This window comes from Tardiphaga sp. 172_B4_N1_3, from assembly GCF_052076035.1.
GTDB lineage: Bacteria > Pseudomonadota > Alphaproteobacteria > Rhizobiales > Xanthobacteraceae > Tardiphaga > Tardiphaga robiniae.
The window spans coordinates 5,396,999-5,454,669 of the sequence record NZ_CP197238.1 but is presented as its reverse complement, the minus strand read 5'-3'; the positions used below and the strand labels follow the sequence as shown (position 1 = coordinate 5,454,669).

At 61.7% G+C, this 57,671-nt stretch carries 53 protein-coding genes (2 of these 53 running past the window's edge); 27 read left to right on the top strand and 26 right to left on the bottom strand.

The window, feature by feature from the left end:
• The 4 genes from hutI to AB7783_RS25780 all read left to right on the top strand — a co-directional run.
• Positions 1-163 carry the final stretch of an imidazolonepropionase gene (hutI, locus tag AB7783_RS25795; protein WP_441279152.1) on the top strand. Its footprint begins 1,064 nt before the window's first position, so 163 of the gene's 1,227 nt are visible here — the last part of the coding sequence; its start codon lies beyond the left edge, outside the window; it ends in the stop codon at positions 161-163.
• A 10-nt stretch (positions 164-173) separates the two neighbouring features.
• Positions 174-1,847: a urocanate hydratase gene (hutU, locus tag AB7783_RS25790; protein ID WP_441279151.1), complete on the top strand. Its 1,674-nt coding sequence runs from the start codon at positions 174-176 to the stop codon at positions 1,845-1,847.
• 9 nt (positions 1,848-1,856) lie between these two features.
• Positions 1,857-2,426 carry a HutD/Ves family protein gene (locus tag AB7783_RS25785; RefSeq protein ID WP_441279150.1) on the top strand — a complete coding sequence of 190 codons (570 nt, stop codon included), beginning with the start codon at positions 1,857-1,859 and terminating at the stop codon, positions 2,424-2,426.
• A 152-nt stretch (positions 2,427-2,578) separates the two neighbouring features.
• The gene (locus AB7783_RS25780) at positions 2,579-3,460 is read left to right on the top strand and encodes a LysR family transcriptional regulator (RefSeq protein WP_175365957.1); all 882 of its coding nucleotides are present in this window, start codon (positions 2,579-2,581) and stop codon (positions 3,458-3,460) included.
• Positions 3,461-3,646: 186 nt separating this feature from the next.
• On the opposite strand, the gene AB7783_RS25775 is transcribed toward AB7783_RS25780, so the two are convergent.
• Both AB7783_RS25775 and AB7783_RS25770 read right to left on the bottom strand, forming a co-directional pair.
• A complete protein-coding gene (locus tag AB7783_RS25775; RefSeq protein ID WP_093761610.1) occupies positions 3,647-4,606 on the bottom strand; it encodes a phospholipase D-like domain-containing protein in 960 nt (319 codons plus the stop codon).
• Between the two features lie 74 nt (positions 4,607-4,680).
• A complete protein-coding gene (locus AB7783_RS25770; RefSeq protein ID WP_441279149.1) occupies positions 4,681-6,024 on the bottom strand; it encodes a TAXI family TRAP transporter solute-binding subunit in 1,344 nt (447 codons plus the stop codon).
• 190 nt (positions 6,025-6,214) lie between these two features.
• On the opposite strand from AB7783_RS25770, the gene AB7783_RS25765 reads away from it, so the two are divergent.
• The 3 genes from AB7783_RS25765 to feoB all read left to right on the top strand — a co-directional run bounded on the left by AB7783_RS25765 (position 6,215) and on the right by feoB (position 10,268).
• The gene (locus AB7783_RS25765; RefSeq protein ID WP_441279148.1) at positions 6,215-8,008 is read left to right on the top strand and encodes an ABC transporter ATP-binding protein; all 1,794 of its coding nucleotides are present in this window, start codon (positions 6,215-6,217) and stop codon (positions 8,006-8,008) included.
• Between the two features lie 89 nt (positions 8,009-8,097).
• On the top strand, positions 8,098-8,385 hold the full coding sequence (locus tag AB7783_RS25760; RefSeq protein ID WP_175365953.1) for a FeoA family protein: 288 nt from the start codon (positions 8,098-8,100) through the stop codon (positions 8,383-8,385).
• On the top strand, positions 8,382-10,268 hold the full coding sequence (feoB, locus tag AB7783_RS25755; protein ID WP_441279147.1) for a ferrous iron transporter B: 1,887 nt from the start codon (positions 8,382-8,384) through the stop codon (positions 10,266-10,268). The genes AB7783_RS25760 and feoB overlap by 4 nt, the downstream gene beginning before the upstream one ends.
• A gap of 63 nt (positions 10,269-10,331) precedes the next feature.
• On the opposite strand, the gene AB7783_RS25750 is transcribed toward feoB, so the two are convergent.
• Entirely contained in the window at positions 10,332-12,338 is a 2,007-nt protein-coding gene (locus AB7783_RS25750) for a TonB-dependent siderophore receptor (protein WP_441279146.1), read from the bottom strand.
• A 593-nt stretch (positions 12,339-12,931) separates the two neighbouring features.
• Positions 12,932-14,524: a gamma-glutamyltransferase family protein gene (locus AB7783_RS25745; RefSeq protein ID WP_441279145.1), complete on the bottom strand. Its 1,593-nt coding sequence runs from the start codon at positions 14,522-14,524 to the stop codon at positions 12,932-12,934.
• A 183-nt stretch (positions 14,525-14,707) separates the two neighbouring features.
• Here AB7783_RS25745 and AB7783_RS25740 point away from each other — a divergent pair, with 183 nt between their 5' ends.
• A complete protein-coding gene (locus AB7783_RS25740; RefSeq protein ID WP_441279144.1) occupies positions 14,708-16,156 on the top strand; it encodes an amidohydrolase family protein in 1,449 nt (482 codons plus the stop codon).
• A gap of 253 nt (positions 16,157-16,409) precedes the next feature.
• On the opposite strand, the gene AB7783_RS25735 is transcribed toward AB7783_RS25740, so the two are convergent.
• A complete protein-coding gene (locus AB7783_RS25735; protein WP_092141800.1) occupies positions 16,410-17,663 on the bottom strand; it encodes an acetyl-CoA C-acetyltransferase in 1,254 nt (417 codons plus the stop codon).
• A 251-nt stretch (positions 17,664-17,914) separates the two neighbouring features.
• Between AB7783_RS25735 and AB7783_RS25730 the strand changes: the two genes are divergently transcribed.
• A complete protein-coding gene (locus AB7783_RS25730; protein WP_441279143.1) occupies positions 17,915-19,477 on the top strand; it encodes an adenylate/guanylate cyclase domain-containing protein in 1,563 nt (520 codons plus the stop codon).
• A gap of 127 nt (positions 19,478-19,604) precedes the next feature.
• Complete coding sequence (locus AB7783_RS25725; protein ID WP_441279142.1) at positions 19,605-20,519, top strand: 3'-5' exonuclease; 915 nt, start codon at positions 19,605-19,607, stop codon at positions 20,517-20,519.
• A 153-nt stretch (positions 20,520-20,672) separates the two neighbouring features.
• Here AB7783_RS25725 and AB7783_RS25720 read toward each other — a convergent pair whose 3' ends face one another.
• Entirely contained in the window at positions 20,673-21,662 is a 990-nt protein-coding gene (locus AB7783_RS25720) for a Bug family tripartite tricarboxylate transporter substrate binding protein (RefSeq protein WP_093761630.1), read from the bottom strand.
• 223 nt (positions 21,663-21,885) lie between these two features.
• Between AB7783_RS25720 and AB7783_RS25715 the strand changes: the two genes are divergently transcribed.
• The gene (locus AB7783_RS25715) at positions 21,886-22,944 is read left to right on the top strand and encodes a ketopantoate reductase family protein (protein WP_441279141.1); all 1,059 of its coding nucleotides are present in this window, start codon (positions 21,886-21,888) and stop codon (positions 22,942-22,944) included.
• 82 nt (positions 22,945-23,026) lie between these two features.
• Here AB7783_RS25715 and greA read toward each other — a convergent pair whose 3' ends face one another.
• Positions 23,027-23,509, bottom strand: coding sequence for a transcription elongation factor GreA (gene greA, locus AB7783_RS25710; RefSeq protein ID WP_441279140.1), 483 nt, complete (start codon positions 23,507-23,509; stop codon positions 23,027-23,029).
• A 340-nt stretch (positions 23,510-23,849) separates the two neighbouring features.
• Between greA and AB7783_RS25705 the strand changes: the two genes are divergently transcribed.
• Positions 23,850-25,718, top strand: coding sequence for a dihydroxy-acid dehydratase domain-containing protein (locus AB7783_RS25705; RefSeq protein ID WP_231078347.1), 1,869 nt, complete (start codon positions 23,850-23,852; stop codon positions 25,716-25,718).
• A gap of 180 nt (positions 25,719-25,898) precedes the next feature.
• On the opposite strand, the gene AB7783_RS25700 is transcribed toward AB7783_RS25705, so the two are convergent.
• Complete coding sequence (locus AB7783_RS25700; RefSeq protein WP_141137156.1) at positions 25,899-26,255, bottom strand: hypothetical protein; 357 nt, start codon at positions 26,253-26,255, stop codon at positions 25,899-25,901.
• Positions 26,256-26,712: 457 nt separating this feature from the next.
• Here AB7783_RS25700 and AB7783_RS25695 point away from each other — a divergent pair, with 457 nt between their 5' ends.
• From AB7783_RS25695 to AB7783_RS25665, 7 genes are all read left to right on the top strand, one after another.
• Positions 26,713-27,438, top strand: coding sequence for an outer membrane protein (locus AB7783_RS25695; protein WP_320446438.1), 726 nt, complete (start codon positions 26,713-26,715; stop codon positions 27,436-27,438).
• 190 nt (positions 27,439-27,628) lie between these two features.
• Positions 27,629-29,773, top strand: a complete 2,145-nt coding sequence (locus AB7783_RS25690) for a methyl-accepting chemotaxis protein (protein WP_441279139.1) — start codon at positions 27,629-27,631, stop codon at positions 29,771-29,773.
• A gap of 120 nt (positions 29,774-29,893) precedes the next feature.
• A complete protein-coding gene (bioB, locus tag AB7783_RS25685) occupies positions 29,894-30,946 on the top strand; it encodes a biotin synthase BioB (protein ID WP_441231308.1) in 1,053 nt (350 codons plus the stop codon).
• Between the two features lie 87 nt (positions 30,947-31,033).
• Positions 31,034-32,098, top strand: a complete 1,065-nt coding sequence (locus AB7783_RS25680) for an MBL fold metallo-hydrolase (RefSeq protein WP_441279138.1) — start codon at positions 31,034-31,036, stop codon at positions 32,096-32,098.
• Positions 32,099-32,260: 162 nt separating this feature from the next.
• Positions 32,261-33,490, top strand: coding sequence for a 5-aminolevulinate synthase (hemA, locus tag AB7783_RS25675; RefSeq protein ID WP_089266846.1), 1,230 nt, complete (start codon positions 32,261-32,263; stop codon positions 33,488-33,490).
• Between the two features lie 161 nt (positions 33,491-33,651).
• Complete coding sequence (locus AB7783_RS25670; protein WP_441279137.1) at positions 33,652-33,981, top strand: GlpM family protein; 330 nt, start codon at positions 33,652-33,654, stop codon at positions 33,979-33,981.
• A 113-nt stretch (positions 33,982-34,094) separates the two neighbouring features.
• Positions 34,095-37,613: a NahK/ErcS family hybrid sensor histidine kinase/response regulator gene (locus AB7783_RS25665; protein WP_441279136.1), complete on the top strand. Its 3,519-nt coding sequence runs from the start codon at positions 34,095-34,097 to the stop codon at positions 37,611-37,613.
• A 5-nt stretch (positions 37,614-37,618) separates the two neighbouring features.
• Here AB7783_RS25665 and AB7783_RS25660 read toward each other — a convergent pair whose 3' ends face one another.
• A complete protein-coding gene (locus AB7783_RS25660) occupies positions 37,619-38,296 on the bottom strand; it encodes a response regulator (RefSeq protein WP_068732722.1) in 678 nt (225 codons plus the stop codon).
• 411 nt (positions 38,297-38,707) lie between these two features.
• Here AB7783_RS25660 and AB7783_RS25655 point away from each other — a divergent pair, with 411 nt between their 5' ends.
• Positions 38,708-40,360: an MFS transporter gene (locus AB7783_RS25655; protein WP_374725619.1), complete on the top strand. Its 1,653-nt coding sequence runs from the start codon at positions 38,708-38,710 to the stop codon at positions 40,358-40,360.
• Positions 40,361-40,462: 102 nt separating this feature from the next.
• Here AB7783_RS25655 and AB7783_RS25650 read toward each other — a convergent pair whose 3' ends face one another.
• Positions 40,463-40,933 (bottom strand): secondary thiamine-phosphate synthase enzyme YjbQ, encoded by a 471-nt coding sequence (locus AB7783_RS25650; RefSeq protein ID WP_441279135.1) that lies wholly within the window; start codon positions 40,931-40,933, stop codon positions 40,463-40,465.
• Between the two features lie 93 nt (positions 40,934-41,026).
• On the opposite strand from AB7783_RS25650, the gene AB7783_RS25645 reads away from it, so the two are divergent.
• A complete protein-coding gene (locus AB7783_RS25645; protein WP_441279134.1) occupies positions 41,027-41,188 on the top strand; it encodes a hypothetical protein in 162 nt (53 codons plus the stop codon).
• Positions 41,189-41,203: 15 nt separating this feature from the next.
• Here AB7783_RS25645 and AB7783_RS25640 read toward each other — a convergent pair whose 3' ends face one another.
• From AB7783_RS25640 to AB7783_RS25630, 3 genes are all read right to left on the bottom strand, one after another.
• Entirely contained in the window at positions 41,204-41,425 is a 222-nt protein-coding gene (locus AB7783_RS25640) for a DUF6894 family protein (protein WP_089266842.1), read from the bottom strand.
• 144 nt (positions 41,426-41,569) lie between these two features.
• Entirely contained in the window at positions 41,570-42,064 is a 495-nt protein-coding gene (locus AB7783_RS25635) for a hypothetical protein (RefSeq protein ID WP_089266934.1), read from the bottom strand.
• A gap of 98 nt (positions 42,065-42,162) precedes the next feature.
• Positions 42,163-42,786 (bottom strand): 2-hydroxychromene-2-carboxylate isomerase, encoded by a 624-nt coding sequence (locus AB7783_RS25630; protein ID WP_089266841.1) that lies wholly within the window; start codon positions 42,784-42,786, stop codon positions 42,163-42,165.
• A gap of 275 nt (positions 42,787-43,061) precedes the next feature.
• On the opposite strand from AB7783_RS25630, the gene AB7783_RS25625 reads away from it, so the two are divergent.
• The 5 genes from AB7783_RS25625 to AB7783_RS25605 all read left to right on the top strand — a co-directional run bounded on the left by AB7783_RS25625 (position 43,062) and on the right by AB7783_RS25605 (position 45,719).
• Positions 43,062-43,439: an AtpZ/AtpI family protein gene (locus AB7783_RS25625; RefSeq protein ID WP_089266840.1), complete on the top strand. Its 378-nt coding sequence runs from the start codon at positions 43,062-43,064 to the stop codon at positions 43,437-43,439.
• A 104-nt stretch (positions 43,440-43,543) separates the two neighbouring features.
• On the top strand, positions 43,544-44,293 hold the full coding sequence (locus AB7783_RS25620; RefSeq protein WP_089266839.1) for a F0F1 ATP synthase subunit A: 750 nt from the start codon (positions 43,544-43,546) through the stop codon (positions 44,291-44,293).
• A 73-nt stretch (positions 44,294-44,366) separates the two neighbouring features.
• Positions 44,367-44,594, top strand: coding sequence for a F0F1 ATP synthase subunit C (locus AB7783_RS25615; protein WP_068732626.1), 228 nt, complete (start codon positions 44,367-44,369; stop codon positions 44,592-44,594).
• Positions 44,595-44,656: 62 nt separating this feature from the next.
• On the top strand, positions 44,657-45,226 hold the full coding sequence (locus AB7783_RS25610) for a F0F1 ATP synthase subunit B family protein (RefSeq protein ID WP_089266933.1): 570 nt from the start codon (positions 44,657-44,659) through the stop codon (positions 45,224-45,226).
• 4 nt (positions 45,227-45,230) lie between these two features.
• Positions 45,231-45,719: a F0F1 ATP synthase subunit B family protein gene (locus AB7783_RS25605; protein WP_309940548.1), complete on the top strand. Its 489-nt coding sequence runs from the start codon at positions 45,231-45,233 to the stop codon at positions 45,717-45,719.
• Positions 45,720-45,791: 72 nt separating this feature from the next.
• On the opposite strand, the gene AB7783_RS25600 is transcribed toward AB7783_RS25605, so the two are convergent.
• From AB7783_RS25600 to coxB, 13 genes are all read right to left on the bottom strand, one after another.
• Positions 45,792-46,478 carry a hypothetical protein gene (locus AB7783_RS25600; RefSeq protein WP_244528475.1) on the bottom strand — a complete coding sequence of 229 codons (687 nt, stop codon included), beginning with the start codon at positions 46,476-46,478 and terminating at the stop codon, positions 45,792-45,794.
• Positions 46,479-46,632: 154 nt separating this feature from the next.
• Positions 46,633-47,220 carry a GNAT family N-acetyltransferase gene (locus tag AB7783_RS25595; protein WP_175365935.1) on the bottom strand — a complete coding sequence of 196 codons (588 nt, stop codon included), beginning with the start codon at positions 47,218-47,220 and terminating at the stop codon, positions 46,633-46,635.
• A gap of 34 nt (positions 47,221-47,254) precedes the next feature.
• The gene (locus AB7783_RS25590) at positions 47,255-48,544 is read right to left on the bottom strand and encodes a M16 family metallopeptidase (protein ID WP_093761650.1); all 1,290 of its coding nucleotides are present in this window, start codon (positions 48,542-48,544) and stop codon (positions 47,255-47,257) included.
• A complete protein-coding gene (gene thrC / locus AB7783_RS25585; protein ID WP_175365934.1) occupies positions 48,544-49,959 on the bottom strand; it encodes a threonine synthase in 1,416 nt (471 codons plus the stop codon). The genes AB7783_RS25590 and thrC overlap by 1 nt, the downstream gene beginning before the upstream one ends.
• Before the next feature lie 149 nt (positions 49,960-50,108).
• Positions 50,109-50,504, bottom strand: a complete 396-nt coding sequence (locus AB7783_RS25580; RefSeq protein ID WP_231078355.1) for a hypothetical protein — start codon at positions 50,502-50,504, stop codon at positions 50,109-50,111.
• A gap of 19 nt (positions 50,505-50,523) precedes the next feature.
• Entirely contained in the window at positions 50,524-51,279 is a 756-nt protein-coding gene (locus AB7783_RS25575; protein ID WP_441279133.1) for an SURF1 family protein, read from the bottom strand.
• Positions 51,276-51,671, bottom strand: coding sequence for a DUF983 domain-containing protein (locus AB7783_RS25570; protein WP_441279132.1), 396 nt, complete (start codon positions 51,669-51,671; stop codon positions 51,276-51,278). The genes AB7783_RS25575 and AB7783_RS25570 overlap by 4 nt, the downstream gene beginning before the upstream one ends.
• Before the next feature lie 80 nt (positions 51,672-51,751).
• On the bottom strand, positions 51,752-52,609 hold the full coding sequence (locus AB7783_RS25565; RefSeq protein ID WP_089266832.1) for a cytochrome c oxidase subunit 3: 858 nt from the start codon (positions 52,607-52,609) through the stop codon (positions 51,752-51,754).
• A 96-nt stretch (positions 52,610-52,705) separates the two neighbouring features.
• On the bottom strand, positions 52,706-53,326 hold the full coding sequence (locus tag AB7783_RS25560) for a cytochrome c oxidase assembly protein (protein WP_231078357.1): 621 nt from the start codon (positions 53,324-53,326) through the stop codon (positions 52,706-52,708).
• A gap of 18 nt (positions 53,327-53,344) precedes the next feature.
• Positions 53,345-53,518: a CoxF protein gene (locus tag AB7783_RS25555; RefSeq protein WP_120288167.1), complete on the bottom strand. Its 174-nt coding sequence runs from the start codon at positions 53,516-53,518 to the stop codon at positions 53,345-53,347.
• Between the two features lie 16 nt (positions 53,519-53,534).
• Entirely contained in the window at positions 53,535-54,476 is a 942-nt protein-coding gene (locus AB7783_RS25550) for a heme o synthase (RefSeq protein WP_309943809.1), read from the bottom strand.
• A 101-nt stretch (positions 54,477-54,577) separates the two neighbouring features.
• Positions 54,578-56,203, bottom strand: coding sequence for a cytochrome c oxidase subunit I (ctaD, locus tag AB7783_RS25545; RefSeq protein WP_068732612.1), 1,626 nt, complete (start codon positions 56,201-56,203; stop codon positions 54,578-54,580).
• A gap of 104 nt (positions 56,204-56,307) precedes the next feature.
• Positions 56,308-57,153, bottom strand: a complete 846-nt coding sequence (gene coxB, locus AB7783_RS25540) for a cytochrome c oxidase subunit II (protein ID WP_089266828.1) — start codon at positions 57,151-57,153, stop codon at positions 56,308-56,310.
• 483 nt (positions 57,154-57,636) lie between these two features.
• Here coxB and AB7783_RS25535 point away from each other — a divergent pair, with 483 nt between their 5' ends.
• Positions 57,637-57,671 carry the 5' end (the start) of an invasion associated locus B family protein gene (locus AB7783_RS25535; RefSeq protein WP_441279131.1) on the top strand. The gene runs 526 nt beyond the window's last position, so only the first 35 of its 561 coding nucleotides appear in the window; the start codon lies at positions 57,637-57,639; the stop codon falls past the right edge of the window.

Sequence of the window (57,671 nt, the reverse complement as noted above, 5' to 3'; positions counted from 1 at the left end):
GGCACTGGGCAAGCTGAGCGAAGTCGGCACGCTGGAGACCGGCAAGGTCTGCGATCTCGCTATCTGGGACATCGAACATCCCGCCGAGCTGGTCTACCGCGTCGGCTTCAATCCGCTTCACGCCCGCGTCTGGCACGGCCGGACTTCCGCGACATCCAAATAAGGACATCATCATGGATCGCAGCAAGAACAGCCGCATCGTCCGCAGCCCGCGCGGCACAGAGCTTTCCGCCAAGGACTGGCTCACCGAAGCGCCGCTGCGCATGCTGATGAACAATCTCGATCCGGAAGTGGCCGAGAACCCGAACGAGCTGGTGGTCTATGGCGGCATCGGCCGCGCCGCGCGCAATTGGGAAGCCTTCGACCAGATCGCCAAATCGCTGCGCGAGCTCAATACTGACGAGACGCTGCTCGTGCAGTCCGGCAAGCCGGTCGGCGTATTCAAGACGCATGCGGATGCGCCGCGCGTGCTGATCGCCAATTCCAATCTCGTGCCGCGCTGGGCCACCTGGGAGCACTTCAACGAGCTCGATCGCAAGGGCCTGATGATGTATGGCCAGATGACGGCCGGCTCCTGGATCTATATCGGCTCGCAGGGCATCGTGCAGGGCACCTACGAGACCTTCGTCGAGGCCGGACGTCAGCATTATAACGGCGACCTCTCCGGCAAATGGATTCTCACCGCCGGCCTCGGCGGCATGGGCGGCGCGCAGACGCTGGCTGCCACCATGGCCGGCGCGTCGTGCCTGGCGGTCGAGTGCCAGCCGAGCCGCATCGAGATGCGCTTGAAGAGTCGTTATCTCGACGTACAGGCGAAAGACCTCGACGATGCTCTGGCAATCATCGAGAAGGCCAACAAGGAGAAGAAGCCAATTTCCGTTGGCGTGCTCGGCAATGCTGCCGATATCTTCCCTGAACTTGTGCGCCGCGGCGTCCGGCCGGACATCGTCACCGACCAGACCTCAGCGCATGATCCGGTCAACGGCTATCTGCCGAAAGGCTGGACGCTGCCCGAATGGGAAGCCAAGCGCGCCAGCGATCCGCAGGCCGTCGAGAAGGCCTCGCGCAAATCGATGAGCGAGCACGTCCGCGCGATGCTCGACTTCCACAAGATGGGCGTGCCGACGGTCGACTACGGCAACAACATCCGCCAGATGGCGAAGGAAGAAGGCGTCGACAACGCGTTCGACTTCCCCGGCTTCGTGCCAGCCTATATTCGCCCGCTGTTCTGCCGCGGCATCGGCCCGTTCCGCTGGGCGGCTTTGTCCGGCGATCCCGAGGACATCTACAAGACCGACGCCAAGGTGAAGGAGATCCTCGGACACAACAAGGCGCTGGTGAACTGGCTCGACATGGCGCGCGAGCGCATCCAGTTTCAGGGCCTGCCGGCGCGGATCTGCTGGGTCGGCCTCGGCGATCGCCATCGCCTCGGCCTCGCCTTCAACGAAATGGTCGCATCGGGCGAGCTAAAGGCACCGATCGTGATCGGCAGGGATCATCTCGACTCGGGTTCAGTGGCAAGCCCGAACCGCGAGACCGAAGCGATGAAGGACGGCTCCGACGCCGTCTCCGACTGGCCTCTGCTCAATGCGCTGCTCAACTGCGCATCTGGCGCAACATGGGTGTCGCTGCATCACGGCGGCGGCGTCGGCATGGGCTTCTCGCAGCATTCCGGCATGGTCATCGTCGCCGACGGCACGCCGGAAGCCGCAAAGCGCCTCGAACGCGTGTTGTGGAACGATCCGGCCACCGGCGTGATGCGTCACGCCGATGCAGGCTATGAGGAAGCCATCGATTGCGCAGAGGAACATCACCTCAATCTGCCATCGCTGCACGCCAAGGGCTGAGTGCGGCGCATGCAGATCCTGCGCGCCGCGAACTACAAGGTGATGCCCTGGAAGAACGGGCTTGGATCGACCACGGAGATCGCGATCTTCCCGGCGAATGCAAAGCTGGACGATTTCGACTGGCGCGTCAGTATGGCGCAGGTGACGAGCGACGGACCGTTCTCGTCATTTCCCGGGATTGATCGTACACTTCTGGTCATCGATGGCGCCGGCATCGACCTCAATGTCCACGGCAGCGCATCTGTGCGCATTGATCGCAGTACGATCCATTCCTTCCCGGGCGATCAGCAAACGTCAGCGTTACTGATCGACGGCCCCATTACAGATTTGAATGTGATGAGCAGGCGCGGGATCGTCTCACAGCATGTGAGACGCATCAACGTCATGAAACGTCAGGATTTTATAGTTTCTGCACAAGCGTTTCTGTTCGTTGAGCATGGCATTGCGACCGTACGGTCGGCATCGACCGTCGACAGCCTGTCGGCGCATGATGGGCTGCTTGTGGAACAAGGATCAGCACCTGTCGCGATTGAGTCCGATGCGACGGCGCGTGTAGTCATCATCGAATTCGGTAGATAGCCGCCACACACTGATTTTGATGACGCCATAAGTTCCCGAAATGCCATCCAAATCAAATATATAACCAAGAGTGATTACGCCTATATGATTGGTAGAGAATCGCGACACCACTTGGTCCGACTCATGGCGCAATTGCGAGGCTGGATATTCAAATGCACAAGCGGCATCTCAATATTCCGATTGAAATTGTTCGTACCGTCGTTGCCATTTCAGAAACAGGTAGCTTGACCAAGGCTGCGGAGCAATTGGGGTTGAGTCAGCCCGCGGTGAGTTCGCAGATCAAGCGCCTCGAACAACTTGTTGGCGGTTCGCTGTTCAGCAAGACGCCGAACGGAAGTTGTCCGACCGATCTTGGCAAGCTGGTGCTTGCGCAGGCGCGCAAGATCATCGAGGCCAACGATCAGGTGCTTGCGCTCGGCGGAGCCGATAATCATGTCGACCGGCTTCGTTTGGGCCTGAGCGTTGTCCTCGCGCAGCGCTTCGTCGCCGAGCAGAGCCTGAGCAACCTCAATGACATCCATATCCATGCCGGAATGTCCACCGAGATTGCGACAGCATTGATCGACGGCCATATCGACGTCGGGTGTTTTTTCCAGCGGGGAGAAATCAGTGCCGATCTGGCTCCGCTCATTGTCGATGAATCCGAGGACCGGCTGGCATGGGTTCGCTCGAAATCATTCGTGCTCAGCCCCGGCGCACCGATCCCAATCGTCACCTGGACCAATGACGACTGGATGATTCATACGCTCACGCGGCATGGCCTTTCCTATCGGATTGCCTTCAGCAGTCAGGACTACAGCGCGAAGAAAGCCGCCGTCGAAGCCGGCATCGGACTGACGGCTGTTCCCAGCCGGATCATTCCGCCGGGACTGGTCTGGGCCAGGGACTATTACTTGCCGGAGCTTCCGACCATCAAAGCGCTGCTCTGCATTCGCCCGGGTATGACATCGCCGCGTGTCCTGGAAATCAAGGATCAGCTCTCGGCGATGTTCCTGCGCCCCGCACTGCCCATGGAAAACGACAAAGTTGCCTAGCGAAGCCGCATATTTCAGAGAGCAGGCCGAGCGCTGCGAAAAGCTGGCGCGGGAGATTGATGACCCCGTGGTTCGCGAACGACTGCTGAACCTAGCCACGGAATATGCTCGCCGCGCGGAAAGGAAACCTGTGCAGCCCCGAGCCCGGCAATCGCCGCGGCCGGATCGGCGCTGAGCGACAACGAGCTACTGCCGGATGCCGTGTTTTTCCAGATCCGCCTGCACCGCCTCGTCGGAGAGGTCGAGCTTGCGCGAATGTTTCCAGTCGTGATGCGAGGTCTCGACGAGACGCTTCACAACATGGTGCGCATCGGTCTCAATGGCCAGTTCGCGGCGATCGTCAAAACTGCCCGGCGTGAGATTGATGGAACCGACGATAGCGCGTTCCTCGTCGGCCAACAGCATCTTGCCGTGCAGCTTCATGTCATTGAGCCGGTGCACCTTGGCGCCGACGTCATGCATGATGCGCAGCCCCCCGATACCCTCGATCAGCTTGTTCTTCTTCAGCTTGTGCGGCTGCCGCGCCATGATGTGGACCTGAACGCCGCGCAGCACCGCGCGAACCAGCCGCTCGATGATGTCCGTGTCCTGATAACGCTCGTTCTGGATCCAGAGCGTGTCCCGCGCGGAATCGATGAAAGCGCCGATCCGCTCGCGGCCGTTGTTCGGGCACCAGATCAGTTGCGAGTCCGGGTTCGGTACGAAATCCTGCTTCGCCCAGTCGGCCTCGAAGCAATCCACCATCTCGGAAATCTCGAGCTTCTTGGTCGTGGTCACCGCGTAGTCGCGCGTCTCGGTGAGATCGCGGGTCTCCCAGTTCAGCGACTCGACGAAGCCCCACTCATGATCGATCACCATCGACTTCTGATGGGTCAGCGCGAAGGCCGGATTGCTGTCACGGACCTCGACCCCGGCAGCAGCCAGCGCCGCGGCGGTTTCGTTATTCTCGCTCTCGCCGTTGCGCCGTGCCGGATTGAGCATGACGCGCACTTTGACGCCGCGCCGCTTCGCCGCGATCACCTCATGCAGCAGCGTCGGATCGGTGAACAGGAACATCCGGATGTTCAGGCTGCGCTTTGCCGCCCTGATCGGATCGATGATGCACTGCGCGGTGTCATCCGGAAACACGAGCAGGTTATGCGTCATGATTGACCTCTCGCGAGAAATAAAGGTGCCCGCAAACGGCTGGTGGTTCTGCAAAACAGCGTCATGGCCTGGAACTACGTCTCCGACTCTATACTTGAATGCGGCGTGGCAGAAAATGGGGCCCGCGCCAGCGCCGAACGGCGGTGATGAATGAGGTTATCGAGGCGCTGTGCCGAAGAGACCAGCGTCGCCATTTCAAGTGCATCGTCATCATTGCGCATGGTCTTCGCCAATTGCGCGCTGAGAAGATCGTCGACCTCCTGCTCGATCGCGCACAGTTCCGCATCGTCCGCCGCCGCCCGGATCCGGCGCGGCAATGCATAAAGTGCATTGAGTGTCGCCTCACGGTGGTCGGGCGGGCGGATGCCGAGGAATTTCCAGGCGGCAGCCAGCACAGAGGCAAGGGCGCCAAGGATCATGGGGGCGAGATAGATGTCGTCGCCGTATTTGTCCATGAAGCTCTGCTCGGTACCGTTGTAGTAGGCAGCAGCGCCGGGATGGATGGGGATAAAGGCATCGGGGTCGGTGTCGGCAGCGGCGATACCGGCCAGTTGCGGTTGCCCGGCGATCAGATCGCGGCGCGCCGCGATCACCATTTCGGTCAGACGCGCGATCAGGCTGGAATGGAGCTTCTTGTTCGCGACCAGATAGTAACTGACCCGAAGCGTTGTCACGTCATCATCCGGGACGGGCGGCGCGCCGCGCAGCGACCCTTTCGGAATGTCGAAGCTTTCATAGGCGCCATTGGCATCGGCAATGGCGCCGGCGGCATCGATCGGGATCAGCACGGGCGCGCCGGTTTTGAACAGACCGCGCACCAGGGACAAATACTTCTCGGTCAGCGGGATCACCACCAGCAGCGCGCCGACTTCCTTGGCTTCCACCGCGCGCCGGGTATCGCTGACCTCAAGATTCTTGAATGTGACCCTCGCGCTCGTCAGGTCGTATTGCTTGGTGAGCGCATCGACCAGCCTGCGATTGACCTCGCCGCCCACCACACCGACGGTGCGGCCGCGCAGGCCTTCGACGCTGGTGATTTTCGAACCGGGAGGCGCGATCAGCATGACCACCGCCTTGGCCATGACGGCAACGGCGCGCGCCTCGGAGAGATCGCCGACATCGGCCCGGACCACAGCGAGATCGACCTTGCCCGAGGAGAACGCCTTACCCGCATCGACGGCGTTGCCGAAGGTCTCGAAATCCAGCCGGATGGGCGACTTCCTGGTGGCGAAATGGCTGGCGATGATCGATGCCGTCTTGCCGGCTTCGCCATCGATCGACCCGACTGCCAGCTTGAGCACGGTCGGACGCTCGATATAGCGCCAGGTCAGAAGGCCGCCGCCCACCACCAGACCGAGGATGCCGGCCAGCAGAAGCACCCTGCCCCAGAACGGGAAAGCAACGGATCGCACGTTCATGTTCGGTCCTGCGCAGCCCTGCCAAATTAACTGTCGCTCCTGCCCGCATGCCACAATGCGCGGGCTGTCAGCAAAAATCCATCTGTACCCGACTACAGTGAAGACCCGCTAACCGACGGCGGCTATATACTGCGACCGCCCGGAGTGCTCATGATTCCCGGTCTGGCCGTGTTGCTGGAGACAATGTTCGATGACTCGTCTGGTACTCGAGATGCTCCGGCCCTATCGCGGCTGGCTGATCATCGTCTTCCTCGCCATGCTGGTCGAGATCGCCATGAGCCTAGCCGCGCCCTGGCCGCTGAAACTGGTGCTCGATGACGCGCTGGGCAGCCATCACCTGCCCGCCTGGCTGGACTGGGCCCATGACTACGGCATCGGCCGCCACACGCTCGGCGTCGCATTGTTCGCCGGCATCGCCACCCTGGTCATCGCCGTGATCGGCGCGATCGCCACCTACATCGACAACTACTATTCGACATCGGTTGGCCAGTGGGTGGCCAACGACCTGCGCATCCGCATCTATGCGCATCTGCATCGGCTATCGCTGCGCTATTATGACAAGGCCAAGACCGGCGCGTTGATGTCCACGATCACCACAGACGTCACAACGCTGCAAAACTTCGCTTCATCGTCGACGCTGGATATCCTGCTCGATCTCATCACCATCGTCTTCATGATCGGGCTGATGTTCTGGCTCGACTGGGATTTTACGCTGATCGCGCTGGGCATCACGCCGTTCCTGATCGTCTTCGTGTTCCATTTCAAGCGCGCCGTGAAGGACGTGACGCGCACGGTGCGGCAACGGCAGAGCGAGATCGTCGCCGTGGTCCAGCAGGGCCTCGGCCAGGTGCGCGCTGTCACGGCCTTCGGCAGGCAGGATCTCGAACTGGCGCGGCTGGAGGCCGCCAGCCATGCAACAGTCGAGGCCGCCATGAAGGCGCGTCAGGTGAAGTCGTTGCTCTCGCCTGTGGTCGGCATCGTGGTGGCGTTCTGCACCGCCATCGTGCTGTGGAAGGGGACCTCGCTGATTGTCGCTGGCACCATGACGGCTGGCGCGCTCACCGTGTACCTCGCTTATCTCGCGCAGTTCTTCAAACCGGTGAAGGACCTCGCCAGCATGACCAGCGCGATCGCGCAGACCACCGTGGCGCTGGAGCGGATCCAGAACATCCTGGCCGCCGACGATGTCATCGTGGAAAAACCGGGTGCGGTCGATCCCGGCCGCGCCAGGGGAGCCATCACCTTCGAGAACGTCGCCTTCTCTTATAGTGAAGAGGCCAGCGTGCTCCGCGATGTTTCGCTGCATATCGAACCTGGCCAGATCGTCGGCGTGGTCGGGCCGACCGGCTCCGGCAAATCCACGGTGCTCAGCCTGATCCCGCGCTTCTACGACGCAACATCGGGGCGCGTGCTGATCGATGGCACCGATGTCACCGACTACAAACTCTCCGCCCTGCGCGCCCAGGTCGGCTTCGTGCTGCAGGAGACCGTGCTGTTCCGCGGCACGATCCGCGAGAACATCGCTTATGGCCGGCCCGGCGCCACCGATGACGAGATCGTTGCCGCCGCCAAGATCGCCAATGCCGACGAGTTCATCAGCCGCATGCCACACGGTTACGACTCCATGGTCGGCGAACGCGGCGACACGCTGTCCGGCGGCCAGCGCCAGCGCATCGGCATCGCGCGTGCGGTGGTGCGCAACAGCCCGATCATGATCCTGGACGAGCCGACAGCAGCGCTCGATCCGGAATCCGAGGCGCTGGTGATCGAGGCGCTGCGCCGGCTGATGCAGGGCCGCACCGTCATCATGATCGCCCATCGGCTCTCGACCATTCGCGACGCCGACAAGATCATCGTGCTGAAGGACGGCGTCGTCGCCGAGCAGGGCTCCAACGACGAACTGATCGCCCAAGGCGGCATCTATGCAGAACTGGTGAAGATTCAGCAGCGGGTGGTGAACGAGCAGTCCGCGGGCGCATCGTAAGCGGTGTCGGAGCGCCTCTTTATAATCATTCTAATAACATACGTGCGTTTGTCTTGACCTTGTCAGGACGCTGCTCGACAAGGTCCGGCATGACCGTGCACCAGACTGCATCCGAAACATCCATACACGAATTGCGCCTCGGCAATGCGCCGCGCGGATTCATCGGAACCATCGTGGCGTTGCAGCCCGATATTGCAGGCGCCGCCGAGAGCGGCCACGAGCTCGAACGGCATCTGCTGGAAATGGGCTTCACCGAAGGCGCGCGCGTCGAGATCCTGCATCAGGGCGCTATCCAGCGCGATCCGATCGCGGTGCGCGTCGACAATATTACGATCGCCGTTCGCCGGCGCGAAGCCATGGCAGTTGTTGTGAAATGACCCATACAGACGTGACCACCGAGCGCTTTCATCTCGCGCTGGTGGGAGCCCCCAATAGCGGCAAGACATCGCTCTTCAACGCACTCACCGGCAGCCGCCAGAAGGTGGCCAACTATGCGGGCGTCACCGTCGAGCGCAAGGCAGGCGCCTTCGTCACGCCGGCCGGCCGTCAGGTGACGCTGCTCGACCTGCCTGGCACCTATTCGCTGCGCGGCCGCAGCCCGGATGAAGAGATCACCCGCGACGTCGTGCTCGGCAAGCGCCCCGGCGAAGCTGCGCCCGATCTGGTCCTGTGCATCGCCGACGCTACCAATCTGCGCCTCACGCTGCGGCTGATCCTGGAACTCAAGCGTACCGGTCGCCCACTGCTGGTGGTGCTCAACATGTTCGACATCGCGCAGCGCCGCGGCGTCAGCATCGATGTCGATGCGATGTCAGCGGCACTCGGCGTGCCTGTCATCACCTCGATCGCGGTGAAGAAGGCCGGCGTCGAGGAATTGCGCAAGCGCACCGACGAATTCGCCGCCAACATGCCGGCAGTTACCACAGGCGATGGCTGGAAGCCGCTCGGCCTGTCCGAGATGAAGGCGCTGCAGCGCGAGGCTGACCGCATCATCCGCGACACCGTGACGATGCCGAGCAAGCCCGACACGCTGACCACGCGCGTCGATGCCGTGGTGCTGCATCCGGTCGCCGGTCTCGCGATTCTCGCGCTCATTCTGTTCGTGATGTTCCAGGCCGTGTTCTCCTGGGCGCAGCCGCTGATGGAGCTGCTGTCGGATTCATTCGGCGCGCTGGGTACGCTGGTGGCGCAGGTGCTGCCTGAAGGAATCTTGCAGAGCTTCCTGCAGAACGGGTTGATCGCCGGCGTCGGCAGCGTGCTCGTGTTCCTCCCGCAGATCATCATCATCTTCCTGTTCATCCTGCTGCTGGAAGATTTCGGCTACATGGCACGCGCCGCGTTCCTGATGGACCGCATCATGGGCGGCGCCGGCCTGCATGGCCGCGCCTTCATCCCGCTGCTGTCGAGCTTCGCCTGTGCGATCCCCGGCATCATGGCGACGCGCGTCATCGACAACCGCCGCGACCGCCTGACCACCATCCTGATCGCGCCGCTGATGACCTGCTCGGCACGCATCCCGGTCTATACGCTGATCATCTCCGCCTTCATTCCGGCCGAAACGGTTTGGGGATGGATCAACCTGCAGGGACTGGTGATGTTCGGGCTCTATGTGGCGGGCATCGGCAGCGCGCTGGCGGCATCCTTCGTCATCAAGTTCTTCATGTGGCGCGACTACCAGCCGGCGCCGTTCATGCTGGAATTGCCGGACTACAAGCTGCCGCGTATCAAGAGCATCGCCATCGGCGTCTATACCCGCGCCAAGATGTTCCTGCAGCGCGCCGGCACAACGATCCTGTCGATGATGATCCTGATCTGGTTCCTCGCCTCGTTCCCGCAGGCACCGGCCGGCGCTGAAGGGCCGGCGATCAATTACAGCCTCGCCGCGATGATCGGAAAATTCCTGGAGCCGTTCTTCGCACCGCTCGGCTTCAACTGGCAGATCGCCGTGGCGCTGATCCCCGGCATGGCGGCGCGCGAAGTCGCGGTCGGCGCGCTCGGCACCGTCTATGCGATCGAAGGCGGCAAGGAAGCGGCGGATGCGATCGGCCAGGCGCTGGCCAGCAAATGGAGCCTCGCGACGGCTCTGTCGTTCCTGGCCTGGTTCATCTTCGCCCCGCAATGCGCCTCGACACTGGCCGTGATCCGCCGCGAGACCGGCAGCACCAAGTGGATGGTGGTGACGTTCCTCTACATGTTCGCACTGGCTTATGTGGCGAGCCTGATCACCTACACCATCGCGAAGGCCGCGGGGCTGGGTTAGCCCGGCTAGCGCGTCATCCTTCGCGCCGACATCGTGATTTGAATTTCATCCTGTGCCGCTGCATCACCATCGATAACGCAGCGTCGCGATCACATCGCGCCGCATACCGTAATAACAACCGGAATCCTGACACAGCCGCACATAGGTCTTGTCGAACAGGTTGCTAGCATTGAGCTGGAACTTGAAGCCCTTGAACTGCGGTCCAAGTCCGGCCAGGTCATAGTGAAGCGCCGCGTCGAATAGCGTGACGCCGGGAACGTTATAGGTGTTCATGCTGTCGCCCGCTGTTTCCCCGAAATAGCGGACGCCGGCCGCCAGACCGAAACCATCGAGGACGCCGCTGCGGAAGGTGTAATCGGCCCATAGCGATGCCGCATTGCGCGGGACACCGATTGGCCGTTTACCGAGCGTATCAGGCTCCGAATTCGTATTGACCAGGTCGAGATAAGTGTAGGCGCCGAGCAATGTCAGGCTGCGATCGACCTGTACCTTGCCCTCGATCTCGATCCCGCGCGACCGGATCTCACCGGCCTGGACCCGGTTTCTGATATCGTTCGGATCCTGCATCACCACGTTCTGCTGCTTCAGGTCGAAAGCTGCGAAAGTCAGGAGCATCTTTTCGTCTGGTTGATACTTGACGCCGAACTCCTTCTGCTGACCGGTCGTCGGCTTGAACGGATTCAGGGTCCTGTTCGACGCCCCAACGATCGGCTGGAACGACTCCGTGTATTGAATGTATGGCGCTACGCCGTTGTCGAACTTGTACAGCAAGGCGCCGCGCTTGGTGGTCGCTTCATCCGATGTCGCGGTGGTGCCGAAGGTCGTGCCGTCGAAGGTCGAGACCGTACGCGAATCGGCTCGATCATGCCGGACTCCCAATAGCGCAACCCAGCGGTCGAACTTGATCTGATCCTGCAGATAAACGCCGACCTGATCGAAGGTCTGCCTGCTGGCGCCATCGAAATCCAGCGCTGGAACAGTTATGCCATAGACAGGATTCAGCGCGTTGATCGCTCCAACATCGGCGAGATAACCGTTGGAGGCCCGATCGGTGCCGGTCTGGTAGTCCACCCCGAACAACGTCATGTGCTGGAACGGTCCGGTCGCGAACTTCGCTTCGGCCTGATTGTCGATTGCAAAGGTACGCAGTGTTTCCGCCGCAGAAAACGCATCGCGGCCTATGCTGGTAATGTTCGTCTGGTTGGACTGGGGATAAACCGCCTGTGTATAGGTGCTGTTGTCGGTATAGCGGAGATTTTGCCGCACCGTCCAAACGTTATCGAAGCGATGTTCGAACAAATAACCAATCGAACCATATTCGCGCTTGAATATATTATAGTTGGGGTCGCCCAGGTAGAAGCTGGTTGGAATCCGGCCGTTGACAGTCGAGAACAGCGTTCCCACGCCATTCGGCAGTAGCTGATTGTAGAAGCCCGCCTTCGGGTCCCTTTGATAGGTCCCCTGGAAGGTGATCGTGGTATCGTTTGTCGGCCGCCACGTCAGCGACGGCGCGATCGAGACGCGCTGATAGTCGCCGTGGTCGACCTGGCTGCCGACGTCGTAGCCGGAAGCGGTGAGGCGATAGAGAAATTCCTTGTTTTTATCGAGTGGCCCGCTGACATCGATACCGCTCTGGACGCGGCCGTAACTGCCGGTCGAAACGAACATCTCCTGATACCGCTCTGTGGTCGGCCGCTTGCTGACCATATTGACCACACCGCCCGGCGAGGCCTGACCGTAGAGCACCGACGCAGGCCCGTGCAGCACCTCCAACCGCTCAAGATTGAAAGGATCGACTAGCGTATAGGCGAAGGTGCCCGACGCCACCCGCAACGAGTCCAGATACTGATCGGCGAGGAAGCCCCTGACATAAACCTGATCGAAGCGGCCGTCGGCACCGTTCCGCTCGCCGACCACCCCGGACGTATAGCGCGTGGCCTGCGACACGCTCTGTGCGGCCTGCGCCTGAATCTGATCCTGCGTGACGACGGAAATTGCCTGCGGCGTTTCGATCAACGGCGTGTCGGTTTTTGTGCCCGTCCCGCTACGGGTCGCGACGTAGCCGTCCACGTGCCCCCAAGCGGTTTCGGGCCTCGGATTGACCGGACCTGGCGCAACGGCTTGCTGCGATCGGCGGGCAGCAACGCGACGGTCGCCCCGCGCGCCTGATGTGCTGCGTTTGACTTGAGAGCGCCGTGTCGCTTGCTGTTGTGGCGCGTCGACCGTCACTGCGGGAAGTGTCGACTGCGCACGAACAGCAGTCGTAAAATCGAGCGACATGACAAACGCACTCGCCGCACCGAGCCATGCGGCACGCTTCCAGTTCTTTGATTTTATGATCACGAATTGCCCCAGCTATTCAGCAAGCCTAAGCAGCCCGCTTTACAGCTTCTTCGTGATCCAAAGAGAGAATGGCAACAGGTCAACTGCTAGAATAGGTCAAAGTCGGCGCCGGATTCGATCGGCCTGGCGTTGGCAAATGGAGCCTGGCCACCGCACTGTCGTTCCTATGTGGCGAGCCTGATCACCTACACCATAGCGAAGGCGGTCGGGCTGGGGTAAAGATCTGTAGCCCGGATGAGCGCAGCGATATCCGGGAGTGTCACGCCTGTTGAAACGCCGGCCCCGGATGTCGCTTCGCTCATCCGGGCTGCGAGATCGACTCAAAATCCCGCCGCGAGCCCATCCTTGCGCGGGTCGGAGCCGGCGACATAGCCGCCATCGATTTTACGCACGAGCTGCGCACCGCCGAAGCCGAAGGCGGAGTCCGGCGGTTCGCGCTCGATGACATGGCCGCGGCTGGCGAGGTCTGCCGCGACATTGTCCGGCACGGCCGTCTCGATCGCGACTTTCAATCCGGCAACGTAGCGCCAGCGCGGCGCATCAGCGGCTGTTTGCGGATCCTGTCCCCAGAGCTGCATGCGTAGCATGATCTGCAGATGGCCCTGTGCCTGCATCGGGCCGCCCATCAGGCCGAAGGCCATCAGCGGCTCTTTGCCCTGCATGACGAAGCCCGGAATGATGGTCTGGAACGGGCGCTTGCGCGGACCGACCTGATTGGGATGGCCCTCGGTCAGAATGAAACCGAAGCCGCGATTCTGCAGGCTGATGCCGGTGCCGGGCACGACCACGCCGGAGCCGAAGCCGGAATAATTCGACTGGATATAGGACACCATCATGCCGCTGGCATCGCCGGTCGACAGACATACCGTGCCGCCGGTCTTGGGCGCGCCGGCGCCAAAATCCTGCGCACGGCTGCGATCGATCAGCTTTGCGCGCGAGGCGAGATAGGCTGAATTGAGCAGATGCGCGACGGTGACGTCGCGCATGTAATCGAGATCGGCCGCGTAGGCGTAGACATCGGCGAAAGCGAGTTTTGTGGCTTCGATCTGCAGATGGAAGGCATCACCGCTGTCGAGCACGAGACCGTCGGTGCCGTAGGCCCGCATGATGCCTAGCGCCATCAGCGCCGCGATGCCCTGCCCGTTCGGCGGGATTTCGTGCAGCGACGCGTCGCCGAAATCCTGATGGATGGTGCCGCACCAGTCATTGCGATGCGCGGCCATGTCGGCCTCGTCGAGCACAGCGCCATGTTCGCGCGCAAAGGCAGCGATGCGCTGGGCGAGTTCGCCGCGATAGAAGGCTTCGCCTTTGGTCTCGGCGATCAGCTTGAGTGAATAGGCATGGCCCGGTGCCTTGAAGAGTTCACCCGCCGCAGGCGCACGACCGTTCGGCATGAAGGCCTCGGCAAAGCCCGGCTGGTTCTTCAACTCCTCCGCACCGCGGCGCCAGAGTTCGGCGATCACGGGCGAGACGTGGAAGCCATTCTCCGCATAGGAGATCGCAGGCTCGAACAAGTCAGCGAATGGCAGCTTGCCGAAGCGTTCGGACAGGTCGACCCAGGCCGAGACGGCGCCGGGCACGGTGACGCTCTCCCACCCGCGATGCGGGAATGTCTTGTGATTTGCAAATCGCTCCGGCGTCCATCCCGCCGGCGACCGGCCCGAGGCGTTGAGGCCGTGCAGCTCCTTGCCATCCCAGAGGATGCAATAGGCGTCCGATCCGATGCCGTTGCCGGTCGGCTCGACCACGGTCAGCGTGATCGCTGCCGCGAGCGCCGCATCCAGCGCATTGCCGCCGCGCTCCAGCATGCGCAACCCGGCCTGCGTTGCCAGCGGCTGCGACGCCGCCACCACATTGCGCGCCATGACCGGCGAACGGCGGGAAGCGTAAAGGCCATCATGTCTGTATTGCATCAGTTCAGGCTCTCTTCAGGACTTTGCAGATCAACGCGTCTTCTTATCGTCATTTGCACGAGCCGAACAGACGGGTTGCACCTGCCAAATAGACAGGCGGGTCTGCTCACCTCTCGATCTTGCACCGGCTAGTCGCTTGCGCTTACGGTTCCTCACATTTCGTCGATCGCGAGAGGATCAGCATTGACCATCACCGTTATCCGCAACGCGGACTATGTCGTCGCCTGGGACGCCGCAAAAAACAGCCACACCTATGTCACCGGCGGCGATGTCGCTTTCGACGGCGGCCAGATCGTGTTTGCCGGCCGCGACTATCGGGGCGAAGCGGTCGAGACCATCGACGGACGCGGCTTCATGGTGATGCCGGGCCTCGTCGATATCCACTCGCATCCGTCCAGCGAACCACTCAACAAGGGCTTTCTCGACGAGATCGGCTCGCCCGGCCTGTATAATTCGTCGCTTTACGAATACATGCCGATCCTGCGGTCCGATCCGGAAGGCGTGCCGGATTGCGTGCGCGTTGCGTATTCCGAACTGCTGCTGTCCGGCGTCACCACGGTGGTCGATCTATCGATGCCGCATCCGCAATGGCTCGATCTCGCCGGACAAAGCGGCCTGCGCGTCTATATCGCTCCGGGATTCCGCTCGGCGCGCTGGTTCACGCCGAACGGCACGCTCGTCGATTACGAATGGAACGAGAAGGCCGGCGAAGACGGCATGCTGCAGGCTTTCGCGCTCATCGATGCCGCCGAGAGCCATCCGTCCGGCCGTCTCTCCGGAATGATGTACCCAGCACAGATCGACACGTGTATGCCACAACTTATGAAAGACAGCTACGCTGAAGCGAAGCGCCGCAACATTCCGTGGCAGACCCATGCGGCGCAGTCGGTGTCGGAATTCCACGAGATCGTCCGCCGCCATGGCGTGACGCCGATCCAGTGGCTCGGCGAACTCGGCGTGCTCGGCCCGACCTCGCTGGTCGGTCACTCCATCTTCGTCGACGACCATCCGCTGACGCCGTGGCACACGAAGCGCGATCTCGCGCTGCTCGCCGAGACAGGAACCACCGTCGCACATTGCCCCACCGTGTTCATGCGCCGTGGCATCGCGCTGCGCGATGTCGGCCGCTATCGCGCGGCGGGCATTTCGGTGGCGATCGGCACCGATACCTATCCGCACAACATGATCGAGGAAATGCGCAACGTGACGATGACCTCGCGACTGATGGCCGGGCATCCGCGCGGCCTGAACTCGACCATGCTGTTCGAGGCGGCCACCACCGTCGGCGCCAAGGCGCTCGGCCGCAACGACATCGGTAGGCTCGAGGCTGGCTGCAAGGCCGATTTCGTGATGGTCGACGTCACCCATCCGATGATGCAGCCGCATCGCGATCCGATCCGCAGCATGATCTATGCGGCGGCGGAACGCGCGGTACGTCATGTCTATGTGGATGGCCGGCAGGTGGTGAAGGACGGCGTGGTACAGACGTTCGATTATCCAGCCGCGGCGCTGCGTGTGCATGAGGCGCAGATACGCGCCGAGGAGCGCACGCCGGGTCTCGACTGGGCGGGCCGCAAGCTGACGGAAATCTCGCCGCTGTCGTTCCCGATGGCGTGGCCGTCGAACGAATGAGCCGGTACTTGCGGCATTCGGACTTTACCACGTGCGCCGGCGCGCTCCCTCTCCCCGCCCTTTTGCGGGGAGAGGGTTGGGGTGAGGGGCGAGGCACGGCGAATCATCACGCACGGATTCTCGGATCGAAGAATTCTCGACCCGAGAGCGCGAGTATGCGGCAGTTCTAGTGAGGGCCCCTCACCCGCCGCGAAGACGCGGCGACCTCTCCCCGCGCAGAGCGGGGAGAGGTTAAGGCGGGAGAGTTTAGAGCCTATACGCGCTCGATGATGATCGCCGGTGCCATGCCGCCGGCGGCGCACATGGTGACCAGACCGCGCTTCAGGTTGCGGCGCTCAAGTTCGTCGAGAACCGTGCCGATCAGGATCGCGCCGGTGGCGCCGATCGGATGACCGAGCGCGATCGAGCCGCCATTGACGTTGACCTTGCTGCGATCGAGATCGAGATCGCGGATGAACTTCTCGGCGACCACGGCGAAGGCTTCATTGATCTCCCACAGATCGATGTCTTCCTTCTTGAGACCGGCCTTTGCCAGCACCTTCTTCGCAGCCGGTACCGGCGCATTCAGCATCAGGGTCGGGTCGTCGCCGATATTGGCCATGGCCACGATGCGCGCGCGGGGCTTCAGGCCATGCTTGTCGGCATAGGATTTCGAGGTCAGCAGCAAGGCTGCGGCACCATCGACCACGCCCGATGAATTGCCGGCGTGGTGGAAATGCTCGATCTTGAGATCCGGATATTTCTGGTTGATCTGCTTGCGGAAGGTCATGCCGCTTTCATCCAGCGGATGATCGGCCATCGCAGCGAAAGCCGGCTTCAGACCGGCGAGACCTTCGGCAGTGGTTTCCGGACGCGGATATTCGTCCTTGGCGAGCACGATGTTGCCCTCGTCATCCTTGACCGGAACGATGCTCTTGTCGAAACGGCCTTCCTTGATCGCGATGGCCGCGCGGCGCTGGCTTTCCAACCCGAGCGCGTCGAGCGCCTCGCGGCTGATACCCTCCATCGAGGCAATCGCATCGCCACAGATGCCCTGATGCGACTGCGGATGCACCTTGGCGAGCCGCTTGTTGCCCGAGCCCATGCCGAGCGGCGCCTTGCCGGCGGCCATATCTTCGGCGGCCATCGCACCGGTCAGCGACATCATCTCGGTGCCGCCGGCGATGACGACGTCTTCCATGCCCGACATGATCTGCGCCGCCGCGAAATTTACCGCGGTGATGCCACCGCCGCAGAAACGATCCAGCGTGGTGCCGGACGCTTTGATGTCATAGCCGGCATCGAGCGCGGCCATGCGGCCGAGATCGCCGCCCTGCTTGCCGCGCTGGGTCGAGGTCGACCAGATCACGTCGTCGACGTCTGCGGTGTTGAGTTTGTTGCGCTCGGCAATCGCCTTCAGCACGGTCGCTGCCAGATGCTGCGGATGCTGTTCGGCGAGCTTGCCCTTGCCCACTTTGCCGATGCCACGGGGCGTGCGGACTGCGTCGATAATATAGGCGTCGGCCATGATCTTCTCCCAAGAGTTTTGAAGTGTTTTTCTGACCGCGAGATTGGCCAAGCGACCCGTGAAGTCAAGGTGCGCAGGCGGCATGCACGTCTGCCAAAATTGGCGGGCGGCCGGTGCAATTTCATCCACTACCAGAAAATTGGCACAACCCAGGCACGATATTATAACCATACCGGCGCTATGAGACGGAGGCGGCCACGCCGCCGCACGCTCATTGCGCTCAACAGCCAGAAATCCAGGAACATATCTTCATGGATCAGCCTGATGTCCCCCGCCGACGCTCGCGCGTATTTGCGCCTGGGCTCGCCGTCGCCGCGCTTTTGCTTCTGCTGCCTGTAGCCGTGTGGCTAGATCTGACCAATCTGGTTGACGCCGCCTTGCGCCGGCAGGCCAACGACCTGAACTCCGTGATCACCAGCGTGCGTGGTTATTACGCAACCAATGTGGTCGGGCGTGTACTGGCCCATCAGGGCACCACGCAGGTGGTTCACAATTACGAAAGCGTGCCCGGCGCGATCCCGATTCCGGCGACGCTTTCCCTCGAACTCGGCCGGGTGATCGGCGCGCAGCAGGAGAATATCAACTATCGCTTCGTGTCGGATTATCCGTTCCAGAACCGCGCGCCGCATCAGCTCGACGATTTCGAAAAGACATCGCTGCGCAGCCTGCGCGACAATTCCGAGCAGAAGATCATCGACACCAGGGCGTCGCTGTTCAGCGACACGGTCCGCATCGTCGCCCCGGTGCTGATGGGCCCGGCCTGTGTCAGCTGCCACAACAGCCATCCGGAAAGCCCAAAGAAGGACTGGAAGGTCGGCGACGTCCGCGGCATCCAGGAAGTCATCATCACGCAACCGATCGCGGCCAATCTGTTCTCGTTCAAGTTCCTGCTGGCCTATTTTGCGCTAGCTGCCGTCAGCGGCGTCTCGTTCCTGGCTTTGCAGCGGCGCCAGTCGCAGCGCATTGCCGGGATGAACCATGAGCTGGAAGCCAACAACGATTTCCTCGCCGCACTCTCCATGAAGATCTCTCGCTACATCTCGCCCCAGGTCTACAAGAGCATCTTCAGCGGCCAGAAGGACGTCACCATCCATACCGAGCGCAAGAAGCTGACGATCTTCTTCTCCGACATCCAGAATTTCACGGCCACCACCGAGCGGCTGCAGCCAGAGCTGATCACGCATCTGCTCAACGAGTATTTCACGGAGATGTCGGCGATTGCCCACGAATATGGCGGCACGATCGATAAATTCATCGGCGATGCAATGCTGATCTTCTTCGGCGACCCTGAAACCAAGGGCGACCGTCAGGATGCGCAGGACTGCCTGCGCATGGCGTGGCGAATGCAGCGCAGGCTGATCGAGTTGAATGCGAAGTGGCGCACCGAAGGCATCGAGGAGCCGTTCAAGGCCCGCATCGGCATCAATTCCGGCTATTGCAATGTCGGCAATTTCGGCAGCGCCGATCGCATGGACTATACGATCATCGGCGCGGAAGCGAACCTCGCCGCACGCCTGCAGTCGATCGCAGAACCTGGCGGCATCGCCATCAGCTATGAAACATTCGCGCTGGTGAGCGACATCATCACCTCGCATCCGCTGCCGCCGATCACCATGAAGGGCATCAGCCGCGAGGTCGTGCCCTATGCGGTGGACAGCATCATCGACGACAGGCCGGTGCAAACCGATATCGTCGTTGAACGCATGCCGGGGCTGGATTTCTATCTGGACCCTTCCGCCGTGCGGCCGGCCGACGCCGACCGCCTGCGTTCCGTGCTGAACGAGGCGCTCGCCTCGCTGGATCGCAAGGTATAATCGGCGCCGAATCAACGCCCCAGCGCCACACAGCTGTGTCTATCGCCGGCAGGCAGGTTGCCCCGATTCAGCGAACACCATAGTCATGGCTGAATGACGCTGCGCCTGAAGAACTGCCCGGAATCAGATGCTCCAAGACGATCTTAGCCTGCAGGACGATCCCAGCCTTGCCGCCATGGCGGACACGCTCGCCAGATCGACCGACTACCGCGTCCTCCGCCGGCTGATCCCGCGCACCGAATTCGCGCCGGCCAATGGCCAGCCGACCCGCTCCGGCATTCTCCTCGACGTCGAGACCACGGGTCTCGATCAGGTGCGCGACGAAGTCATCGAACTTGCCATGATCAAGTTCGACTATCTGCCGGACGGCAGCATTACGCGCGTGGCGGACGTCTTCACCGCATTCAACGAGCCGTCGCGGCCGATCCCGCCGGAGATCACCGAGCTGACGGGCATCACGGACGAGACCGTTGCGGGACACCGCATTGATCCCGATGCCGTCGCCGCTTTCGCCGACGACGCCGTCATCGTCATCGCGCACAATGCGGGTTTCGACCGCAAGTTTTCCGAGCGCTACTGGCCGGTGTTTCAGCACAAGGCCTGGGGTTGTTCGGCGACGGAAGTGGACTGGCGCAAACATGGTTTCGATGGCTCGCGGCTGGGCTATCTGCTCGCCGGCGCAGGTTTCTTTCACCAGGCCCACCGGGCGATCGACGATTGTCACGCGCTGCTGGAGATTCTCGCGTTCGAATTGCCCGATCTCGGTGCGCCGGCACTGGCGGTTCTTCTGGAACGCGCCCGCAAGAAAACGATGCGGGTCTGGGCAGAGCAGTCGCCTTTCGATCTCAAGGACGAGCTGAAGCGACGCGGCTATCGCTGGAGCGACGGCTCCGACGGCCGGCCGAAGTCCTGGTACATCGATGTCGAAGAAAGCAAAGAAGCGAGCGAAATCGAATTCCTGCGCAAGACGATCTATATGCGCGATGTCGAACCGCGCGTGCAGGCGCTCAGTGCGATGAGCCGGTTTTCGGTACGAGCGTAGAACATCTAAAGAAAAGGCTAGATATTCGCGCCGTCATTGCGAGGAGCTCTTGCGACGAAGCAATCCAGTCTTTTTCTTCTTGAAGACAAGAACGGGATTGCCGCGTCGCTTCGCTCCTCGCAATGACGAACGTTAATTCAATCCAGCCGGCGGTCAGACCGGCTGCAGACCGAGCGCCTGCGCCGCCTCGATCCAGACCGGTAGCTCCTTCTGATACAGCGCATTGGTCTCCTTGAAGCCGAGCGCCGGTTCGAGCACGAAGGTCTTCAGCACTTCCTTCACTTTCGGATCGCTGTTGGCCGCGACGCAAAGCTGCGACAGCCGATCGACAATCGGCTGCGGCGTTGCCTTGGGCACAGCCCAGCCCGTGAAGCCACTCACCGTGAAGAACTTCGACGTCGCCCCCTGTTCAGGCAGCGTCTTCACATTGGGGATGGCGTCGACCTTCTTCGAATGCACGGCGAATGGCACGCCGCGGTCGCTCTGCAGCACACTTTGTGATGCCGTGTAGCTGCCCATCGCAAAATCGATCGAGCCTTCCGCCAGTCCCGTCCACATCGGCGCTTCGCCGCGATAATGGATCGGCTCGATCTTGAGGCCATACTGCTTGTTGAGTTCGTTGATCGTCATGTGCGGGGCCGAGCCGACGCTATAGGTGCCGAAGTTCACCTTGTCGTTCTTGCGCGCGAAGGCGACGAAGTCCTCCAGCGTCTTGACGCCGGATTTTGGACTGGCAACCAGTGGCAATCCGGCGCCGGGAATGACGCTGACCAGCGTCAGGTCCTTGTCCATGTCGTAGCCGGGCGTCTTGAGCATCACACGGTTCATTACATAGGTGGTCGAGATGGAGCAGAGAATCGTGTGACCGTCTGGCTCGGCGCGCGCGACTTCCGCTGTGCCAATGGCGCCAGACGCGCCGGCCTTGTTTTCGATGACGACAGTCTGTCCGACCTGTTTGGAAATATATTCGCCGAAGGCGCGCGCGAGCAGATCGGTCTGCCCACCAGCTGGGTAACTGCAGATCATGCGTATCTGCCGCGATGGCCAAGCGGCTTGCGCCGAAGCACCGCGCGCGACGAACGGCATGGCGGCAGCTGCCGACCCGGCAGCAATGAAGTGACGACGATTGATGATCGCAGACATGTTTCCCTCCGTTGTTTTTTATGACGGTACCCGATCGCTCCCTCATTCGCCACGACGATAGGCGGGACAGATTGGCGCATTGGAAAAGCAAATCGCTTCCAGCTCTGCACGTATCGACTCACGCCATCTGGATCGCAGCGCGGCAGTGCAGTAGTGTCCGCGCCAACTAAAAATGCCGGACCGCTCGGATCTGGCGCACACATCACGTGAGGGACGAAACACCATGACGCGGAATATTCTGATTCTCGGAGCTTCCTACGGCTCGTTGCTGGCGACGAAGCTCTTGATGGCGGGTCATAACGTGACCCTCGTGTGCCGGAAGAAGACCGCCGAACTCATCAATCGCGATGGTACTGAAGTGCGCATCAAACTGCGCGACGAACCGAACCACCGCGCCATCTTCTCACGCGACCTGCCGGGCAAACTGGATGCGACCTCGCCGGATCAGGTCGACCTGTCGCGCTACGATCTGGTCGGCCTTGCGATGCAGGAGCCGCAATATACCAACCACACGATCCGTGTTCTGATGATCAAGATCGCCGCGGCGAAGCTGCCTTGCCTGTCGATCATGAACATGCCGCCGCTACCCTATCTCAAGCGCATTCCGGGGCTGGCCGACATGAAACTCGAAGAGGCCTATACCAATGCCCAGGTGTGGGAACGCTTCGACCCGGGACTGGTGACGCTGTGCTCGCCCGATCCGCAGGCCTTCCGGCCACCGGAAGAAGCGGCGAATGTGCTTCACGTCGGCCTACCGACGAATTTCAAGGCATCGGCCTTTGCCGATCCGGCTCACAATAAACTGTTGCGCGAACTCGAAGCCGACATCGACGCCGTGAAACTCGACGGCCAGGACGTGCCGGTGAAGCTGAAAGTGTTCGACTCGCTGTTCGTGCCGCTGGCGAAGTGGTCGATGCTACTCACGGGCAACTATCGCTGCATCACGCCTGAAGAGCCGCAGTCGATCCGCGAGGCCGTTCATGGCGATCTCAAGGTGTCGCAGTCGATCTACGAGCATGTCGATGCCGTCGCGCGGCGTCTCGGCGCCGATCCCGAAGATCAGGTCCCGTTCGCCAAATATGCCAAGGCAGCGGAGAGCCTGCTCAAGCCGTCATCGGCCGCCCGTGCAGTCGCGGCCGGCGCGCCGTTTATCGAGCGGGTCGATCTTCTGGTGAAGCTGATCTCGCATCAGCTCGGCATGACCAATGCAAATATCGACCGCACGGTCGAGGTCGTCGATCAGAAGCTCAACGAGCGACTGGAGTCCAGCGCGGGAATCTGACGCGCTGGCGTGACGGTGCTGCGATTGAATACCGGCTTCGCGACTGACGTCAGACGCGAAGCCACCGCCGCAACGGCGTCCTCTATTCGATCGATATGATCTCGAGCTCCTGGGCGCCCGTGCCGACGACGTCACCGACGGCCTTACCCATGAGCGATTTCGCCACCGGGGACACGAAGGAAATCGAACCGGCCTTGGGATCCGCTTCGTCCTCGCCCACGATCCGATAGGTCTGCACACGCCCGTCGTTGCGGCTGAAAGTCACCGTGCTGCCAAAGGCTACGGTGTCGGTCGATGTCGGGGCCGGGACGAGCTGGGCCGTGCGGACGCGGGCTGCGAAATAGCGCATGTCCCGCAGCGGGATCGCCGCCTGACGCCGTCGCTCGTTCACGTCGTCGATCGCGCTCGCCGCGTCATGGGCCTCGCGGGCCTGCTGGAGCTGCGTCTCCAGCGCCTGCAAACCTGCCTCCGTCACAAGGTTCGGATGAGGCGAAATAGGGCGATCGGGCAGCTGGGTTTCCGCAGCCGTTTCGGCACTTTCTTCCTTGGTGAAGGCAACGCTCAATCTCGAACTCCGTATCGACGCGATCCGCTGTGACGGCGCAGGAAGCGATTACCCCATTGGTTTGTCAAAACCATGCAGAAATAGCCTGATCGCGTAAATGGCACCCGGAATTTTGCTGCTTTGCGGCACCGGACGGCGACAAGGCAGCCCTGTTCCAGCGGAGGGGCAATCCGATTGTGTTTGCGATCTTCGGAGGTTATGCACTGGCTAGACCGATCCTAAATTGGATCGTGGACGGACCCTGCCCTGACCGCAGGGTCTGACATGCGCCAATGCCGAGCGCCGGCGGCGGTGCATTCAAACCTCGCAGATCAAGAACGCCGTCAGGAAGGAATTCGTCGTGTCCAAGTCGCCCGTCGTCACCATCGACAACCATCCCGGCCGCTCCGCGCAGACCATCGGCATTGCGCGCATACTCGGCACGGACGAGACGCTCATTCATGAGCCGTCGGTGGGCGTGGTGGGCACCAAGGGCGACAGCCAGTGCTATATGGGCGTGATGTCCAAGGTGGACGCGATCCATGAGAGCCTGAAGAAGCGCATTGGTCGCGGCCAAGGCCAGTTGCCCTATCGCCTGGTGCAGCCGGAATACACCATCGCCACTTCGGACGGCATCCGCAACGGCACGCGCGAAATGCGCTATTCGCTGATCGGCCGCGAAGTGACCAACGACGCGCTGTCGGAGCATCTGAGCGCAACCGGCCTGCTCGGCACCATCGCCGTGGTCGCCTGCGACAAGCCGCCGGTCGGCGCGCTGGCTGCGCTGCTCGAACATAACGAGCCGTCGATCATCATGTCGGACGGCGCGATCCATCCCGGCACCGATCCGGAGACGGGCGAGAAGCTCGACATCGTCAGCGCCTATCAGGTCGCCGGCAATCCGGATGCCGAATATCGCCACCGCATCGCCTGCCATGCCTGCCCGGGCTATGGCTCTTGCGGCGGCATCTTCACCTACAACACCATGCAGACCTTCATCGGCGTGGTCGGCATGCAGCCGCTGCACATGGTGGCGCCGCCGTCGGACGATCCGCGCCGCGTCAAGGAATTCCCGGAGCAGCTGGTCAGCTATCTCGCCAACATGATCGCCAAGGGCATCAAGCCGCGCGACATCGTCAGCCGCGACTCGATCCGCAACGCGATGATCGTGTCGCTGGCGATCGGTGGCTCGACCAATGTGACGCTGCATGCGCCGGAAATCGCGCGCGCCGCAGGCTTTGCGGACTTCTGGAAAGAAGTGATGACGCCGGCGGAGTTCAACTACCTTTCGCAATATATCGTGCCGGTCCTCACCGACGCGCGGCCATACGGCAAGTATTCGATGGTCGATATCGATGCGGTCGGCGGCGTGCAGGTGATCGTGCGCGAGCTGATGGATGCCGGCTTGATCAATGGCGACGTGTTGACCTGCACCGGCGAAACGCTGGCCGAGCAGATCAAACGCCTCGAGACCAAGCCGGCCGACGGCCGTGTCGTCTATACTGTCGCGAAGCCCTACAAGCCGACCGGCGGGTTGCGCGTGCTCGGCGGTAACCTGTCGCCGGAATTTTCCGCCATTCTCAAGCTCGCCGGCGTCGAAGGCGGGCTCGAGGACAATCGCTTCCGCGGCACCGCGCGCGTGTTCGAAGGCGAGCGCGGCCTGCTGCAGGCGCTCGACCAGCATCCGGAGAAATTCCAGAACCACGACATGGTCATCGTGCGCTACGACGGCCCTGTGGGTGCGCCCGGCATGCCGGAAATGCTCGACCCGACCTCGCGTATCACCACGCTGTGCCGCGAGCGCAATATCGTGGTTGGTCTCATGACCGATGCGCGCTTCTCCGGCGGCTCGGTGGGCCTGGTCATCGGCCATGTCGGCCCGGAAGCCGCACTCGGTGGTGCCATCGGGTTGATCGAGGACGGCGACGAGATCATCGCCGATCTCAATCTCAACGAACTCAACTGCACGCAGCTGCAGGATCCGGCCATCTATGCCAAGCGCAAGGCGGCATGGGAAAAGGTCGTTGCGGACAATGGCGGCATCCATCCGAGCTGCGGCGAGGCTGATACGCGCTTGCTGCATCGCGCCCGCACCAGCGCCGTGCCCGCCACCCGCGGCGCCGGCCTGCATCCGAACCGCGAGGTTTGGGTGCGCAACCAGCGCGAAGCCACACGCTCCGGTTTCGTGCCCAAGAATACGCATCGTCCGGAAGCCAACAAGGCTTTCTAGACCTGAGGACTGGCAGTTAGGGCCGGGTTTGCTGCAAAGCTCCCGGCCCGAGCCATTTCCCTTCATCTTCCATCAGCTCTTCCCAGAACGGCCGGAGCACTTTCTTTATTGGAAGCACGATCTCTCGACAAACGAACTCGTTTGTCGGCGAAAACCGCATCCACTTTTCGGGGTCATGCCCTAACCGTCTCCTGCTTCAAGCATTTTGAGCGCCTCGCGGTTATCGGCGGCGCGCGCATCGTCGATGTAAGCGACGAGCAACCGGTTGATGGCGACCGAATCAAGCAGCCTGAATTCGCGGGGCCTGATCCAGCCATCGAAATAGCGGTCGATATAACCGATGGCGCTATCGCGCTCCTCCACCCAGTTCGGCCCGATCAGGCCTTGGGGGTGCGGTTCCCAATAGCAGGAAATGAGGTGGCCGCCTTGGGCACCACCTTGGGCAGAGTGGCCAAGGATTCGCTGACCGTCGCGTGGCGCTTCACTCATCGGCCGAAGGAAGTGGCCGTATTCACGTAAAATCCGCTCAACCTGCATGCAACGCGATTCCATTCCCGGAGGCGCCGACCGACACCACGCAAACATCTAACGGATCGCGCGTTTTTTGTTTCCCATGACAGACCGGTCGGTGTCATCACGCAGCCGGCATTCGCACAGCGGTTTGAGACGTTCCAAACGTGATGCGGGGTTGCAGCCGATGCAGATAAAGCGCTGCGGTTTTGCCGATCACAATAAATCGATCTAGAGCAAAACCAAACTGCTGCGGGTTAGCGCGAGCAGGTAAGCTGGTCCGCCAAACCTCTGTAAATTAAGGCATCTTTCAGCTTTTATTAAGGCGTCGATAAGCATGCCGTTGCGCCAATCCAGATCGTGTCGGGTTGTCGATTGCTGTGGCGAATGGGTGACAGCATTTTACGCAAAAGCTGTCTAAGTCCACGCCATAGACGGAGCGAACGCGCTCTCGCTCTAAAATGGTTTTCTGGAGAAGAAGAAAATGAAGAACTTCCTGATGGGCACCGTTGCCCTGATCGCCCTGGGCGCCTCGGTTCCGGCAATGGCCGCTGATCTGGCTGCTCGTCCCTACACCAAGGCTCCGGCTTACGTTGCCGCTCCGATCTACAACTGGACCGGTTTCTACATCGGCGGTCACGTCGGCGGCGCGTTCAACGGTTCGAACGGCTTCGGCGGCACCTCCGACAATTCGGACGGCCGTTTCCTCGGCGGTCTGCAGATCGGCGCTGACTACCAGTTCGCTCCGAACTGGGTCGTTGGTATCGAAGGTCAGTACAGCTGGGTTGGTTCGAACAACACCAACGTGCTGTTCGCCGGCACCGGCCTCACCTACAACCTGAACCAGAAGGGCCTCGGCTCGGTCACCGGTCGCATCGGTTACACCTGGGGTCCGGCACTGCTCTACGTGAAGGGCGGCTACGCTTACTCGGACTACAGCGAATCCCTGGTCAACGTTGCTGGCGCACCGGTTGCTTTCGCAGCTGGCACCAAGCATGACGGTTACACCGTCGGCGCCGGCCTCGAATACCTGTTCACCCAGAATTGGTCGGGCAAGGTCGAGTACCAGTACTACGACTTCGGCAAGACCCAGTTCTCGGCTCCGACCGCTCTGGTTGCTTTCGGTTCTTCCAAGAACGACGAGCACACCGTCAAGGCCGGCCTGAACTACCGCTTCAACTGGGGTGGCCCGGTTGTTGCGAAGTACTGAGCTTCGCGCCTGATTTCAGGCTCATGACTACGGAAAGGCCGGCGGAAACGCCGGCCTTTTTCGTTTTACCCTTTGGTAACCTCGCAAGCCCCGCGACAGCCAAAGGTTGCCGATTTACCCGAATATTAACCCGGTACCTACATACTCTCTACGCGATCCGCCACCAGGACGGTGGACGCGGGGGGAATCAATGGCACTGACGTCGTTCATCGGAAAATTCGGACGGTTTCGTTTCTCGCGGCCCCGTTGGGGCATTCGCGGCAGCCTGTTCGCCGCCTTCGCTGTTATCGCGGGCATGGCGACCCTGATCAGTGCCGGTGCCGGCATGATTCTCGGTCAGCTCGGCGGCATGATGACGGACCTGAACGGCCGGGACATTCCGAAACTGACCGCCAGCCTTCAACTGGCCACCGCCAGCGAGAGCCTTGCCAGCCAGGGCCCGATGCTGCTGGCATCGAGCAGCCCCGACGTTCTGAAGGAACGCTCGCAGCGCATGCGGGATACGCACAAGATTGCAGTCGAGAAGCTCGACACCATCGCCAAGCTCGGCGCCGACAAGGCCGTGGTCGCCGCCCTGGCCGATACCGTCAAGAACATCGAAGACACGATTCGCAGCCTTGGCGCTGCCACCCAGGAACGCCTCGACGCCGTCGCCCAGCATCAGAAGCAATACGACTCCCTGCGCGCCGCTGCAGCAAACTTCGTCAAGATGTCGGAGCCAGCCGCCACCGACGCCCAGAACGTGATGAACGACACGCTGCGGGCAACAGTCTTCTCGGCCGAAGATTCGGGCGAGGCCGCGCGAGTCATTGTGCAGGTCGGCGAAGTCGTCGCCAGCACCAACCTGATCTCGTCCGATCTGATGGCCGCGCTGTCGGCCGGCTCGTCCGAAGCGCTCTCTCCGATCGAAGCCAACTTCAAGGCCGCCCAGACCCGCGTCAAATCCAATCTCGATGCCCTGGTCGGCATCAAGGGCACGAAGGAACTGAAGGAAGCCGCCCTGCAGCTGCTGGCGATCGGCGACGGCAAGAACAGCGTCTTCAAGGTGCGCCAGAAAGAGATGGACACCGTCGAATACGGCGAACTCATTCTCGACGAGACGCGCAAGCTGAATGTCGGCCTCGGTATGAGCGTCAAGCAACTGGTCGACAAGGTGCGCAGCGAAACCGACGCCGCCACGACACAGGCGCAGACGACAATCACGCTGGCGACGCAGGTGATGCTCGGCCTCGGCGCGCTGACGCTGATCGGATCGGCGTTGTTCGTGTGGCTCTATGTCGGCCGCAGCATTCTGCGCCGCCTCGCGCAATTGCAGCGCGCGATGCAGCGGCTGTCCAGCGGAGATCTCGACACCGAGATCGCCCGCAGCCGCCAGCAGGACGAAATCGCGGCGATGGCGGGCACGCTCGAAGTATTCCGCGACAGCATGATCAACGCCCGCACGCTGAGCGCGGAGCAGGATCAGGACCGCATTGCCAAGGGCGAACGCACGTCGCGCATCGAAGCCCGCATCGTCGACTTCGAGAGCAAGGTGCGCAATGCTTTGGAGAAGCTGCAGAGCTCGGCCGATTCCATGCAATCGACCGCGCAGAGCATGACGGCTACTGCCGATCGTTCTAGCGCGCTGGTCAGCGCCGTCGCATCGGCCGCAGAGGAAACCTCGGTGAACGTCCAGACGGTGTCGGCCGGGACCGAACAGCTGTCGTCATCGATCAACGAGATCAGCCGACAGGTCGTAACGTCAACCGAAATCGCCGCAAAGGCCGTCAACGAGGCCGGCGAAACCGATGCAACGATGCAGGGCTTGGCCGACAACGCCAATCGCATCAGCGTGGTGATCGATCTGATCCAGACCATCGCGTCGCAGACCAACCTGCTGGCGCTCAACGCGACCATCGAGGCGGCACGCGCGGGCGATGCCGGCCGCGGCTTCGCCGTCGTGGCATCGGAAGTGAAGAGCCTTGCCGATCAGACCGCAAAGGCCACCGACGAGATTCGCACGCAGATCGTGTCGATGCAGCAGGTCACTTCCACCGCCGTCGGAGCGATCCGCAACATCGGGCAGACCATCGCCGAAATCAATCATGTGAGTGCTGCCATCGCCACCGCCGTCGAACAGCAAGGTGCAGCAACACGCGAGATCGCGCGCAACATCCAGCATGCCGCCGGCGGCACCAGCGAAGTGTCAAGCAACATCGTCGGCGTCAGCGATGCATCGACGCAGGCTGGCACGGCTGCCAACGATGTGCTCGGCGCCTCGGGCGAATTGCGCCGCGAGGCCGACGTTCTTCGTGGTGAAATCGACGAATTCCTGTCGAGCATCCGCGCGGCATAGGAGCGGCGATCCAGCGCATGGCTGCACCCGGCCAGCGTCATTGCTCCAACCCTCAAAATCATGGACTGCTTTCACAGCAGCCCATGATCGGTGGCTGCGCAGAATGTAAGGATTGCGTGAATGCCCCCAACTTCCTCTGCATGGACATCGACCGAACTGCGCCACGACTGGCAACGCCATGAAGCCCAGGCACTCTATGATTTGCCGTTTGCAGACCTGATTTTTCAGGCGCAGAGCACCCACCGCAGCAATTTCGATCCGAATCACGTCGAGACCGCGAGCCTGCTCAGCATCAAGACCGGCGGCTGCGCGGAAGACTGCGGTTATTGCTCGCAAAGCGCGCACTACAACACTGACGTCAAGGCGACCAAGCTGATGGATCGCGACGCCGTGGTTGCCACGGCGCAGCGCGCCAAGGATGCCGGTGCGAGCCGTTTCTGCATGGCCGCGGCCTGGCGCAATCCCAAGGACAAGGATCTCGACCGCGTATGCGACATGGTCAGCGCGGTGAAGGATCTCGGCCTCGAGACCTGCGCGACGCTGGGCATGCTCACGGAAGATCAGGCCAAACGCCTGCAGGACGCCGGTCTCGACTTCTACAATCACAATGTCGATACCTCGCCGGAATTCTACGGCAAGATCATCACCACGCGCACGATGGAAGATCGCATCGAGACATTGGCGCGGGCGCGCCATGCCGGCCTCAAGGTCTGCTGCGGCGGTATCATCGGCATGGGCGAGCAGGTCGAGGATCGCCTGGGCATGCTGATGCTGCTGGCGAACCTGCCGCATCATCCGGACAGCGTGCCGATCAATATGTGGAACGAGGTGAAGGGCGTGCCGGTCAACGACACCGCCGAACGCCCGGATCCGATCGCGCTGGTCCGCATGATTGCCGTGGCGCGTATCATGATGCCGAAGAGCGTGGTGCGGCTTTCCGCCGGACGGCAATATATGACCGATGAATTGCAGGCTCTGTGCTTTGTCGCCGGTGCTAATTCGATCTTCATCGGCGACGTACTGCTGACCACGAAAAACCCCCAGACCGACCGGGACGCCAACCTGCTGGACCGGCTCGGCATGACCTCACGGCTCGACGACGTGAGCGGAAAGAACACGCCGACTCCGCCGGTTACCGCTTCAGCACAGGCCGATATGCGCGCCAGCGCATAAACCCATGCCCTGCGCCAGCCGAATTTGTGCTGGCGCAGGGGTCCTTGGCCCGCTAAGCCGGATGAAAAGGACATTGTGACAGAACCGATGCATTCGAAAACAGACGCCAGCACAAAGCCAGCCGATGACCTCCGCTATCCCTGGGAGAACCATCCTGGTACCGATCAGGTGGTCGAAATTGCCCCGGGCGTTCTCTGGATCCGGCTCGACCTGCCGTTTCGCCTCAACCATGTGAACATCTATCTGCTCGCCGACGGCGACGGCTGGGCCATGGTGGATACCGGCATCGGCAACGACGCCACCATCGCTGCATGGACGAAACTGTTCGAAGGTCCGCTGAAGGGCAAACCGATCAGCAAGGTGATTGTCACCCACGCGCATCCCGATCATGTCGGCCAGGCCGGCTGGATGGTGCAGCGGTTCAACTGCCCGTTCTATATGTCGCAAGTCGAATATCTGCAGGGCGTCTATCACCAGCACCGCCGCACCGAAGAGCGCATCGTCAATATGCGGCAGTTCTTCCATCGCCACGGCATGGATGCAGATATCACCGAGCAATTGCTCGGCCGCGGCCAGGAGTATCTGAAGAAGACGGTGCCGCTGCCGGCGGCCTATCGCCGGCTGTCCGATGGCGACGATCTCGTGATCGGCACACGCACGTTTCGCGTGCTCACCGGCGCCGGCCATTCGCCGGATCAGGTGATGCTGTATTGCGAGGCCGACAAACTGTTCCTGTCGGCCGATCAGGTGCTGAGCAAGATCTCGCCCAATGTCAGCGTCTGGGCCCATGAGCCCGACGAGAATTCGCTCGGCTCCTATCTGCATTCGCTGAAGCGTCTCGCCGATACGCTACCCGACGATGTGCTCGTGCTCCCCGGTCACGGGGTGCCCTTTCATGGCCTCAAGATCCGTATCAAGCAGCTCGCCGATCATCATGAAGAGCGCTGCCAGATGATCGCCGCAGCGTGCAAGGATGCCGGCAAGACGTCCGCCGAGCTGGTGCCGGTGGTGTTTCACAAGCACAAGCTGGATGCCCACCAGACCGGATTTGCCGCCGGCGAATTGATTGCCCACGTCAATCACATGCTGGCGCAGAAGCGGCTGACCTCGACAATGGGCGCCGATGGCATGCTCCGGTTCAAATCGACGTAACCTGCAGCGCAGCAAAAATTCGTGAATGACCTCAGGCTCTTGATGCAAATCAAAAGCCGCAGCACTTGGTCAAATTGACCAATTGCGCCTCGACAGCCAAGCTGGAAAAGCTCTAAAACGCACCTGACGCTGGGTTCGGGTTTCGTTTTTGGGTCTTTTGCGATGGATTACAGCAAGTTCTTCAGTGACGCGCTCAATCGTTTGCATGACGAGCGCCGCTATCGTGTCTTCGCCGACCTCGAGCGCATTGCCGGTCGGTTCCCGCATGCGGTCTGGCACACGCCGCAGGGCCCGCGCAATGTCGTGATCTGGTGCTCCAACGATTACCTCGGCATGGGCCAGCACCCGAAAGTGGTCGGCGCCATGGTCGAGACCGCGACCCGCGTCGGCACCGGTGCCGGCGGCACCCGCAACATCGCAGGCACCCATCATCCGCTGGTGCAGCTCGAGGAAGAACTCGCGGACCTCCACGGCAAGCAGGCCGCCCTGCTGTTCACCTCGGGCTATGTCTCGAACCAGACCGGCATTTCCACGCTCGCCAAGCTGATGCCGAATTGCCTGATCCTGTCCGACGCGTTGAATCATAACTCGATGATCGAAGGCATCCGGCAGGCCGGCTGCGACCGCGTCGTGTTCCGTCACAACGACGTCGCGCATCTCGAGGAACTGCTGAAGGCTGCCGATCCGGCGCGTCCGAAGCTGATCGCCTGCGAGAGCCTGTATTCGATGGACGGCGACGTCGCGCCGCTGGCTGCGATCTGCGATCTCGCCGAACGTTATGGCGCGATGACCTATGTGGATGAAGTCCATGCAGTCGGCATGTATGGCCCACGCGGCGGCGGCATCGCCGAGCGCGACGGCGTGATGCATCGCATCGACGTGCTGGAAGGCACGCTCGCCAAAGCCTATGGCTGCCTCGGCGGCTATATCGCAGCAAACAAGGACATTGTGGACGCCGTGCGCTCCTATGCGCCGGGCTTTATCTTCACCACCGCGCTCCCGCCGGCGATCTGCTCGGCCGCGACCGCAGCGATCAAGCACCTGAAGAGCTCCAGCTGGGAACGTGAGCGCCATCAGGATCGCGCTGCGCGGGTCAAGGCGATCCTCACCGCGGCCGGCATTCCGGTGATGTCCACCGACACCCATATCGTGCCGGTCTTCGTCGGCGATGCCGAACTCTGCAAGAAGGCCTGCGATCTGCTGCTCGAAGATCACGGCATTTACATCCAGCCGATCAACTACCCGACCGTCGCCAAGGGTGCCGAGCGCCTCCGCATCACGCCGTCGCCCTATCACGACGACGTGCTGATCGATCACCTCGCCGAGTCGCTGCTGCAGGTCTGGGATGAACTCGGCCTGCCGCTGCGCACCAAGGCGCTGGCAGCGGAGTAACAACATGCTCCGCCCCTCATGGTGAGGAGCGCGCCCTTGCGCGCGTCTCGAACCATGAGATGATGCGCACCGGCGCTTCCCGCCATCCTTCGAGACGCGGCCAAGTGGCCGCTCCTCAGGATGAGGGCGGAGCTTGCTGCGGCTCACCTGAAGGACATCCCTTGGACATCATCTGGAAAGGTATTCTCGGCGGACTGCTCACCGCCCTGATTGCCTGGTTGTCCAAACGGGGCAACACGCTGCCCGGCATTCTGCCGTTGTTTCCGACCTTTGCGATCATTGCGCTCCTCATCGTCGGCGCAAAAGGCGACAGCGCAGGCTTCCGGGAAGCCTGCATGGCCGGCGCGAAGACCATTCCGGCCTATCTCGCTTTTCTCGGCATCTGCTATCTCACGGTCGGCACGTTCGATTACCGCCTCGCTCTGCTGGCCGGCGTGACCGCGTGGCTGTTCATTATCCTGATCGCCTTTTTCGGCTCGCGCTGGATTTAACGACGATCCGGCCTTCCCCGGCGTCCGGCCAAATCCCTGTCGCCTGCACCGGCGCAACCGGCTAGATTTTCGCCTGACGGACGGGCTTGCGCCCGCCAAAGGGAGCACGCACGATGCTGCACGACTGGGGCGTGATTGTTGCCGCCCTCTGCTACATCGGATTTCTGTTTTGCGTCGCCAGCTATGGCGACCGGATCGCGCTGTTCCAGAGCGGCCGCGCCAAGGCCATCATCTATCCGCTGTCGCTGGCGATCTATTGCACGTCATGGACGTTCTTCGGCTCGGTCGGCGTGGCCAGCCGGACCAGCGTGGATTTCCTCGCGATCTATGTCGGCCCGATCTTGTTCTTTGCCTTCTTCTCGCCCGTGCTGCGGCGTGTGATCCACCTCGCCAAGACCCAGAACATCACCTCGATCGCCGACTTCATCGCCGCACGTTACGGCAAGAGCCAGGCCGTCGCCGCCACCGTCGCCGTGATCGCCATCATCGGCTCGGTTCCGTACATTGCGCTGCAGCTGAAGGCCGTCGCGTCGTCGCTGGAAACGATCCTCGGCGAGGATAAGGCCATTGCCGGCGTTCCCATCGTCGGCGACATGGCACTGGTCGTGACGCTGGCCATGGCGATGTTCGCCGTCCTGTTCGGCACGAGGCAGACCAATGCGACCGAACATCAGCACGGCTTGATGCTCGCCGTGGCTACCGAATCCATCGTCAAGCTGGTGGTGTTCATCATCGCCGGCGCCTTCGTGACATTCTGGATGTTCGGCCCCTCGGAGCTGGTCGAGCGCGCGATGAAGACACCGGAGGCGATGCGCGCCATCAACTATGTGCCGTCGTTCGGCAATTTCCTCACGATGGTGCTACTGTCGTTCTGCGCCATCATGCTGCTGCCCCGACAGTTCCACGTCAGCGTCGTCGAGAATTCCAGCGACTCCGAAGTGAGCCGTGCGCGCTGGCTATTTCCTACCTATCTGATCGCCATCAACCTGTTCGTCATTCCGATCGCCCTGGCGGGCCTCGTGACCTTTCCGTTCGGCGCGGTCGACAGCGACATGTATGTGCTGGCGCTGCCGATCGAAGCTGGCTCCAGCACGCTCAGCATGGCGGTGTTCATCGGCGGCTTGTCGGCTGCCACCGCCATGGTGATCGTCGAATGCGTTGCGCTGGCGATTATGGTGTCCAACGATATCGTGTTGCCACTGGTCTTGCGGCGCGGACCGCAGACGCAGAATGAGCAGACCGACTTCGGCAACTTCCTGCTCAAGGCGCGGCGTTTCTCGATCTTCGCCATCATGGTGATGGCCTATTTCTATTTCCGCGCGCTCGGCAATACGCAACTGGCCGCCATCGGCCTGCTGTCATTTGCCGCCATCGCGCAACTCGCTCCAGCCTTCTTTGGCGGGTTGATCTGGCGGCGCGCGACCGCCCGCGGCGCCATGGGCGGCATGGTGGTCGGCTTCATCGTCTGGGCCTATACGCTGTTCATCCCCAGCTTCCTCGAAGGCAGCACCGCAGGCGTCCTGTTTCTGCAGCACGGCCCGTTCGGCATCGAGGCGTTGCGGCCACAGGACCTGCTTGGCACTGAACTGCCACCGCTGCTGCATGGCACGCTGTGGAGTCTGTCGCTCAACATCCTGACCTATATCGTGCTGTCGCTGATGCGGGCGCCGTCGTCGATCGAACGGCTGCAGGCTGATGTCTTCGTGCCGAATACGCTGGCGCCGATCACACCGGCGTTCCGGCGCTGGCGGACCACAGTCACGGTGCAGGATATCCTCAGCACCGTGACCCAATATCTCGGCCCGGACCGCGCGCGTGAATCCTTCGATGCTTTCGCCACGCGTCGCCGTGTCGATCTCGATCCGGCCGCACCTGCGGATTTCGAACTGCTGCAGCACGCAGAATATCTGATCGCGTCATCGATCGGCGCAGCCTCGTCCCGCGTGGTGATGTCGCTACTGCTGCGCAAGCGCACGGTGTCGGCCAAGGCGGCCCTGAAGCTACTCGACGATTCCCATGCGGCGCTGCATTTCAATCGCGAGATCCTGCAGACCGCACTCAACCACGTCCGCCAGGGCATCGCCGTCTTCAACCCCGACCTGCAGCTGATCGTGTCAAACCGGCAGTTCGGCGAACTGCTCGGCCTCCCACCGCAGATCGTGCAGATCGGCATTCCGCTCCGGGAGATTCTGGAATTCATCGGCATCCAGAGCGCATCGCCTTACGGCGACAACGAAACGCTGACACAGGCACGGCTGGCTGCCTACACCACCGAGGGCGAGCCTTATCTTGAGCGTCTTCAGGACCGCCAGATCGTCATCGAGGTCCGCACCAACAAGATGCCCGATGGCGGGCTCGTGCTCACCTTCTCCGACGTCACGCCCAGCTTCGAGGCAGCAGAAGCGCTGGAGCGCGCCAATGCCACGCTGGAAAAACGCGTCCGCGACCGCACCGAGGAACTGACACGACTGAATTCCGAACTGGCGCTCGCCAAGAGCACTGCGGAAGACGCCAATATCTCAAAGACCCGCTTTCTGGCCGCCGCCAGTCACGACATTCTGCAGCCGCTCAACGCCGCAAGGCTCTATGTCACCAGCCTGGTCGAACGAAAGAGCGGCGGCGAGGATGCCCGGCTGGTCGAGAATATCGACGACTCGCTGGAGGCCATCGAGGAAATCCTCGGAGCGCTGCTCGACATCTCGCGCCTCGATGCCGGCGCCATGAGTCCCGCGATTTCGAGTTTCCGCATCGGCGACCTGATGCGCTCGCTCGAGATCGAATATGCACCGATTGCACACGCCCGCGGCGTCAAGCTCACATTCGTGCCGTGCTCACTGCCCGTGGAATCCGATCGCCTGATGCTGCGGCGTCTTCTGCAGAACCTGATCTCGAACGCGATCAAATACACACCGCACGGCCGCGTCCTGGTCGGCTGCCGGCGCCGCGGCAAGGCCTTGCAGATCGGCATCTACGATACCGGCGTCGGCATTCCGATTCTCAAGCGCGGCGAGATCTTCAAGGAATTTCACCGGCTCGAACAGGGCGCGCGGATCGCGCGTGGCCTCGGGCTCGGTCTGTCGATCGTCAAGCGCCTCGCCCATGTGCTCAATCATGGCATCGCGCTGGATTCCAATCGCAGCGGCGGCTCGTTCTTCTCGGTGACGGTGCCGGTAGCCAAGGCGATCAATCACACCACCGCGGTCACCAGCGCGACGCCGCTGTCGAAGTCACCTATGTCGGGCACACTCGTTGTCTGTATCGAGAACGACATGGCGATTCTCGATGGCATGAAGACGCTGCTGCAGGCCTGGGGAGCCGAGGTCGTCGCAGTCGCGGATCCGGAAGCCGCGATGAACGCGATTGCCGAAATCCAGGGCTCGGGCCGCCGCCTCACGGGTCTGCTGGTCGATTACCATCTCGACCGCGGCAACGGCGTCGCCGCGATCCGGGAAATCCGCAACCGCTTCGGCAAGGAAATTCCGGCCATCCTGATCACTGCTGACCGCAGCCCGCATGTGCAGTCCGCCGCGCGCCAGGACAAGATCGCGGTGCTGAACAAGCCGGTGAAGCCGGCGTCGCTGCGCGCACTGCTCGGGCAGTGGCGCACGCAGCAGATGATCGCGGCGGAGTAGCCAGGCTATTGCGGGGTCTGTTCGCCCTGGCGCCACTGGCCGCCAGCGATCTTTGCGGCGGCGATGACGGCCTGGGTGCGGCTCTCGACACCGAGCTTCTGCAGGATCGCCGAGACATGCGCCTTGATGGTCGCCTCGGACACGCCGAGCTCATAGGCGATCTGCTTGTTGAGCAGTCCCTGTGATAGCATCATCAGCACGCGGACCTGCTGCGGCGTCAGCGTCACCAGCCGATCGCGCAGTTTGCTCATTTCCGGATCGGCCGCTGCGGACATGTCGACGTCCGGTGGAACCCAGACGTCGCCATCCATCACGCGCACGATGGCATCGCGCAGCGTATCGACCCCGAAGCGCTTTGGAATAAAGCCGGACGCGCCAAAGTCGAGCGATTGGCGGATCGTACCGACGTCATCGCTGGCGGAGACGATAACCACCGGAATCGCGGGATACTGTGCTCGGAGGTAAATCAGTCCAGAGAATCCTGATATCCCCGGCATCGACAGATCGAGCAGGATCAGATCGACGTCGGAATCCTGTTCCAGCAGTTTGGTCAGATCCTCGAACGTACCGGCTTCATCGACCGTGGTCGTCGGCAGCACACTGCTGACCGCCTGCCGCAATGCACCGCGGAACAACGGATGATCGTCGGCAATAATGAGGCGCGAGGGAGCGATAACGGTCATCAAAATCCATGCAAAAATCTTGCGGCGAACCAGCGACCGCGTTGAGACGACGCGCAAAAGCGCATTTCGCCACAAGTGTCCCCCGCGCGACAACGTCTTGCAAGCGTCCAATGCTGCCACGCGGTAAATTGGTGAACGCGGACCATTGTGCGGCGCAATATTTCATATGCACGCGCACGTCCGGATGGACGTTTTCGCCACTGCGACGTCTGCGCACAGCCCCTTGCGCACGGCCTAAAGTCGTATTGGGTCGCATTTCCCCGCAATGCTACCTTTTGCATCGAAGTTCTCTGCAATGAGCCGACAGAAGTTCGGCGCAGCGAGCGAGAAGCCACAATAAATTTTGCAACGGATTTGGGGAGCGATTCAAACATGTCCACCATCGCAGCAACATCGGCGAAAGCCCAAGGGATGACGAAGGACGAACGCTTCGTCATCTTCGCGTCATCGCTCGGCACTGTTTTCGAATGGTATGACTTTTACCTGTTCGGCTCGCTGGCCGGCATCATCGGCGCGCAGTTCTTCGGCGTGATCGATCCCGCCACCAAGCTGCCGATGTTCAACCAGGCCACGCGCGACATCTTCGCGCTGCTGGCCTTCGCCGCGGGCTTCATCGTTCGTCCGTTTGGCGCCATCGTGTTCGGACGCGTCGGCGACATCGTCGGCCGCAAGTATACGTTCCTCGTCACCATCCTCATCATGGGCCTGTCGACCTTCATCGTCGGCATCCTGCCTAACGCAGCGACCATCGGCATCGCGGCTCCGATCATCCTGATCGGCCTGCGTCTGCTGCAGGGCCTTGCGCTCGGCGGCGAATATGGCGGCGCGGCAACTTATGTGGCGGAACACTCGCCGGCCGGCAAGCGTGGCTACTACACGTCGTTCATTCAGACCACGGCCACGCTCGGCCTGTTCCTGTCGCTGCTCGTGATCCTGTTCACGCGGTCGGCGCTGGGTGAGCCTGAATTCGCCGCCTGGGGCTGGAGAATTCCGTTCCTGGTCTCGGTGGTTCTGCTCGGCATCTCGGTCTGGATCCGTCTGCGCCTGAATGAATCGCCCGTGTTCCAGAAGATGAAGGATGAGGGCAAGGGCTCCAAGGCTCCGCTCACCGAAGCCTTCGGCAACTGGAGCAACGCCAAGATCGTTCTGATCGCACTGTTCGGCGGCGTGATGGGCCAGGGCGTGGTCTGGTACACCGGCCAGTTCTACGCGCTGTTCTTCATGCAATCGATCCTCAAGGTCGACGGTTACACCGCGAATCTCCTGATCGCGTGGTCGCTGCTGCTCGGCACCGGCTTCTTCGTGTTCTGGGGCGCCCTGTCCGACAAGATCGGCCGCAAGCCGATCATTCTGGCAGGCTGCCTGATCGCAGCGCTGACCTTCTTCCCGATCTTCCGGATGATCACCACCAACGCCAACCCGACGCTGGAAAAGGCGATCGAGACCGTGAAGGTGGAAGTCGTTTCAGATCCCGCGCTGTGCGGCGATCTGTTCAACCCGGTCGGCACCCGCGTGTTCTCCACGCCTTGCGATACGGCCCGCGCCTATCTGGCCCAGTCGTCGGTCAAGTACTCGACCGCCTACGGTGCAGCGGGCTCGGGCGTGAAGGTCGTCGTCAACGGCAAGGACGTGCCCTACACCGCGGCTGCAGCGTCGAACCCGCAGGTTCTCGCAGCGGTTCAGGCGGCGGGCTATCCCAAGGCGGGCGACGCGCAGATCGTGAAGATGGCGCATCCGTTCGATATCTTCCGTCCGCAGGTCGCGGCGGTGATCGGACTGCTGTTCGTCCTGGTGCTGTTCGTGACCATGGTCTACGGGCCGATCGCGGCAATGCTGGTCGAACTGTTCCCGACCAAGATCCGCTACACCTCGATGTCGCTGCCCTACCACATCGGCAACGGCTGGTTCGGCGGACTTCTCCCGGCGACCGCCTTCGCCATCGTGGCCTCGACCGGCGATATCTATGCCGGCTTGTGGTACCCGATCATCTTCGCGGCAATCACCGTGGTCGTCGGCTTCTTCTTCCTGCCGGAGACCAAGGACGTCGATATCAGCGCGAACTAATCTCGCCCAGCCGGCAGCCTGGCTGCCGGCAGACACGACGACGACAAACCGGCCGCGGAGCAATCCGCGGCCTTTTTTTTTGTTTCAGCAGATCTGCGAGCGTCAGGTCGCGCCGACGAACTGCAGCACCACCTCGCGGCGATGCGGGCGGGCGCGGTGTTCGATCAGATAGATGCCCTGCCAGGTTCCAAGCGCGAGCTTGCCTGACAGAACGGGGATGTGCAGCGAGGTCGCGGTCAGCATGGTACGAACATGCGCCGGCATGTCGTCGGGACCCTCCGTATCGTGCGTCCAGTTAAAATCCTGAGGCGCAAGACGATCGAGCGTTGTCATGAGATCGACCAGCACGGAAGGGTCAGCGTTTTCCTGGATGGTGAGCGACGCTGAGGTATGGCGGATGAACAGCGTCAACGCACCTTCACGGGCGCCGATCTCGCTCAGGAATTTGCCGACCTCGCGGGTGATATCGGTGAAGCCGGCACCGGATGTCTGCACAGTCAGCAGTGACGACATCACGGTCTCGACACGAACTGAAGACGGCGCGCTACGCGTAACGGATCTGGCAGATGTCATGAAGTCCCCTCTTGGCCAATTCCACCTTGACTGATGAACCAAAACGCCGAGATGGCGTTCCCACTTCAATCAGGATGGACAAGGGAAAACGCCATGAAGCCTAAAACATCAAGGGACATTCCGGGGCCGGGGCCACGCAAGGACGAACAGCGCGCGCAGGAGAAAGCGGTGATTAGGGATGCAGACAAGACCGATCAAGCCGACCGCGACGCCATCCATGGCGATGGCGACGATATCGGGCTCGACCGCAAATAAGAGCTGCGCACTGCGTTAATCGTCGGAGCTAACCACGTCTGCGCGGTGAATTTCCTCGCCCTCCTCGTTGCGGACGGAAATGGCGAAGTGCTTGCCGCGGAGCTCGGGCCTAATCTTGTAAATATCGCCCGCGAGCTTGTCGGCGACCTCAGCGGCCAGCAATTCATTGCGCAAAATCTGCCCGGAAGCGTCGGGCACGGTCGTCCCATCGACGAGATCAAAATAAAATCTCGGCATCAAAGTGCTCCCTTAAGTCGAAAACGTACGATTTGGCTCCTCTCTGCTAGTACCGAATTATTCTCTCAATATCGCCGCAGAGGCGCTGCGCATCATACCAGTCAACTATGTAAGCACTGCCATCCGGCGCGAAACTCGCAGCGCTCAGATTTTCCCGCTGGAATCGCGCTGGATGCGGCTAGCCATGTCGACAAGGCGTCGCCACGCATTTTCGACAAAGGCCATCACCCGATCGACGTCGCGTTCGCTCGGCAGCGGAATCTCGATCTTCCTCTCGCCATCCGCACTCCCAGGTTTTCCGGGCTTCAGCGAATCCTGCTTAGGGAGCGCTTCATCGGTCTTGCCGGCGACGGCTGGACCGCGCTGGGCAAGCTCCGCCTTCAGCCTGTCGTTGTCCCTCTGCAACCGCCCGATCTCGGTATCGAGCGCGGCACGTTCATCCGGCAAGACATAGCAGGCCCAGCCGGATCCCTTATCCGTACACGTCGAAACCGTGCCGGTGCGGGTATCCAGGCGGATGACGCCTTCAGCGATCGGCGACAGCGAATAACGGCCATTCTCGATGTCCGGGAGGGCCTGCGCAGACGCACTGACGATCCCGGCCATCAGAACCGCGCCAACCCGCGCAGCGTACCGCATGGGCTGTCCGGGGGAGGCAAAACGCACCACAGCATTCTTCATGGAGATGCTCCGCGTTGCGAGTTCGGGGCGATAGCCGCCTTTACTCTCAAATGTGCTCAGATTTGAGATTTGAAAGGCGCCCGCTTCGCCTTCAACGCATCTGCCAGCAATTCGAGCCGGTCCTGGCCCCAAAATACTTCACCGTTGAGCACATAGGCGGGCGAGCCGAACACGTCGGCCGCAATCGCCTCCTGACGGTTCTGCTCATATTTCTCGGCGATCTCGCTGGACGCCGCGCGCTCTAGCAGTTTCGCGCCCGGCAGCCCCGAATCATCCGCCAGCCTGGTCAGCACGGCCGCGTCGCCGAGATTGAGCTGACCTTCCCAGACCGCAGGAAACGCGCGGCGCAGGAACGGGTCCGGATCGTGTCCGGCCTCGAGCGCCGCGATCACCAGACCATCAGCGAGTCGGCCATCGAATGGCCAGTTCTTCGGCTGCAAATGAAAATCGAGACCGCGTTTGTCGCGCCAGCGCTGCAATTCAAGCATCCGGTAGCGCTGCCGCACCGGATGACGCTTGCCCAGCGGAAGGCCGCCGGTTTCCGAAAACAGATCGCCGAGAAATACCGGCTTATGATTCACCTTGAGATCATAAGTACTTACGAGATCGCGAAAGAGCGTGTGGCCGATATAGGCCCAGGGCGATGGCAGCGAAAAATAGTAGTCGATCTCTTGAGACATTCCGGGCTCCGGCAGGGGCGTTTTCAAACTCTGCGGTACTCCAACAGAGCGCCCTGCGCCGTGCAAGATAGATCACCTCGAAAGTCATTCTTGCGCTGCGGCGATCCCGCGCAGCGGGATTCGAATTTCGTCAATAAAATCAAATGAATCAAAGCACTAACAGGCGATCAGCGAATCTTGACTTGGCAAGATGCGCTAAGTATGGTCCGCCCGGCTTTGAAGGGTGATGGGGCGTTATTTCCAGCATTTGCAGCGTTATTTCGAGTGTCGCAAGCATGACGAACGGCACACGGGACGATGACAGTGAACGCAGAAACGATGGCAAATCGTCTCCCGATGAGGCTGCGCTTTCCGCAAGGCTCGGAAGTCTGAATCAGCGTCTGTCCAAACTTCAGGATGAGCGCAAACTTCAGACTGACCAATCCGAAACTGGAAGCGGAAACGCGCAGTCCAGGGCATCGGCCATGGCGGTGGGTCTCCGTCTTTCTTCGGAACTGGTCGCGGGCGTCGTCGTCGGAACGATTCTGGGCTGGGGCTTCGATCGTTTGCTGTCGACATCGCCGTGGGGGCTGATCGTTCTCATGCTGCTTGGCTTCGTCGCCGGCGTGATGAACGTGATGCGCTCGGCTGGTGTCGGAAAAAAAGCGGAATAAGAAATTCGCGCCCAAGACCTCTGCGTCGTTGGCGCAGCATTTGAGTGCCGGCTGTCCGGCAAGGAAACGCCGGACGTTCCGGCCGAATTGAAAGACCGACGTGGATGGCCGATCCGATCCATCAATTTGAGATCCACAAGATCTTCACCCTGGGCCATATCGGCAATCAGGAAATCGCCTTCACCAACTCATCGGCCTATATGTTCGGCGCCGTTGCCGTCGTGTCGCTGCTGATGATCGGCGGCAGCGCCGGACGTGCGCTGATCCCGAGCCGCTTCCAGTCGGTCGCCGAGCTGTCCTTCGAATTCGTGTCGAATACGGTGCGCAGTAGCATCGGCGAAGAAGGCATGAAGTTCTTCCCGTTCGTGTTCTCGCTGTTCATGTTCATCCTGACGGCGAATCTGATCGGCATCATCCCCTATACCTTCACCGTCACCAGCCATCTGATCGTCGCCGTCGCGCTGGCATTGATGGTGTTCCTGACCGTGCTGCTCTACGGCCTCTACAAAAACGGTCTCGGCTTCTTCAAGCTGTTCGTGCCGCACGGTATTCCGATTTACATCCTGCCGCTGGTCACGGTGATCGAGGTGATCTCGTTCCTGTCCCGCCCGGTGTCGCATTCGGTCCGTCTGTTCGCCAACATGCTGGCCGGCCACATCACGCTGAAGGTTTTTGCCGGCTTCGTGACCTCGCTGAGCGCACTCGGCGCACTCGGCATTTTCGGTTCGGTGCTGCCGCTGGCCATGACCACGGCGCTGACCGCGCTGGAACTGCTGGTCGCCTTCCTGCAGGCCTATGTGTTCACGATCCTGACCTGCATCTATCTCAACGACGCACTTCATCCGGGCCACTAACCATCGCTTCTTAGTGTCCTGGCGGAATTCACCCTCAACCGTCTAAATCCCTATCCCAAGAAGGAGTTTTACTATGGATCCCATCGCAGCGAAGTACATCGGCGCCGGCATTGCTTGTCTCGGCATGGGTGGCGCTGGCATCGGCGTCGGCATGATCTTCAGCCAGTTCCTCAACGGTGCGCTCCGCAATCCGTCGGCTTCCCAGGGCCAGTTCGCGAACCTGATCTTCGGCTTCGCCGTGACCGAAGCGCTCGGCATCTTCTCGCTGCTGATCGCGCTGCTGCTGCTGTTCGCCGTCTAAGCTGAAAACGGATCCGGTTGCCGCTCCGTCCTGGAGCGCTTCCGATCGATAAGGAGACTGCTGTGGCTGAAGGTCAGGGCAAATCCAAGGGCGCCGATCACGGGACTGCCGCGCACACTGCGGCAGACGGTGGTCACAAGGCGTCGTTTCCGCCGTTCGAGAGCAACACCTTCGCTTCACAGCTGGTGTCGTTCGCGATCGCGTTCGGCTTGCTCTATCTGATCGTGTCGCGTCTGGCGCTGCCCCGCGTCGGCGGCGTGCTTGCGGCCCGTCAGCAGGTTCTCGATACGGACCTGAACGAAGCCGCCAAGCTCAAGGGCGATTCCGACGCTGCATTGAAGGCTTACGAAACCGAACTCGCCAATGCCCGCGCCAAGGCGCAGGCGATGGCGACCGAAGTTCGTGAGAAGCTCAATGCGGAACAGGAGCAGGCCAAGGCGAAGCTCGAAGAGAGCCTTGCCACCAAGCTTGCTGCAGCGGAGCAGACCATCGCCACCACCCGCGCAACGGCGATGGGCAATGTGCGCAGCATTGCTGCGGACACGGCCTCGGCGATCGTCGAACGCCTGACGGGCATCAGCCCGGATGCAGGTGCCGTCAACGCCGCGCTCGACGCGTCGCTGAAAGGATAAACGGATGTTCGGACTTCAAGCTGAATTCTGGGTCGCCGTCGCTTTTGTCCTTCTGATGGCGGTGTTCGGCTGGTTCGGTATTCACCGCACCATCCTGACGGCGCTCGACCACCGCAGCGTCCGTATCAAGCAGGAACTCGACGACGCCCGTCGCCTGCGCGATGAAGCCGCCGCGCTGCTCGCAGACTACAAAAAGCGTCATGCAGCGGCCGAGCGCGAAGCGCAGGACATCATCACGTCCGCCAAGGAAGAGGCCGAGCGCATTGCCGCCGAAGCCAAGACCAAGATGGAAGATTTTGTCGCTCGCCGCACCAAGAGCGCAGAGGGCAAGATCGCGATGGCGGAAGCCCAGGCTATCGCAGATGTTCGCGCAGCCGCAGCCGACGCCGCAGTGAATGCCGCAGCCTCGGTACTGTCGCAGTCCGTAAAGGGCTCGGTGGCCGACGACCTGATCGCCAAGGGCATCGGCGAAGTTCGCTCCAAGCTGAACTAAGCGAAAGACTTCAAACTAAAAAAGCCGGCGCGAGATGATCGCGCCGGCTTTTTTGTTGGCTCGGATAACCCCTTAGCGCCGCTTGCGTGCGGGTGCCTGCGATTTCAGGGCCTGCGGATCGAAGCCGATATAGAAGATGTAGGAATCGCCTGCAGTGCCTGTGGGCACGGGATAAACAAGATCCTCACCGACCAGGCTGAACGGCACGCTGGTCTCGCTGCCGATCTGCACATTGGTCTGGAACACCTTGGTGGCGATGGTCTTCGGCGTCACGCCCTCCTGCACCACGGCGACACGCAGCGGCACATCGACCACTGCTGGCGCGCCGGCCGGCCCGACGATGACGCGGCCCTGGATGCCGATCTTGACCGAGATCTGACCGCCATTGAGATCGCAGGAGCGCGCTGTCCGGGTGATGGTGGCCTGGAAAGCCAGATCGTTGCCGACCGCAGGCTTGCCCGCAGCGCCGACCGCATAGGTCGAGGCACCCGGCCGGATGCTGACGCTCGGGCAGGTCAGATCGTTCTCGTCGGTCTGCGGCGACTGCGGCGCGCCAACCTCGGTGGACTTGCCCGAAAACAACTGGGTGAAGCGATCGGTCATGGACGGGCTGCCGCCGCCACTGCTGCTCGGCGAACCGCCGCCAAACATACTGCCGCCGCCGCAACCGGCCAGTGTCAGGCTTGCTGCAGTGATCACCAGCAGGCCGCGGAGCGCGCCGGTGCGGCCGCTGATCGGCATCGAACGAATGTTTCGCATTATGAAGATATCCCCGGAAATTCAGTCGTTTGCGCAGCCCCGCCCAAGGCGTGCGCAGGGCCTTATAACAGCGCAATGGCGGCGAACCCAAGGCGCTTGAGAGAGGACAGATGCGCGCCATTGCGCCACATCCGGACATCGCGTTGCACCACGACTACCCGCGGAAGTCCTCATGCAGCATGCCGTAAAGCAGGTGATCCTGCCAGATGCCATTGATGCAGAGATAACGCCGCGCCAGTCCCTCGCGCGAGAAGCCACACTTCTCCAGCACCCGCACCGACGGCAGGTTGCTGGGAATGCAGGCCGCCTCGATGCGGTGCAGGTTCAACTCGCCAAACAAGGTCGGCAATAGCACCCGCAGCGCCGCGGTCATGACGCCCTGCCCGGTATAGGGCTGGCCGACCCAGTAGCCGATGGTGCCGGCCTGGACGATGCCCCGGCGCACATTGGCGAGCGTCACGCCGCCCAGCAGCGTGCCATCGGACTCGCGAAACACCAGAAACGGATAGGCGCGATCAGCGGACGCATCGTCGGCATAGCGGCGCAGCCGGCGGCGAAAGCCGGAGCGCGTCAGGTCGTCTGACGGCCAGATCGGCTCCCACGGTGTGAGATAACCCCGGCTCAGCTCACGCAGATCGGCCCATTGCGGAAAATCGCTCATCACGGGCGCGCGCAACGCAACGCCGTAGCCGCGCGGCGCCAGCGCCGCCGGCATACTCGATGGCAAACGAAACAGGGCCATAGGCTCGCTCCCTGATGCCTCGGACCTCACCTGCCTAGTGGAGCAGGCTCTTGTCCTTGGCGCGGGTCAATCCTTCCGCAAAAGCCACTGCCGTGTCCAGCCCCCGGCCGCTGCCGAGCGCCGCCACGGCCGGGCGGCTGCGCGTCAGCAGGCCACGGGCGACGTTGCGGGTCGATTCCACGCTGACATCATCGATGCGCTGGACGAGCTCTTCCACGGTGAGCGGACGGCCATAGGCCAGCATGTGCCGCGCCAATTGCTCGGCGCGCGAGCTGCAGCTCTCCAGCGCCATCAGCAGACCGGCCTTCATCTGCGCCTTGGCGCGCGCGATTTCGGCTTCGGTCAATGTCTCCACCGACTCGTTGATGACGTCGACGATGACTTCCATCATCTCCGGCGCATCGGTGGGATCGGTGCCGGTATAGAGACCGAAGAAGCCGGTGTCGGTATAGGGCGCGTGGAAGGTGTAGATCGAATAGCAGAGGCCGCGCTTCTCACGCACTTCCTGGAACAGCCGCGAGGACATGCCGCCGCCGAGAATGTTGGTGAAGACCTGCAGACTGAACAGCGACAGGTCCGATTGCGGCAAGCCTTCCAGCGCCAGCGTCAGATGCGCCTGTTCAAGATCGCGATTGACCACACGCGAACCGCCCTTGCCGAACATCGCCGGCTGCGGCTTCGGAGCGGCCGTGCCTTCGAAGCTGGAAAAGCGATCGGCGGCTTCATGCACGACCTGGCGATGATTCACGGCGCCGGCTGCAGCCACCACCATGTCCGGCCCGCGATAATGCGTGGACAGGTAGCTCTGCAGCATGTCGCGATCAAACCCCTTCAGCGTCTTGGCGGTGCCCAGAAGCGAACGGCCCATCGGCTGGTCGGGATAGCAGAGCTCGTTGAGATGTTCGAACACGACATCGTCCGGCGTGTCCTGTGCCGCACCGATCTCCTGCACGATCACGCTCTTCTCGCGCTCCAGCTCGTCCGGCACGAACGTCGGATTGGCGAGAATGTCGGAGAGCACATCCAGCGCCAGCGGCACATCGGCCTTCATCACGCGGGCGTAATAGGCTGTGGTTTCGGTCGAGGTCGCGGCATTGAGATCGCCGCCGACCGCCTCGATCTCCTCGACGATCTCGCGCGACGAACGCTTCTTGGTGCCCTTGAACGCCATGTGCTCAAGCAGATGCGAGATGCCGTGCTCGTTGGGCTTCTCATCGCGGCCACCGACGCCGGTCCAGACGCCCAAGGCGGCGGTTTCCAGATGCGGCATGGTATCGGTGATGACCGTCAGGCCCGAAGGCAGTTTGGTAACTTCGACGGTCATCAGGATACTCCTTGCTTCGCAGCACGGCTGACCGACAGCACGAACTGCTCAATATCGCTTTGGTCATTCTTCATGACCTTAATATGCTCGGGCTTCGTCATCAGCCCTTCCAGATAGACCGGCAATGCCGGTCGCACGCCGCACGCCGCTTCCACCGCATCGGGGAATTTCGCTGCATGCGCCGTCGACAGCACGACATTGGGCACATGCATCTCGGTAGTGTCACGATCGGCGACGGCCAATGCCACGGCCGTATGCGGATCGATGAGGTCGCCGGTTTCGCGCCACGCGGCGCGAATGGCGGCCGAGGTCTCGTCCTCGTCGGCGCGGCCGGATTCGAAATCGGCACGGATCGCGGTCAGCACTTTCTCGGGCAGCACGAAACGGCCGGACTGCTTCAGCGAATCCATCAAGCCGCGCACCAGCGCAGCATCGCGGCCGGAGGCTTCAAACAGCAGGCGCTCGAAATTCGACGACACCTGAATATCCATCGACGGCGACGACGAGGCGTGCACCTCACGCACTTCATAGATGCCGGTCTTGAGCGTGCGATCGAGGATGTCGTTGACGTTGGCGGCGACGCGCAGCTTGCGCACCGGCAGACCCATGCGCTTGGCCACATAGCCGGCAAAGATGTCACCGAAATTGCCGGTAGGTACCGTGAAATCAACGCTGCGTGCAGGCGCACCGACGGCGACTGCCGAGGTGAAGTAGTAAACCACCTGCGCAACGATACGTGCCCAGTTGATCGAGTTCACACCCGACAGCGACACGGCGTCACGAAACTTGTGATGATTGAACAAGCCCTTCACGATCGCCTGGCAATCGTCGAAATGGCCCTCGACGGCGAGCGCATGGACGTTCGACGCGCCGGTCGTGGTCATCATGCGACGCTGCACGTCGGAAATACGGCCGTTCGGAAACAGCACGACGAGATCGACATTGTCGCGACCGGCGAAGGCATCGACGGCAGCGCCACCGGTGTCGCCGGAGGTCGCGACCACGATCGTGGTGCGCTGATTGCGCTTGGCGAGGACGTGATCCATCAGCCGCGCGATGAGCTGCATGGCGACGTCCTTGAACGCCAGCGTCGGGCCATGAAACAGCTCGAGCACGAACTGGTTCGGCGCGGTCTGGTCGAGCGGTACCACGGCGGGATGGCGGAAGGTGGCATAGGCCTCATTGGCCATGCGGCCGAGATCCTCGTCGGAAATCTCACCGGCTACGAATGGCCGGAGCACCTCGACGGCGACTTCCCAATAGGGCCGGCCGAACAGCGACGCGATGGTCTCGGCTGACAACTGGGGCCAGACCTCGGGAATGTAGAGGCCGCCGTCGCGGGCAAGCCCGGTCAGCATGACATCGCAAAAACCGAGTTTCGGGGCCTCTCCCCGCGTCGAGATATAGGTCGTCAAGGCGTCCTCCAAAGGCGCGGAAACCGCCAAGCCTTTGATAATAATGGGGTTAAAACTTCGCTGGCAGCTAAGTCTGAGGGCACCATAATGGGTTTCGCCGGGTGGGGAAACCGCCAATGGGGCGGTCCGACGAACCAGGCACCCGAGCGTTAAGTTTCGCCGAACGCCCTCCGGATGACCGGCAGGATCGGGCTTCCTGGCTCAACCCATAGGGCAGCTACTCGCTTCAGAAATTCAATTTGGGAAGTTGGCCAATCGTTCGAAGCAAGGATTGGCCGGCTCTCAAACAGGACGGCACCAAGGTCATCCGGACTGTAAGCGTAGATGGCTCCGGAGCCGATACAGCATTCTCCATCAGCGAATAGAAGACTCTGATGTCCGCCATCCGCGATAAGGGAACGGTAGATTGGCACGGTCAGGTGAAGGACGTTTTCAATCGTGTTGATCGGCAGGTAGCTCACCGCTTTTTGGGGTCCAAGAGCCAGATGATGCTCCAGAATTCGCTTTCCTTCGGCGGCCAAAATGATGTCCCGGCTCTTCTCCACGATTTCCTCCGGAGCTGGCTCAAACAGCCCGCTGCCCCTTGATCCACGCTCCGAAAGCAATCACCACGGCGGCGGCGAGGCCAAACCATGTGATGGCATATTGCATGTGGTCATCCTTGAGATGGATTTCGAGCGGACCGGGCTTCGGAATGGCGTTGGCCGGCACGGGACTTTCCAGATCGACATAGAACGGCGCGACAGGGCCCCAGCCGAGCGCCTGCGCCATGGCACGCTGGTCGCGGTTGAACCACAGACGCTTGTTGACGTCGTCATGGGGCGTCAGCGTGCCCGCGGTTTCGGGAAAACGCAGATAGCCGGTCAGGGTCACGGGCGCGCCGGTGATGAGCTTCTGCACGGCGCGGTCCTGCTGGGCGCGATCCTGCATCGTGTTCTGCACGAAGCCCGCATTGATCACGATGGTCTCGCCGGAGGCCAATTGCGCCGGCAGGAAGGCCCAGGTCACCGGGCCCGGTACATCCGGCCGCACCCCGGAGCCGGAGCTGTAGACCATGCCATCAGGGACTGGCTTGTAGGTGGCCGAGAAGCTGACGCGGCGGAATTCATCCTTCGCCGGGGTCAGCGCACTCCATGTGGATGGAGCCGGCAATGCAGCGGGCGCACCTGCAAGGCGCTCCGTGAGTGCGGCGATCAACGCGTGTTTCTCGGTACGGCGCTGCAACTGCCAGAAGCCGAGGCTGAGGAGCACACCGACGATGATGAGCGTGACGATGCCGAGACCGGTGATACTGCGCCGGCGCGCTGCAACAGTGTTCATTTCGGCGTGCGATCGATCAACTGGCCTTCGGAGGCCTTGTGGTGGAATTGCAGGGCGATCAGCAGCGACTTCATTGAGCGCAATGGCAGCAGCGTGGTCGCGAGAATCAGCGGCAGCCACAATGCGGCATGCAGCCAGAATGGCGGCTGATACTTGACCTCCACCACCAGCGCGCAACCGACAACGATGGCCCCGGCGAGCATGATGATGAAGATCGCCGGGCCATCGCCGGTGTCGATGAAAGCATAGTCCAGTTCGCAACGCTCGCAGCGCGGCGCCAGATTGATGAAGCCCGCATAGAGCCTGCCCTCGCCGCAGCGCGGGCATTTGCAGGTCAGGCCGCGAATGACGGTCTGGCCAAGCGTGACGGGAACAGCGGCTTGATCGGGCATCGAGTCGAATTCTTTCACGGCGCAAGCGCCAAACAAAAAGGGCGGCCCTGCGGCCGCCCTCTTGTAGCACCCGAATGCGATCAGTGCGCGGCTGCGCCGACGATAGGGCCGCCATAGCCCCAGACATAGATCGTGACGAACAGGAACAGCCAGACCACGTCTACGAAGTGCCAGTACCAGGCGGCGAATTCGAAGCCGAGATGCTGTTTCGGCGTGAAGTGACCGGCATAGACGCGGAACAGGCAGACCAAGAGGAAGATGGTGCCGACCAGCACGTGGAAACCGTGGAAGCCGGTCGCCATGAAGAAGGTCGCACCGTAGATGTTGCCCTTGAAGCCGAAAGCAGCGTGCGCGTATTCGAAGGCCTGCACGCAGGAGAAGGCAGCGCCGAGCAGCACGGTGAGGATCAGCGCATACTTCACAGCCTTGCGATCGCCTTCCAGCAGGGCGTGATGCGCCCAGGTCACCGTGGTGCCCGAGGTCAACAGGATCAGCGTGTTGAGCAGCGGCAGGTGCCAGGGATCGAAAGTCTGGATGCCCTTCGGCGGCCAGACGCCACCGAACAGCGCCTCGCGGGTGGCATGGACGGGATCGCCGGGGAACAGCGACGAATTGAAATAGGCCCAGAACCAGGCGACGAAGAACATCACCTCCGAAGCGATGAACAGGATCATGCCGTAGCGATGGCTGATCTGCACCACGCGGGTGTGGTCGCCCTTATACTGGGCTTCGCGGACCACGTCGGTCCACCAGCTTGCGAACACGTAGAGCACGCCGATGGTGCCGACGCCGAACACGATGGGCGCCGCGGCATACATGTGATGCATCCAGCTGACCGCGCCGACCGCCATGATGAAGGCGAACAGCGAGCCTACCGCCGGCCACGGAGAGGGATCGACGAGGTGATAGTCGTGGTGCTTTGCTTGCGCCGTAGCCATTGCGGTTCTCTCCGTCAGCTGCGCCGGTTGAAGCCGGTGCGAGTTCGCTCAATTTTATAACGCGGAACGCTCCAGGATTTCTCTCAGAGCTTTCTCTTAGAGGTTACCCTTGCGCTTGTCAGTCTCCGTCGCCGCCAGCGGCTTCGGCGCCGGATCGCGCAGGGGGTAGAACGTGTAGGACAGTGTGATCGACTTCAGTCCGTCATTCTCGCTATCCGCGGCTAGCGCAGGATCGACATAGAATACGACGGGCATTTCGCGCTTCTCACCGGGCGCCAGGGTCTGGTCGGTGAAGCAGAAGCAATTGATCTTCTGGAAATACGCACCCACCGTCAGCGGCGCCACGTTATAGGCAGCCTGTGCGGAGGTGGTACGGGCCGACTGGTTGGTCACCGTATAGAACACGGTGACGACCTCGCCGATCTTGACCTCGATCTCGCTCTGCTCCGGGACGAACTTCCACGGCAGGCCGCCCGACACATTGGCGTCGAAGCGGACGGCGATCTTGCGTGCGATCGGACCCGTCGCGGGTGCCGAACTGGCCACCATCGTGGTGCCGTTGAAACCGGTGGCGCGGCAGAACCAGTTATAGAGCGGCACGGCGGCGTAGGACGCGCCGACCATGAAGGCCACCAGCAGACCGCAAGCCGCAGCCACCGTCGCATCGCGACCGAGGCGCGGCTTGGAGGCTTTGATGTTCTGCGGCTGATCGGTCATGTCACTCAGCTTTTGCCATTACATGGGCCGGATGAGAACGGCCGGTCCTTTGACCATGGTGACGGCAAAGAACAGTACGACGAGGATGCCGAGCGCCCAGGCGATGGCCAGCGAGCGTTCGCGCCGGCTCTTCTTCTGGGCCTCAGTGAGGACGATGCCCTCTGGCTCGGTAGGCTTGCGCTCATTGTCCATCGGATCATGCGCCCCTCTACCAGACCATCGGGAGGATGGCCTTCACGACCACCTCGAGCAACAGAATGGCAAACAGCGCGAACAGATAGACGATCGAGAAAGCAAACAACTTGCGCGTCGCGCGGTTGGCGGGCGTGCCTTCGCGCAGACGATAGACCTCGACGGCGAGATACATCATGCCGGCGCCGAGGATCAGCGAAGCCGTGCCGTAGATGGCAGAGAAATAGCCGAGCGGCCACGGGGCCACGGCGGTCGCAACCAGCACGACAGTGTAGAGCAGAATCTGCAGCCGGGTCGCATCGGGACCGGCGACCACCGGCAGCATCGGCACGCCGGCGCGGGTGTAATCGTCGTTGCGGAACAGGGCCAGCGCCCAGAAATGCGGTGGGGTCCAGAAGAAGATGATCAAGAACAGCAGGACCGGCTCCATCGAGAGCGTTCCTGACGCCGCAGCCCAAGCGACGACCGGCGGCAGCGCGCCGGCGGCACCGCCGATGACGATGTTCTGCGCGGTCCAGCGCTTCAGAGCGATGGTGTAGATCACGACATAGAAGAAGATGGTGAAAGCGAGCAGCGCGCCGGCGAGCCAGTTGACGAGGATGCCGAGCGTCATCACCGAGAAGAAGGCCAGCACCAGACCGAAGGTCAGCGCTTCCGGCCGGGTGATGCGACCGCGCGGGATCGGGCGGTTGGCGGTGCGCGACATCAGCGCGTCGATATCGGCCTCGTACCACATGTTCAGCGCGCCGGAGGCGCCGCCGCCGACAGCGATACAGAGGATCGAGGTGATCGCCAGCACCGGGTGATGATCGCCCGGCGCCAGGAAATAACCGACCATCGCCGTGAACACGACCAGCGACATCACCCGCGGCTTGAGCAGCGCGATGTAGTCGGCAACACCCGCTTCGGAGATGCGGGGGGCAGACAGGTCGATGGTATGGTGGTCGAGGACGGACAAGATCATTCTCACTTTTGTTACGAGCACTCCGCCGAAACCCTTGCGAGTTCGGCGGAGGCATTAACTCGGTGCGGCACCCAAGAGCGCCGCACGAAAACCACTTACTGAACGCGCGGCAGCACTTCGAACTGATGGAACGGCGGCGGCGAGCTCAGGGTCCATTCCAGCGTGGTCGCGCCCGAACCCCACGGATTGTTCGCAGCCTGTTCCTTGCGGACGAAAGCTTCGATCACACCGTAGATGAAGATCAGCACGGCAAAGCCGGAGATGTAGGAGCCGATCGACGACACCAGGTTCCAGCCGGCGAAGGCATCCGGATAGTCGACATAGCGGCGCGGCATGCCCGACAGACCCAGGAAGTGCTGCGGGAAGAACACCAGATTCACGCCAATGAAGGTGACCCAGAAATGCGCCTTGGCGATGGTTTCCGAATACATGTAGCCGAACATCTTCGGGAACCAGTAATACCAGCCGGCGAAGATGGCGAACACGGCGCCCAGCGACAGCACGTAGTGGAAGTGCGCGACCACATAGTAGGTGTCCTGCAGCACGCGATCGACGCCGGCATTGGCCAGCACGACGCCGGTGACGCCGCCGAGGGTGAACAGGAAGATGAAGCCCACGGCCCACAGCATCGGTGCCTTGAACTCGATGGAACCGCCCCACATCGTGGCGATCCAGGAGAAGATCTTCACGCCGGTTGGTACCGCGATGACCATGGTGGCGGCAACGAAGTAGGCCTGCGTCGCCGACGACATGCCGACTGTGTACATGTGGTGCGCCCAGACGACGAAGCCGATGCCGCCGATCGCGACCATCGCATAGGCCATGCCGAGATAGCCGAACACCGGCTTCTTCGAGAAGGTCGAGATGATCTGCGAGATCATGCCGAAGCCGGGCAGAATCAGGATGTACACTTCGGGGTGACCGAAGAACCAGAACAGATGCTGGAACAGGATCGGATCGCCGCCGCCGTCTGCGGCGAAGAAGGTGGTGCCGAAGTTACGATCCGTCAGCAGCATGGTGATGGCGCCCGCCAGAACCGGCAGCGACAGCAGCAGCAGGAACACGGTGACCAGGATCGACCACACGAACAGCGGCATCTTGTGCAGGGTCATGCCCGGCGCGCGCATGTTGAAGATGGTGGTGATGAAGTTGATGGCACCGAGGATCGACGATGCACCGGCGAGATGCAGCGCCAGAATCGCGAAGTCGACAGCGGGGCCCGGATGGCCCGATGTCGAGAGCGGCGCATACATGGTCCAGCCGGCACCGACGCCGTTGGCGCCGGGCTCGCCCTCCACGAAGGTCGAGATGATGAGCAGCGCGAAGGCGGCCGGCAGCAGCCAGAACGACACGTTGTTCATGCGCGGGAACGCCATGTCCGGCGCGCCGATCATCAGCGGCACCATCCAGTTGCCGAAACCGCCGATCATCGCGGGCATCACCATGAAGAAGATCATGATCAGACCGTGCGAGGTGACGAAGACGTTGTAGGTGTGGCTCTCGTGGAAAATCTGGACGCCCGGATACATCAACTCGATGCGGATCAGGATCGACATGATGCCACCGATGACGCCCGCCACGATCGCGAAGATAAGGTACATCGTGCCGATGTCCTTATGGTTCGTCGAATAGACGTAGCGCCGCCACCCCGTCGGATGCGCATGCGCATGATCATCGTGGGCGTGATCGTCGTGAGCCGGTGTTGCCGCGGTCGTTGCCATTTTCAAATCCTGCTTTGTCTTCTTCTGGCAGTCTTTCGGACCTTGCGGTCCCCTCGCCCTAATTTCTTACAGTGCGTGCGGAGCCTCGCGGCTCCGCCACCCGCTTACTGCGCCACAGCAGTTCCGGCCGAAGCGTAGGAATTCGCCGGATTGGACGCGAACTTCTTCTTCGCGGTCTCGACCCATGCGGTAAATTCCTGATCGCTGACGACGCGGATCGCGATCGGCATGAACGCGTGATCCTTGCCGCACAGTTCCGAGCACTGGCCATAGAACATGCCGGTCTTGGTGGCCTTGAACCAAGTCTCGTTCAGACGGCCCGGAACGGCGTCGATCTTGATGCCGAAGGACGGGATCGCGAAGGAATGGATGACGTCTGCGGCGGTCGTCTGCACGCGCACGACCTTGTTCACGGGAACGACGACTTCGTTATCGACGGCGAGCAGGCGCGGCTGCTTGTCGGTAGCCATCAGCGAGTCGAATTCGAACGGGCCGTTGTCGGGATAGCTGTAGGTCCAGAACCACTGCTTGCCGGTTGCCTTGATGGTCAGGTCGGCTTTCGGAATATCGAGTTCCAGGAACAGCAGACGGAACGACGGCACCGCAACTGCGACCAGGATCAGAACCGGGATGATCGTCCACGCCACTTCGATCAGCGTGTTGTGCGTGGTCTTGGATGCGACCGGGTTGGCCTTGGAGTTGAACTTCATCACCACGATGACGAGAAGTACAAGCACGAACAGTGTGATGGCGGTGATCAGCCAGAGCAGAAAATTATGAAACCAGGTGATGTTCTCCATCACCGGCGTGGCGGCTTCCTGCAGCTTGAATTCCCACGGCGCGGGCTGGCCCATCACCTCTGCGAATGCAGCACCGCCAAAAGCAAGCCCGGCCCCAACAACTGCTAACCCCAGCAACCGGCGGCCAATCTGGCCCCTCGACATCCTCATGCCGCTCGCGCTCCCATATTTACTGTCGCATTTCGGCCTGTCGCCGAATTATGCCGCCCGATCCGCACCCTGCCAATTTGCCAAAACGCCCAAGTGATTGGCCTGGAGGCAGTTGTTAGAATGCGTCGAAATCTAGCCTCTCAAACCATAATTCGCGGTCTGTCGCAATGCAGGAGTGGCGCATCCCGTAATGCATTCGGCGGTATTGAACGAAGGTCGCAATTGCTGCATGAAATCAGGCATAAACAGGCGTGCGGCAGCCGAACGGCGCTTGACAGCGGAATTGTCCGATGTAGGCACAGATCAGGTGATCGGCAGGATGCTGATTCGCGCCTGCGAGCGCTTTCTTGGCTCCGTGGATGCCTTCAAGGCGCCGTCATTGCCGTATCATTCCGTGGTCTGGAAAAATCCTCCGGACAGACAGCGTCAAGCGTGCTGCCCTGGACTACGACCACCACGTCACCGCCTAAGGAATCGACCCGGATGGGGCACTCGAAGTTGCAGTATAAACCGACCCT

What these genes read in the sequence shown, in the direction of transcription:
- AB7783_RS25575 (WP_441279133.1), bottom strand. Translation starts at nt 51,279, where the DNA reads ATGAACACTGTTGCAGCGCGCCGGCGCAGTATCACCGGTCTCGGCATC.
- AB7783_RS25615 (WP_068732626.1), top strand. Translation starts at nt 44,367, where the DNA reads ATGGATCCCATCGCAGCGAAGTACATCGGCGCCGGCATTGCTTGTCTC.
- AB7783_RS25695 (WP_320446438.1), top strand. Translation starts at nt 26,713, where the DNA reads ATGAAGAACTTCCTGATGGGCACCGTTGCCCTGATCGCCCTGGGCGCC.
- AB7783_RS25715 (WP_441279141.1), top strand. Translation starts at nt 21,886, where the DNA reads ATGACGCGGAATATTCTGATTCTCGGAGCTTCCTACGGCTCGTTGCTG.
- AB7783_RS25775 (WP_093761610.1), bottom strand. Translation starts at nt 4,606, where the DNA reads ATGACGCATAACCTGCTCGTGTTTCCGGATGACACCGCGCAGTGCATC.
- AB7783_RS25725 (WP_441279142.1), top strand. Translation starts at nt 19,605, where the DNA reads ATGCTCCAAGACGATCTTAGCCTGCAGGACGATCCCAGCCTTGCCGCC.
- AB7783_RS25605 (WP_309940548.1), top strand. Translation starts at nt 45,231, where the DNA reads ATGTTCGGACTTCAAGCTGAATTCTGGGTCGCCGTCGCTTTTGTCCTT.
- AB7783_RS25625 (WP_089266840.1), top strand. Translation starts at nt 43,062, where the DNA reads ATGACGAACGGCACACGGGACGATGACAGTGAACGCAGAAACGATGGC.
- AB7783_RS25690 (WP_441279139.1), top strand. Translation starts at nt 27,629, where the DNA reads ATGGCACTGACGTCGTTCATCGGAAAATTCGGACGGTTTCGTTTCTCG.
- AB7783_RS25655 (WP_374725619.1), top strand. Translation starts at nt 38,708, where the DNA reads ATGACGAAGGACGAACGCTTCGTCATCTTCGCGTCATCGCTCGGCACT.
- AB7783_RS25735 (WP_092141800.1), bottom strand. Translation starts at nt 17,663, where the DNA reads ATGGCCGACGCCTATATTATCGACGCAGTCCGCACGCCCCGTGGCATC.
- AB7783_RS25665 (WP_441279136.1), top strand. Translation starts at nt 34,095, where the DNA reads ATGCTGCACGACTGGGGCGTGATTGTTGCCGCCCTCTGCTACATCGGA.
- AB7783_RS25560 (WP_231078357.1), bottom strand. Translation starts at nt 53,326, where the DNA reads ATGACCGATCAGCCGCAGAACATCAAAGCCTCCAAGCCGCGCCTCGGT.
- AB7783_RS25640 (WP_089266842.1), bottom strand. Translation starts at nt 41,425, where the DNA reads ATGCCGAGATTTTATTTTGATCTCGTCGATGGGACGACCGTGCCCGAC.
- AB7783_RS25660 (WP_068732722.1), bottom strand. Translation starts at nt 38,296, where the DNA reads ATGACCGTTATCGCTCCCTCGCGCCTCATTATTGCCGACGATCATCCG.
- AB7783_RS25570 (WP_441279132.1), bottom strand. Translation starts at nt 51,671, where the DNA reads ATGCCCGATCAAGCCGCTGTTCCCGTCACGCTTGGCCAGACCGTCATT.
- AB7783_RS25730 (WP_441279143.1), top strand. Translation starts at nt 17,915, where the DNA reads ATGGATCAGCCTGATGTCCCCCGCCGACGCTCGCGCGTATTTGCGCCT.
- AB7783_RS25565 (WP_089266832.1), bottom strand. Translation starts at nt 52,609, where the DNA reads ATGGCTACGGCGCAAGCAAAGCACCACGACTATCACCTCGTCGATCCC.
- AB7783_RS25595 (WP_175365935.1), bottom strand. Translation starts at nt 47,220, where the DNA reads ATGGCCCTGTTTCGTTTGCCATCGAGTATGCCGGCGGCGCTGGCGCCG.
- AB7783_RS25635 (WP_089266934.1), bottom strand. Translation starts at nt 42,064, where the DNA reads ATGCGGTACGCTGCGCGGGTTGGCGCGGTTCTGATGGCCGGGATCGTC.
- feoB (WP_441279147.1), top strand. Translation starts at nt 8,382, where the DNA reads ATGACCCATACAGACGTGACCACCGAGCGCTTTCATCTCGCGCTGGTG.
- AB7783_RS25770 (WP_441279149.1), bottom strand. Translation starts at nt 6,024, where the DNA reads ATGAACGTGCGATCCGTTGCTTTCCCGTTCTGGGGCAGGGTGCTTCTG.
- hemA (WP_089266846.1), top strand. Translation starts at nt 32,261, where the DNA reads ATGGATTACAGCAAGTTCTTCAGTGACGCGCTCAATCGTTTGCATGAC.
- AB7783_RS25760 (WP_175365953.1), top strand. Translation starts at nt 8,098, where the DNA reads ATGACCGTGCACCAGACTGCATCCGAAACATCCATACACGAATTGCGC.
- AB7783_RS25590 (WP_093761650.1), bottom strand. Translation starts at nt 48,544, where the DNA reads ATGACCGTCGAAGTTACCAAACTGCCTTCGGGCCTGACGGTCATCACC.
- AB7783_RS25765 (WP_441279148.1), top strand. Translation starts at nt 6,215, where the DNA reads ATGACTCGTCTGGTACTCGAGATGCTCCGGCCCTATCGCGGCTGGCTG.
- AB7783_RS25785 (WP_441279150.1), top strand. Translation starts at nt 1,857, where the DNA reads ATGCAGATCCTGCGCGCCGCGAACTACAAGGTGATGCCCTGGAAGAAC.
- AB7783_RS25680 (WP_441279138.1), top strand. Translation starts at nt 31,034, where the DNA reads ATGCATTCGAAAACAGACGCCAGCACAAAGCCAGCCGATGACCTCCGC.
- AB7783_RS25720 (WP_093761630.1), bottom strand. Translation starts at nt 21,662, where the DNA reads ATGTCTGCGATCATCAATCGTCGTCACTTCATTGCTGCCGGGTCGGCA.
- AB7783_RS25620 (WP_089266839.1), top strand. Translation starts at nt 43,544, where the DNA reads ATGGCCGATCCGATCCATCAATTTGAGATCCACAAGATCTTCACCCTG.
- AB7783_RS25630 (WP_089266841.1), bottom strand. Translation starts at nt 42,786, where the DNA reads ATGTCTCAAGAGATCGACTACTATTTTTCGCTGCCATCGCCCTGGGCC.
- ctaD (WP_068732612.1), bottom strand. Translation starts at nt 56,203, where the DNA reads ATGGCAACGACCGCGGCAACACCGGCTCACGACGATCACGCCCACGAT.
- hutU (WP_441279151.1), top strand. Translation starts at nt 174, where the DNA reads ATGGATCGCAGCAAGAACAGCCGCATCGTCCGCAGCCCGCGCGGCACA.
- AB7783_RS25700 (WP_141137156.1), bottom strand. Translation starts at nt 26,255, where the DNA reads ATGCAGGTTGAGCGGATTTTACGTGAATACGGCCACTTCCTTCGGCCG.
- AB7783_RS25600 (WP_244528475.1), bottom strand. Translation starts at nt 46,478, where the DNA reads ATGCGAAACATTCGTTCGATGCCGATCAGCGGCCGCACCGGCGCGCTC.
- coxB (WP_089266828.1), bottom strand. Translation starts at nt 57,153, where the DNA reads ATGAGGATGTCGAGGGGCCAGATTGGCCGCCGGTTGCTGGGGTTAGCA.
- AB7783_RS25780 (WP_175365957.1), top strand. Translation starts at nt 2,579, where the DNA reads ATGCACAAGCGGCATCTCAATATTCCGATTGAAATTGTTCGTACCGTC.
- bioB (WP_441231308.1), top strand. Translation starts at nt 29,894, where the DNA reads ATGCCCCCAACTTCCTCTGCATGGACATCGACCGAACTGCGCCACGAC.
- AB7783_RS25650 (WP_441279135.1), bottom strand. Translation starts at nt 40,933, where the DNA reads ATGACATCTGCCAGATCCGTTACGCGTAGCGCGCCGTCTTCAGTTCGT.
- AB7783_RS25645 (WP_441279134.1), top strand. Translation starts at nt 41,027, where the DNA reads ATGAAGCCTAAAACATCAAGGGACATTCCGGGGCCGGGGCCACGCAAG.
- AB7783_RS25555 (WP_120288167.1), bottom strand. Translation starts at nt 53,518, where the DNA reads ATGGACAATGAGCGCAAGCCTACCGAGCCAGAGGGCATCGTCCTCACT.
- AB7783_RS25745 (WP_441279145.1), bottom strand. Translation starts at nt 14,524, where the DNA reads ATGCAATACAGACATGATGGCCTTTACGCTTCCCGCCGTTCGCCGGTC.